General features: G+C 64.0%; 27 protein-coding genes and 1 pseudogene. 17 read left to right on the top strand and 11 right to left on the bottom strand.

What is annotated here, in order from left to right:
- From B4N44_RS11705 to lpdA, 3 genes are all read left to right on the top strand, one after another.
- Positions 1 to 806, top strand: an 806-nt coding sequence (locus B4N44_RS11705) for a transketolase-like TK C-terminal-containing protein (protein ID WP_414718144.1), incomplete at its 5' end; no start/stop codon positions are given.
- A gap of 210 nt (positions 807 to 1,016) precedes the next feature.
- Complete coding sequence (gene aceF / locus B4N44_RS11700) at positions 1,017 to 2,753, top strand: dihydrolipoyllysine-residue acetyltransferase (protein ID WP_296700967.1); 1,737 nt, start codon at positions 1,017 to 1,019, stop codon at positions 2,751 to 2,753.
- A 182-nt stretch (positions 2,754 to 2,935) separates the two neighbouring features.
- On the top strand, positions 2,936 to 4,660 hold the full coding sequence (gene lpdA / locus B4N44_RS11695) for a dihydrolipoyl dehydrogenase (protein ID WP_296700965.1): 1,725 nt from the start codon (positions 2,936 to 2,938) through the stop codon (positions 4,658 to 4,660).
- 78 nt (positions 4,661 to 4,738) lie between these two features.
- Here the strand turns inward: lpdA and B4N44_RS11690 are convergent, their stop codons facing one another.
- The 3 genes from B4N44_RS11690 to B4N44_RS11680 form a co-directional block, all read right to left on the bottom strand.
- Positions 4,739 to 5,011, bottom strand: coding sequence for a BPTI/Kunitz domain-containing protein (locus tag B4N44_RS11690; protein ID WP_296700963.1), 273 nt, complete (start codon positions 5,009 to 5,011; stop codon positions 4,739 to 4,741).
- A 5-nt stretch (positions 5,012 to 5,016) separates the two neighbouring features.
- A complete protein-coding gene (locus B4N44_RS11685; protein ID WP_296700961.1) occupies positions 5,017 to 5,520 on the bottom strand; it encodes a hypothetical protein in 504 nt (167 codons plus the stop codon).
- A gap of 510 nt (positions 5,521 to 6,030) precedes the next feature.
- Positions 6,031 to 6,450 carry a rubrerythrin family protein gene (locus tag B4N44_RS11680; protein ID WP_007194770.1) on the bottom strand — a complete coding sequence of 140 codons (420 nt, stop codon included), beginning with the start codon at positions 6,448 to 6,450 and terminating at the stop codon, positions 6,031 to 6,033.
- A gap of 314 nt (positions 6,451 to 6,764) precedes the next feature.
- Here B4N44_RS11680 and B4N44_RS11675 point away from each other — a divergent pair, with 314 nt between their 5' ends.
- Entirely contained in the window at positions 6,765 to 7,532 is a 768-nt protein-coding gene (locus B4N44_RS11675) for a metallophosphoesterase (protein WP_296700956.1), read from the top strand.
- 41 nt (positions 7,533 to 7,573) lie between these two features.
- Here B4N44_RS11675 and B4N44_RS11670 read toward each other — a convergent pair whose 3' ends face one another.
- Together B4N44_RS11670 and B4N44_RS11665 are read right to left on the bottom strand one after the other, a co-directional pair.
- Positions 7,574 to 7,864, bottom strand: coding sequence for an acylphosphatase (locus B4N44_RS11670; protein ID WP_296700954.1), 291 nt, complete (start codon positions 7,862 to 7,864; stop codon positions 7,574 to 7,576).
- 58 nt (positions 7,865 to 7,922) lie between these two features.
- The gene (locus tag B4N44_RS11665) at positions 7,923 to 8,438 is read right to left on the bottom strand and encodes a thioredoxin family protein (protein ID WP_296700952.1); all 516 of its coding nucleotides are present in this window, start codon (positions 8,436 to 8,438) and stop codon (positions 7,923 to 7,925) included.
- 496 nt (positions 8,439 to 8,934) lie between these two features.
- Between B4N44_RS11665 and wrbA the strand changes: the two genes are divergently transcribed.
- Together wrbA and hda are read left to right on the top strand one after the other, a co-directional pair.
- The gene (gene wrbA, locus B4N44_RS11660; protein ID WP_296700951.1) at positions 8,935 to 9,534 is read left to right on the top strand and encodes an NAD(P)H:quinone oxidoreductase; all 600 of its coding nucleotides are present in this window, start codon (positions 8,935 to 8,937) and stop codon (positions 9,532 to 9,534) included.
- 34 nt (positions 9,535 to 9,568) lie between these two features.
- Positions 9,569 to 10,273: a DnaA regulatory inactivator Hda gene (gene hda / locus B4N44_RS11655; RefSeq protein WP_296700949.1), complete on the top strand. Its 705-nt coding sequence runs from the start codon at positions 9,569 to 9,571 to the stop codon at positions 10,271 to 10,273.
- A 126-nt stretch (positions 10,274 to 10,399) separates the two neighbouring features.
- Here hda and B4N44_RS11650 read toward each other — a convergent pair whose 3' ends face one another.
- Entirely contained in the window at positions 10,400 to 10,858 is a 459-nt protein-coding gene (locus B4N44_RS11650; RefSeq protein WP_296700947.1) for a hypothetical protein, read from the bottom strand.
- Positions 10,859 to 11,240: 382 nt separating this feature from the next.
- Here B4N44_RS11650 and B4N44_RS11645 point away from each other — a divergent pair, with 382 nt between their 5' ends.
- Complete coding sequence (locus B4N44_RS11645; RefSeq protein ID WP_296700945.1) at positions 11,241 to 12,161, top strand: alpha/beta hydrolase; 921 nt, start codon at positions 11,241 to 11,243, stop codon at positions 12,159 to 12,161.
- A 157-nt stretch (positions 12,162 to 12,318) separates the two neighbouring features.
- On the opposite strand, the gene B4N44_RS11640 is transcribed toward B4N44_RS11645, so the two are convergent.
- The 4 genes and pseudogenes from B4N44_RS11640 to B4N44_RS19955 form a co-directional block, all read right to left on the bottom strand.
- Positions 12,319 to 13,812, bottom strand: coding sequence for a YgjP-like metallopeptidase domain-containing protein (locus tag B4N44_RS11640; protein ID WP_296700942.1), 1,494 nt, complete (start codon positions 13,810 to 13,812; stop codon positions 12,319 to 12,321).
- On the bottom strand, positions 13,719 to 15,128 hold the full coding sequence (locus tag B4N44_RS11635) for a DEAD/DEAH box helicase family protein (RefSeq protein WP_296700940.1): 1,410 nt from the start codon (positions 15,126 to 15,128) through the stop codon (positions 13,719 to 13,721). Before B4N44_RS11635 ends, B4N44_RS11640 begins: the two co-directional genes overlap by 94 nt.
- Before the next feature lie 15 nt (positions 15,129 to 15,143).
- Positions 15,144 to 16,325: an AAA family ATPase gene (locus B4N44_RS11630; protein ID WP_296700938.1), complete on the bottom strand. Its 1,182-nt coding sequence runs from the start codon at positions 16,323 to 16,325 to the stop codon at positions 15,144 to 15,146.
- Between the two features lie 660 nt (positions 16,326 to 16,985).
- Positions 16,986 to 18,811, bottom strand: a pseudogene (locus B4N44_RS19955) (N-6 DNA methylase); the annotation flags it as partial.
- 409 nt (positions 18,812 to 19,220) lie between these two features.
- On the opposite strand from B4N44_RS19955, the gene B4N44_RS11615 reads away from it, so the two are divergent.
- From B4N44_RS11615 to B4N44_RS11600, 4 genes are all read left to right on the top strand, one after another.
- The gene (locus B4N44_RS11615) at positions 19,221 to 20,615 is read left to right on the top strand and encodes a tyrosine-type recombinase/integrase (protein WP_296700936.1); all 1,395 of its coding nucleotides are present in this window, start codon (positions 19,221 to 19,223) and stop codon (positions 20,613 to 20,615) included.
- Between the two features lie 458 nt (positions 20,616 to 21,073).
- On the top strand, positions 21,074 to 21,283 hold the full coding sequence (locus tag B4N44_RS11610; RefSeq protein ID WP_296700934.1) for a helix-turn-helix transcriptional regulator: 210 nt from the start codon (positions 21,074 to 21,076) through the stop codon (positions 21,281 to 21,283).
- Between the two features lie 276 nt (positions 21,284 to 21,559).
- Entirely contained in the window at positions 21,560 to 21,871 is a 312-nt protein-coding gene (locus tag B4N44_RS11605; RefSeq protein WP_296700932.1) for a CHC2 zinc finger domain-containing protein, read from the top strand.
- Complete coding sequence (locus B4N44_RS11600) at positions 21,868 to 24,462, top strand: hypothetical protein (RefSeq protein WP_296700930.1); 2,595 nt, start codon at positions 21,868 to 21,870, stop codon at positions 24,460 to 24,462. The genes B4N44_RS11605 and B4N44_RS11600 overlap by 4 nt, the downstream gene beginning before the upstream one ends.
- Before the next feature lie 651 nt (positions 24,463 to 25,113).
- Here the strand turns inward: B4N44_RS11600 and B4N44_RS11595 are convergent.
- Positions 25,114 to 25,668 (bottom strand): 3'-5' exonuclease, encoded by a 555-nt coding sequence (locus B4N44_RS11595; RefSeq protein ID WP_296700929.1) that lies wholly within the window; start codon positions 25,666 to 25,668, stop codon positions 25,114 to 25,116.
- A 1,051-nt stretch (positions 25,669 to 26,719) separates the two neighbouring features.
- Between B4N44_RS11595 and B4N44_RS11590 the strand changes: the two genes are divergently transcribed.
- The 6 genes from B4N44_RS11590 to B4N44_RS11565 all read left to right on the top strand — a co-directional run bounded on the left by B4N44_RS11590 (position 26,720) and on the right by B4N44_RS11565 (position 41,130).
- Positions 26,720 to 27,682: an integrase domain-containing protein gene (locus B4N44_RS11590; protein WP_296700927.1), complete on the top strand. Its 963-nt coding sequence runs from the start codon at positions 26,720 to 26,722 to the stop codon at positions 27,680 to 27,682.
- Positions 27,682 to 28,062, top strand: coding sequence for a hypothetical protein (locus B4N44_RS11585; protein ID WP_296700926.1), 381 nt, complete (start codon positions 27,682 to 27,684; stop codon positions 28,060 to 28,062). The genes B4N44_RS11590 and B4N44_RS11585 overlap by 1 nt, the downstream gene beginning before the upstream one ends.
- A gap of 266 nt (positions 28,063 to 28,328) precedes the next feature.
- Positions 28,329 to 33,566 carry a DEAD/DEAH box helicase gene (locus B4N44_RS11580; RefSeq protein ID WP_296700924.1) on the top strand — a complete coding sequence of 1,746 codons (5,238 nt, stop codon included), beginning with the start codon at positions 28,329 to 28,331 and terminating at the stop codon, positions 33,564 to 33,566.
- Entirely contained in the window at positions 33,563 to 36,400 is a 2,838-nt protein-coding gene (locus tag B4N44_RS11575; RefSeq protein WP_296700922.1) for a helicase-related protein, read from the top strand. The genes B4N44_RS11580 and B4N44_RS11575 overlap by 4 nt, the downstream gene beginning before the upstream one ends.
- Before the next feature lie 9 nt (positions 36,401 to 36,409).
- Positions 36,410 to 40,318: an Eco57I restriction-modification methylase domain-containing protein gene (locus B4N44_RS11570; RefSeq protein ID WP_296700920.1), complete on the top strand. Its 3,909-nt coding sequence runs from the start codon at positions 36,410 to 36,412 to the stop codon at positions 40,316 to 40,318.
- Positions 40,315 to 41,130, top strand: a complete 816-nt coding sequence (locus B4N44_RS11565; RefSeq protein WP_296700917.1) for a helix-turn-helix domain-containing protein — start codon at positions 40,315 to 40,317, stop codon at positions 41,128 to 41,130. Before B4N44_RS11570 ends, B4N44_RS11565 begins: the two co-directional genes overlap by 4 nt.
- The last annotated feature ends 16 nt before the right edge of the window (positions 41,131 to 41,146 follow it).

The following is a 41,146-nucleotide window of genomic DNA, read 5'->3' as shown; positions in this document are numbered from 1 at the left end:
CGCGCGGCTTCCTGATCGGCGGCACCGCCGGACGCACCACGCTCGCCGGCGAGGGTCTGCAGCATCAGGACGGCCACAGCATGGTGGTCGCGGCGACCATCCCGAACTGTGTCGCCTACGACCCGGCCTACGCCTACGAGCTCGCCGTCATCGTTCAGGACGGCCTGCGCCGGATGTATCGCGAGAAGGAAAACGTCTTCTACTACGTCACGGCAATGAACGAGAACTACGTTCAGCCGGCGCTGCCCGAGGGCGCCGAGGCCGGGATCCTCAAGGGCATGTATCCGGTTCATCAGGGCGAGGAGCACACGCATCGGGTCCAGCTGCTCGGCGCCGGGACCATCCTGCGCGAGGTCTTGGCCGCAGCCGAGCTGCTCGCCAAGGACTTCAGCGTCGGCGCCGATGTCTGGAGCGTCACCAGCTTCAACGAGCTGCGGCGCGAAGGCATCGATGTCGAGCGCTGGAATATGCTCCACCCCGATCAGCCCCAGCGCACCACCTTTGTCGAGGAGCAACTGTCCGGGACCCAAGGCCCGATCATCGCCGCGACCGACTATGTCCGGACCTACGCCGACCAGATCCGCCCCTACATCCCGCGCCACTACCTGGTGCTGGGAACCGACGGCTTCGGGCGGAGCGACATGCGCAGCCAGCTGCGTAAATTCTTCGAGGTGAATCGTTACTACATCGCCGTCGCGGCACTGAAGGCCTTGGCGGACGAGGGCGAGATCCCGACCGCGACGGTCTCCGAGGCCATTCGGAAATACCGTATCGATCCGGAAAAACCCAGCCCGGTGACGATCTGAACCGCGCTAAACCGCGTCCGTCATCCCATGCGGTGATACGGCGGGTCGACCGACGATGAAGAACCAAAGAAGGGCTCGGTCGACACGGTTTAGGATACTTATCTATCGATGACTGAACCGCGTCCGGGACGAAGCGCTCGGGTCAAGCCGAGCGACGCGACACAGGGATCTGGCGTGATCGCCCGGGACGCGGTTTAGGGAGGACAGAGCGTGGCAACCGTCGAAGACATTCTGCTGCCGGACATCGGGGACTTCTCGGACGTCGAGGTGATCGAGATCCTCGTCGCGCCGGGTGACCGGATCGAGGCCGAGCAATCGATCCTGAGCTTGGAGAGCGACAAGGCGACCATCGAGATCCCAGCACCGTTGGCGGGGGTCATCCGAGCGTTGAAGGTCAAGATCGGCGATCGAATCAGTCAGGGTGATCTGCTGATGACGCTGGAGACCGATGGGGCTGGTTCGGAGGAGGCTCCATCCAAGGAGACCTCAGCCGAAGGGCAATCTGCGCAAGCCGCGGCGAGCGAGCGGGGCGCTGGTCCCGCGACGACGCGTCCGACAGCCCCTGCTCCGGCATCGCCGCAGGCTCCGAGGTCAACCCCGCCGCGTACGCCGAGCAGTGGCGAAACCATCTCCGTCGTCCTGCCCGATATCGGCGATTTCGCGGATATCCCGGTGATCGAGGTCCTGATTGCTCCGGGGGATCGCATCGAGGTCGACCAGTCGCTCCTCACGCTCGAGAGCGACAAGGCGACCATGGAGATCCCCTCGCCCTACGCGGGGGTCGTCGAGGAGCTGGCCGTCAAGGCGGGGGATACCCTGAATCAGGGCGATCTCGTCCTGACACTGCGCACCGAAGGCGAGGTCGGCAGCGGCGAGCCAATCGCAACTGCCGCGCCGATGGCTGCAAACACCGCTGAAGAGCTCGAAGCTCCGCCGGGTCCGGCATCCAGTGCCAAACGCGCGCCCGGCGAATCCGAGCGCCGTCCCGCTCCGGTGCTGCCGCGCCCCGAGGACATGGCCGCGATCGCCAAGGGCCGTAAGGCCCATGCGAGTCCCGCCGTCAGACGTTTCGCTCGCGAGCTCGGCGTCGACCTGACATTCGTCAAAGGGTCTGGGCCGAAAGGTCGGGTGCTCAAAGACGACGTCCAAGGCTTCGTGAAGCAAGCACTCGCGCAAGGTGCCCCGACCGGGGCCGGCACTGCCCTGCCCTTCGCCCTGCCCGCCGTGCCCGAGGTCGACTTCGCCAAGTTCGGCCCGGTCGAGGTCACCGAGCTCTCCCGGATCAAGAAGCTCAGCGGTCGGCACCTGCACCGCAGCTGGATCTCGGTGCCGCACGTCACCCAGTTCGACGAGGCGGACATCACCTCGCTGGAAGACTTCCGCAAGGGGCAAAAGATGCAGGCCGCCGAGAAGGGCATCAAACTGACCTTCGTACCCTTCCTGCTCAAGGCGGTCGCCACGGCACTGAATCGAATGCCGGTCCTCAAGGCGTCGCTGACGGCGGACGGCGAGGCTCTGGTGCTCAAGCACTTTACCCACATCGGGGTGGCGGTCGATACGCCGCAGGGTCTGGTTGTCCCGGTCGTGCGCGACGTCGACAAGAAGGGCATCTTTGCCCTGGCTGCCGAGCTGTCCGAGCTCGGTGAGAAGGCGCGCGCCGGCAAGCTGCTGCCCGGCGACATGCAGGGCGGCTGTTTCTCCATCTCCAGCCTCGGCGGCATCGGCGGGACCGCCTTCACGCCGATCGTGAACGCACCCGAGGTCGCCATCCTCGGGGTCTCGCGTGCGACGACCAAGCCGGTTTGGAACGGACAGAGCTTCGAGCCGCGCCTCATGCTGCCGCTGTCGCTGTCGTATGACCACCGTGTCGTCGACGGCGCGGACGGGGCGCGCTTCACCAGCCTGCTCGGGGAGCTGCTCGGGGATCTTCGTCAGCTGCTGCTGTGAGGCGGGCGCCGAGGAGCGGCGAAGGTGCCGGTGCAGCACCTCATGCCCGAGCGCGGCGCCCGAACCCAATGCTGTGAATAGGGTCGGGAGTTTCGCCTCGCGACACGCTTTCGTCTAGCATTGGGCGCTATCGAGTCATCATCATCGCGCGGCCGTTGCGGCCCCAAGAGAAGAATTACACCATGAACGACAAGAGCGGCGACATCATCGAGGTCAAGGTACCGGACATCGGCGACTTCAAAGACGTAGAGGTCATCGAGGTCTTGGTCTCCCCGGGCGATTCGGTGATCGAAGAGGCGTCGCTGATCACGCTCGAAAGCGACAAGGCGAGCATGGAGATCCCTGCGCCGCGTGCCGGGATCGTGCGCACGGTCGAGGTTGCGGTCGGCGATCGGATCTCGGAAGGCACGCTCATCATGACGCTCGAGGTCAAGGCGACGCAAACTCGGGGCGTGACCGAAGCGGGAAAGGAATCCGCGAGCACGGCCGCCGCGTCACAGGAGATCGTCACGGAGGTCGTGGTCCTCGGCGCCGGTCCCGGCGGCTACACCGCCGCCTTCCGCGCCGCCGACCTCGGCAAGAAGGTCGTCCTGATCGAGCGCTACGACACACTCGGCGGCGTCTGCCTGAACGTCGGTTGTATCCCCTCCAAAGCCCTGCTGCATACCGCTGCCATCCTCGAAGAGGTCAAGACGCTGGACACGATGGGCGTCACCTTCGGCGAGCCGCGGATCGATCTGGACAAGATGCGTGCCGGCAAGGAGCAGGTGGTTGCCAAGCTCACCGGCGGTCTCGCGGCCATGGCCAAACAACGCCGTGTCGAGGTGATCCAGGGCACCGGTCGGTTCGAGACACCCAATCGGATCGCCGTAGCGCAACCCGGCGGTCCGGTGCGGATCCTGTTCGACCACTGCGTCATCGCGTGCGGCTCTGCACCGATGAAGATCCCGGGCTTTCCGCACGACGACCCGCGCGTTATGGACTCCACAGACGCGCTTGAGATCGCGGACATCCCCGCGCGTCTACTGATCGTGGGTGGCGGCATCATCGGGCTCGAGATGGCGAGCGTCTACAGCGCGCTCGGTTCGACCGTCGAGGTCGTGGAGATGAAGGATCAGCTGATGCCGGGGGCCGACATCGACCTGGTGCGCGCGCTCGAGAAGGTCATCAAGAAGCGCTACAGCACCATCCGACTCGAGACCAAGGTCGCGCAGATGAGCGCCACGGCCGAAGGCATCAAGGTCGTGTTCGAGGGCAAAAAGCCGGGCGAAGAGGTCTACGACAAAGTGCTGGTCGCGATCGGCCGACGCCCGAACGGCAAGCTGGTCAACGCCGAGGCCGCAGGCGTGAAGGTCGATCAGCACGGATTCATCAAGGTCGATGCCCACATGCGCACCAACGTCCCGAACATCTTCGCGATCGGCGACGTGGTCGGCGGACCCATGCTCGCCCACAAGGCCACACACGAGGCCAAGGTCGCGGCCGAGGTGATCGCCGGCATGCCTGCACTCTTCGACCCCATGACCATCCCGTCGGTCGCCTACACCGACCCCGAGGTGGCCTGGATGGGCCTCACGGAGACCGATGCCAAGGCCAAGGGTATCGCCTACGAGAAGGGCGTCTTCCCCTGGGCGGCGAGCGGTCGCGCGCTCGGCATCCATCGCGACGAGGGTCTGACCAAGCTGCTGTTCGATCCCGAGACCAAACGCATCCTGGGCGCAGGCATTGTCGGCCCCAATGCCGGCGAGTTGATCGGCGAGACCGTACTGGCGCTCGAGATGGGGGCGGACATGGAAGACATCGGGCTGACCATCCACCCGCATCCGACCCTGAACGAGACCATCGGACTCGCCGCCGAGATGGCGCACGGCTCGATCACGGATCTGCTGCCGCCGAAGAAGCGCTGATCTGCTTAAACCACGCCCAGCGCGGTATGCGTAGTGTGTTGGAAATGACACATGTCGCTCTGGACGCGGTTTAAAGCGTCACCGCTTCGCCCCGCAGAAGTCCAAACACTGCTGCAGGGTCGGGAACGGCACCCGACCCGCGCAGCCGCCGTAGGTAAATGCCTTGCAGCGATCGTCTCGGTAGTCGTAATAGAATCCGAGCTGATTGGAACGGCACGGGCCGGGGTCGGGTTTGACGAGGCAGGCGACGGGCAGCTCATCGCTACCGCCTCCTGTGGGAGCAGCGGCACATCCCGCGAGGCCCGCCACGAGGATCACGAGCACCTGAACGCGAAACCGGCTTAGCCTCATGGTCCTCATCGAGATCGTCTGCACGCCGTCGCTCGAACCTGTGCACCCGTCGGTGCATGTTTCCACCAATCACGATGTCGAAACTCGCTGCCGTCCTTCGCCATGACCTGGGCGGACCCGCCTCGACGGAATCCCCAACCCTTGATCCTCGGGCCGTGCAGGAAGATCGTCCACGCCGGTATGCCTGCACGCAAGACCACGCGGTGATAGTCCGAGCCGCGCAGCCTGTTGAATCGCCCCGGAGCGCAGAAGCGCACCCGAGTCTGCTCAGAGTCTCCGTCGAGGCCACGGACCTCGTCATAGCCGCCCGAGAGCACCAGACTCAAGGCATGTCCCCAGGGGTGATCGTGAAGGCCGCGATCCGGATCCGAATCGACGAAGCGGTGCAGATAGAGATGCCAGCCGAAGGCGCCGAGGAGGTAGTAGCGTTCGAGGTAGGGCTCGCCTTGCTCGCCTTCGATGAGACGACAGGGTCGACGCGCGCTGATCCATTCAAGCAGTCTTTCCATGGGGTCCTTTAAACCGCGTCTGTGGCAACAGGCACTCTTCTCACGCTGAGTCCGCGTCGCATTCATCCTCAAGCGTCGCAGCCGACGCGGTTTAAAGAATGACAAAGGTTTCAGGCGGGGCGAGCCCCGACAAGCAAAGGTCAAGTTTTGAACTTGCGTGCCTTTGCGCGGCAGCGAAGCTCATGACTCAGGGCGATTGGGATTCTCGAGGTCGAGAGCCGATTATACGGCGGCGACGGGCGCTGCGTGCGGCTGTGAAGCACGCGCGGGCTGCAAGGAGCCACCGCGAAGCAGTGAAGGCGATTGACGGACCTCGGCGAACGGACTGCGCCTCATGGGAAGGAGAGAAGGGGCGACTCAAGTCGCCCCCGCATGTCCCTAGTCGCCGGTCGCTCGGTCTCTGTCGATCATCGAAAGCACTTGATCTCTAAAGCGCATCCGACGTCGACGCTTTTGGTATCGACTACGTCCAGCGTGCCGATCAGTTAACCTGTCGACTCGGGACATGGTTTAAGCGTCGAGGTTGTCGAGCGCCTTCTGGAAGCGGTTGGCGTGCGAGCGCTCGGCCTTGGCGAGCGTCTCGAACCAGTCGGCGACCTCGTCGAAGCCTTCGTCACGTGCCGTCTTCGCCATGCCGGGGTACATATCGGTGTACTCGTGGGTCTCGCCAGCGATGGCCGCACGCAGGTTGTCGCCGGTCGGGCCGATTGGCATACCTGTGGCCGGATCGCCGACGGCTTCGAGATATTCGAGATGGCCGTGTGCATGGCCGGTCTCACCCTCGGCGGTGGAGCGGAAAACCGCCGCGACATCGTTGTAGCCCTCGACATCGGCCTTGGCGGCGAAGTAGAGGTAGCGGCGATTGGCCTGAGACTCGCCCGCGAAGGCTTCCTTCAAACTCTCTTCGGTTTTGCTGCCCTTGAGCTCCATGTCGATCTCCTCACGATGGAATGAACGGGGGTTGGCTGAACCTACACCCACGACCTTAGTCACCTCGAAGCCGTTTCAGAAATTGTTTGTTCCAATGGCTCCGATCGTCTCTTTTTATGGGCGACAGCACTCTTCGACAAGTCTGTGAACTGGTGCGGCGACGCGTCCGTGCGCACCTGCTATATCTATCCTGGTGACCTAAGGAGCAGACTATGCCAGCGTCCACCGGCTTACGGACATTCGACATCGCCCCCTCGCGAACAACGGGGGAAACGCGTTCGGAACGCACCGCGCAACCGCGGACGCTTCTCCAGTTGACCGATCCGCACCTGTTCGCAGATCCCCAGGGGCAATTGCTCGACGTCACCACGCGGCGCAGCTTCGAGGCGGTGTTGGAGTTCGCACTCGTGCATTCACCACCGGCCGACGCTTTGGTGCTCACGGGCGATCTCGTCCACGACGAGTCGCGTGAAGGCTATCGTACGCTTCGTCGCTTGCTCGATCGCACCGGGCTGCCCTACTACTGCATCCCAGGCAACCACGACTCGCGGCCGCTGATGGACGAGCTGCTCGGACCTGCAGCACTCGGGCCGGTCGCCGCGCGCAAGCTCGGTGGCTGGAATCTCGTATTTCTCGATTCCACCGAGCCGGGACGCGAAGGCGGGCGAATCGGCCCGGCCCGACTCGCAGCGCTGCGCGATGCCGTCGCGGCAAACCCCTCACCCGCCGTCATCTTCCTGCATCAGCATCCCATCCCGGTGCGGAGCGCGTGGATGGACAAGCTCCGGGTCGAGGACGGAGACGAGCTGATCGGAATCTGCGACCGACACCCTCAGGTCAAAGCCCTGGTATGCGGTCACATCCACCAGGAATTCGAGCATCGGATCGAGGGTTGCCGCGTCCTGGGAGCACCCTCGACCTGCGTTCAGTTCGCGCCGCGCCAAGCCGATTTCACGATCGATACCCAAGAAGTCCCCGGCTATCGAGAGCTCACGCTCTTTGCCGACGGCGTATTGGAGACCAGGGTCGTCCGTCTCGACGGCTATCCGGAGCGCCCGAGTCGAACGGCGGGCGGCTATTGAGGCGTCCAACGCCTGTACGGCGCCGCTCGGGGAACGCCCCGTTAGTCGATCGCGAAACTCGGGTACAGCTGAAAGTCCAGAGGCTCGCAAGCGACCCCGGTCACCGCGGCACCCGGTGGACCGGTGCGCAACCAGTCGCGCAGATGACCGACGGCATTCGACTCCCCGCAAACCAGCAGCTCCACGCGGCCGTCGGGAAGATTTCGCGCATATCCGGTCACGCCCAGCCGCATCGCCTGCTCGCGAGCCGACGCACGGAAAAACACCCCCTGCACCCGCCCGCCGACGAGGCAGCGGTAACAGACGCGTTGTTCGCTGTCATGCTCATCCATTCTCTGCTCCTCGGATCGCGCCCCGTACGCCGCCCGGATGGCGCCGCGGCTTGCAGCTTTACTCCGCGGCGGCGGCTTGGCGCTCGCGCTTGTAGGCCGGGAAGGTGACGTCTTTGTAGCGTTCCTGAACGACGTACTCCCCGAGCCACATGAACTCGGTTGCATCACCCGTAGCCCCGGTGTACCTGGCCACCAGATTGCCGTCGAGGTCGAAGAAGGCGAACACCGGCGTCGCACGCACCCGATGGGTCTTCAGGGCAAAATCCTTTTGTGCCATCGCGGTGCCCGTAAAATCATGGATCTCCACATCGCCCTCGATATCCACCGGGAAGATCATGAAATGCTCTTTGAAATAGTCCTGCACCTCGGGCTGGTTGAGCACCGTGGTCTTCATGCGATGACAGAAGGGACACTCGTCCATCTCGAACATCAGCAGGATGCCCTTCTTGCCCTCGTCTCTCGCCGTCTCGAGCTCCTCGGCGAAATCCCCGAAAGTCGAGTCGAAGAAATACTGGGCGGGATCTCGGGTCGCAGCACCGACCGCAGTTGCGCACAGCACGAGCAGGATGAACATCAGTCGAAACTCTCGCCGACCATCACGCGAACGCAGGTGAGCCATTCTTGTCTTGCCTCCTCGTAGCATTAAACCGCGCCCGGCGCGGTATGCGATGTTTTCTGGACGGGATCGGCCCCGGCAGAGCTGACGACCGCTGGAGCCGGCGCGGTTTAAGATGTTAAAAAATAGATCATTTTAAACCGCGTCTCCGCTCAGGCCTGTGGATGCACCAAACGTCGAGCTCACTCGAAAATTCAGCATCTCGCTCTGGACGCGATTTAGGGCACCGGGCGAACGTCCGGGCCGGGTCGCCTGATTCTCACCAGTTCGGCGTCACAGTTCAATGCCCGGATCCCGCGGCTTCGGATGCGGCGGCTCGGGCGGACGAAACATCGGCTTTCGCTGCCGACGCGGTTTAGACTAATGCCCGACCCATGACATCAGCAACACACCGAGCGCCGGTCCGATCCGGGACCCGCGCATTCCGGCGACTCTATTCGGAGACCGACTACCCATGAGCTATATCCTCGTCCTCTACTACAGTCGCTACGGCGCCACCGCCGAGATGGCTCATCATGTCGGACGCGGCGTCGAGGCCGGCGGACTGGAAGCGCGCCTGCGGACCGTTCCTGCCGTCTCGACCGTCTGCGAAGCGACCGAGGACAGCGTCCCGCCCTCCGGTGCGCCCTATGCGGATCAAGACGACCTGCGCGGCTGCGCCGGCCTTGCCCTCGGCAGTCCTACGCGGTTCGGGAACATGGCGGCCCCGATGAAATATTTCCTCGACGGAACCAGCGGTCTCTGGCTCTCCGGAGCCCTTTCCGGCAAACCCGCCGGCGTCTTCACCTCGACATCCAGTCTGCACGGCGGTCAAGAGGCCACACTGCTCACCATGATGATCCCCTTGTTTCACCACGGGATGCTGTTGACGGGACTCCCCTACACCGAGGCGGACCTGCTTCACACCCGCTCCGGGGGCACGCCCTACGGCCCGTCGCACCTGGCCGGACCCGACAGCGCACTCCCGGTCACGGACGAGGAAAAGTGTCTGTGTTTGGCCTTGGGCCGGCGGCTCGCCGAGACCGCGGCGGCACTCTCGCGCCGCCCGGGCTGAAGCGCCGGACCCGCATCCTCGAGCAGACGGAACCTTGACCGACCATCCCGGGCAACTGCATCTGCCGATCACGCTGATCCGGGAGCCGACGCTCGCGGACTATCGCGCCGGGCCGAATGCAGAGGCGCTCGCCGCGGTCGAGGCATTGGCGTCGGGAGCAGGCGAGCCTTACGTGTTTCTGTTCGGAGGCGCATCGACCGGCAAGACTCATCTGCTGCAGGGCACTTGTCAGGCTGCGATCAAACGGGCGCGCACGGCGCAGTACATCCCGCTCGGCGAGGCCGGGCTGAGGCCCTCGATCTTCGATGACCTCGAGAGCCGCGATCTGTTGGCGATCGACGATGTGCAGGCCATCGCCGGCAAGGCGGACTGGGAGGTCGCCTTGTTCGATCTGTTCAATCGAGCGCGCGCGCGCGGATGCGCGCTTCTGATTGCGGGGAGCTCGGCCCCGGACGCCCTGGGACTTGGTCTGGCGGATCTGTGCTCGCGACTGCAATGGGGGCCGCGCTACTGTCTGCTGCCGCTCGCCGACCCGGACTGCGAGCGCTTGCTCACGGAGGTCGCCACGGAGCTCGGTATGCGGCTGGGCCAGGAAACCGCTCGCTACATCATGAACAACTATGCCCGCGATCCCGGCTCGCTGGTCGCGCTGATCGAGCGGATCGACCAAGTCAGCCTGCGCGAGCAACGCCAGCCGAGCATCCCCCTGGTGCGTCGGGTCATGCGCGGCGAGAACTGAACGGCGATCGACTTACGGTGTGACGGTCCGGCGAATCGACTCCCGACCGACTGAAGCCCGATTCACGCGTCGCCGTCGTGCAGCGTTGCGGCTGCAGCCCCTGTCGGGCATTCTGCACCCTCACTCTCACTCGCCGCAGATCAGGCGCCCGAACCTCACCCGGTCGATCGTCGCCGACTGTGTACAGACCCTCCTCAACCGCTCCACCAGCGGGCCGTCGGGATCAAAGATCAGAACCCAAGACGTCGCGGCCATGCTCATGCCCTCGAAGCCATCCACTCGGCAGGCCGCATAGACCTGCTCGTAGAGGTCATCGCAAAAGGCGGGGCCGATGCGCTCGGAGCGATAACCGCATTGATCGATCACCGCTTGGAGCGCTCCGGTACCGGTCGCGCCCGTGTAGGCGCTGACATCCCCGAAATCCCGCAGACCGGCGGCCTCGAGGTTCGCAATCACACGATCGCGGCAAGCGTCCCAAGCCGGCCCCGACTTGGCGGAGAAGCCGGGAGCCGCATAGTGCAGAAGGATCAGTAAGAGGCCGGCCGCAAGCAAACCCTGAAGCCGTGGGCGGGAGACATGAACCATGTTGAGCTCCTGTCCGGACGACGAAGGCAACGCCCTCTAGCTTGGCGATCGAGATCAGCAGGGCGCCACTCACGACGAACCGGAGATCTCCGTATCGAGGCTGCGCGGCCGGTATCGATTCAGTCCTTCACAGCGCGCTCGAGGGCATGAGTGTGTTTTATTCAGTCTATGCCAAGACCGACGGTCCTGCACCCGACAACGCCGTATCTTCTCAGTCGGGCTCAAAGACGAGTCATCGCGGCATGAGCATTTGGAAAGGCCAAACGATGCCATCACTGTCAGACAACCGAAGGCTATGCACTGAAGACGACCGGACAAGGTCGGTACACAGGGAACGCCGATTCCGGCGAAGTCTTCCAAGCCGTATCGGAGCTCGACCGACATGCTCACGACCCTGAGTCTCTTCGCCGTTTTGGCCGCAGCCGCGATTCCGGCAGGTGTGCATCTGGGATTTCGCGCACCAAGGCTGCGCGAAATCGGCACGCCGGCGGACTCCGGCCTCGACTTCGAGACGGTTCGCATCCCGACCGTGCGACGCCGATCCCTCTTCGGGTGGCTGCTTCCGGCAGCAGACTCGACACGCACACTCGTCATCCTGCACGGCTGGGGCGGCAACGCCGAGCTGATGCTGCCCATCGCAATTCCCTTCCGAGAGGCCGGCTTCAACGTCCTGCTCTTCGATGCCCGCAATCACGGGGGGAGCGACGGCGACACCTTTTCCTCCTTGCCGCGGTTTGCCGAGGACCTCGGAATGGCCATCGCCTGGCTCAAACGGCACCACCCGAGACGGGCCGAGTGTGTCGCCGTGCTCGGACACTCCGTCGGGGCAGGCGCCGCACTGTTCGAGGCATCGCGCAACCCGGACATCGCAGCCGTGATCAGCATCGCCGCGTTCGCACACCCCGCCCGCGTGACCGAGGCATCGGTGCGTCACCTGCATCTCCCCGCTGCGATCGTCTACGGCATCATCCGCTACGTAGAATGGCTGATCGGACACAGGTTCGACACCATCGCGCCCATGAACACAATCACCCGCATCACCTGTCCTGTCTTGCTGGTTCACGGCAGAGCGGATCGCGTGGTGCCGGTAGAGGATGCGCGCCTGATCCATGCACGATCCGCGGGAACGCATGTGCGTCTGCTGGAGATCGACGGCGCCGATCATGATTCGGTCGATCGCATCGAGGACCATGTCGGCGCCTTGCTGGGGTTTCTCGAGAACCAGTGCACCGTCGTGGATTCGGCCGGGACGCCGCCGATGCGCGTACGGGAAAGCATCGACCGGCACGTAGGGGCGACGTAGGGTCGACAAGGGGCGACTTCAGCCCCCCCTGCCCGCCAGGATTTCGATGCCCAGGTTCCAGCTTGCGGATCTTCCCGAGCGGCAAGCGAGGGCCGATAAGAGCGGCGATGCATCGGCAAGCCAACCCTGCCGGGATGACGCGCACCCCGCCCGTAGTTCAGTAGTGCCACTCTTCATGGGTCAACGGCAGACCGTTGAGCAGCTCCCGCGACTGCCGCCACCGCGGTAGAGAGCGGTCCATCAGCTCGACAAACCGCGCATTGTGATGGCGTTCCAGCAGATGCATCAGCTCATGGACGAGGATGTACTCCAGACACTGTACCGGCTTCTTCGCCAGCTCGGTGTTGAGCCGGATCGTCCGCGTTTCCGGACTGCAGCTCCCCCAGCGGGTCTTCATACGCTGCACGAACAGTCGGTGGACACGAACCCCGAGGATGCATTCCCATGTCTCGATCAGCTCGGCCGCCGCATCCCGGACCTGCCGGCGGTACCAGCCCGCCATGACGACCTCGCGCTGCGCCTGGCTCGTCCCCGGCCGAACCCTCAACACCAAAGAGCCGGGATGGTTCGTCACGGTCGGCGCTGCTTCTTCCTCGACCAGGCTCAGCAGATAGCGCCGGCCCCAGAGATCATGGCTCTCGCGCTCCAGAACCTCGCGCGGCGTCTCGCGGGCCTGTACGCCACGCCAGCCGTCAGGACGCACCCTCTTGACCACCGCGTCGATCTTGAGCGCCAGATCCAGCGCGACGGCAGCAGGCGCATAGGCCCCTTGATCATCGGCGGCCGGCAGCGCCCCCAAAGGAGAGGCGGCGATGGACTTCAGGTTATTGAAGAGCGCCCTCTTGCCCGGTGTATCCAGCGCCGCCGGGTTGTCCTTGGCCTGCCCTGCCGCAACCTGCTTCGTCAGCTCCGCGATCTTCTGCAGATACTCCTCGTAGGCGATCGCCTTCGCCTTGCGCTGCGCGATGATCTCCTGCAACTGAGCTGAAATATTGGCGTAGAAGGCCGGGTCGGTCAGATGCTCCTTGATGATGGTACTGCGGACGTTATTCTCGATCGTCTCGGCGATCGCGTTCTTGTTGCCCTGCATGCAGCCCAGGCGCGTGGCGATCGCCTCGGCGATGCCGCTCTTCACGATCAGGTCAAGCAGGCCCAGGTTCTCGAAGGGCGAGATCCGGCGCGGATCATCGGCCTCGATATAGGTATCGATGAGATGGCGCATGTCGGCCTCGAAGGGCTTGAGGTCGAGCGTCTCGCCGCTAGCCTGGCGGATCAACTCCCGCAGCTTCAGTGCTTGGTCGAGCTGCTGCTTGATGCGGGCGATCTCCTCGCCGCTGTAACCGGCCTCCTCCAGCTCGTCGGCCATGTTGGCATAGGCCCGGACCAGGGCAACGGTCGCCATGTAGAGATAGGTGCAGTGCGGAGCGTCGAAGCCGGTCAGCAGCTTATCCACCACCACCAAGAGCTTCATATTGGCCGGCTCTTTGACGAACAGCGTCTTGGCCCACTGTTCGTAAGTCTCGGTCTTGGTCATACCGGGCTTGGCGACGATGTCCTTCAGCAAGTTTTTGTAGATCTTGTAGATGAGCTGCTTGTCGGTCTCGGTGTTGGCGCCGACCGGGGTGATCTTGTCTTTGGATGGGCGCCGCACGAGATGAGCTGCTTGTCGGTCTCGGTGTTGGCGCCGACCTCCTCCTTGGTGACATCCTTCGCCTGCGGGTTGTAGGAGGTCACCACCGCGCACTTGCCCTTCAGCGGGGTGTTCTGAAACAGCATGAAATACTTGCAGGCCTCGTAGATGCTGGAGGCCACCAGCATGGCGTTGCCGCGTTGGCTGGACAGGCGCTGCTTGACACTGAAGTCGAAGACGATGTCGTTGACCACCCGATCCATGCGCGAGCGCGAGCTGAGTACGCTTTGCATCGTTACCCAGCGGCTTTTAAGCTCTTCCTTCTGCCAGGTGTTCAGACCCTTGGTCTTGCTCGCGAACCAGGCGTCGATCTTCTCTTTGGAGCCGAGCCGCTGGTCGATGTCGCGCGCCTCGTAGACGAGATCGAGCGCCACCTGATCCTCGACCGCCTCGCTGAACTTGTAGGTGTGGATGTAGCCGCCGAAGACCTCCAGGCTGGTGGCCTTGTCCTTCTTCAGGAGCGGCGTGCCGGTAAAGCCGATGAAGACCGCGTTGGGCATCAGGGCCTTCATCACCCGATGCAGCTTGCCGCTCTGGGTGCGATGACACTCGTCGACGAAGACGAAGACCTCGCCGACCGTCCGGCTGGGCTGTCCCTCGAGCTCCTTGATGAAGGCATCGACGTCGTCCACATCGCGGCGGCCGAACTTGTGCACCAGGGAGCAGAGCAGACGTGGCTTGGCCCGGCCGAGCTGCGCCATCAAATCGCGCCCGCTGTTGGTGCGATAGATGGATTCGCCGACCTGGCCGAAGACGCCTTCGATCTGGCTGTCCAGCTCGTCGCGGTCGGTGATGACGACGACGCGTGCGTCGGGAAAAGTCTCCAGGATCCAACGCGCCAGCAGCACCATGACGATGCTCTTGCCGCTGCCCTGGGTGTGCCAGATGATCCCGCCCTGGCGCCGCCGCACATGGCTCTGTGCCGCCTTGACCCCGAAGTATTGATGGGTCCGCGGCAGTTTCTTGATGCCGCCGTCGAAGAGCACGAAGTCGCGCATCAGCTCGATCAAGCGCGGCTTCTCGCAGAGCTTGAGCAGATACTTGTCCAGCTTGAAACGGCTGTCGTCCGCCTCGGTGCGCAGGCGATAGAGCGCCATGGCGATCTGCGCCTCGGAATAACCTCGGTGGGTCAGCCAAGTCGACAGCAGACCCTCTTCGATGTTGCTGTTGCCGGCGCGGTCGGTCCAGTCCCCCAGATGCCGATAGCCCAACGCATCGCGAAACAGGGCGATGACGCGGTCCTGTGTCTCTCGTTCGGATTGTCCGATCCGGGTCATGGGCTCGAGCTCCGACTAGGGAAAATCCGGCATGGTTCGCCGCATGAAGCTGTCGAACAGCGGTACGGTGAACGCCGTATCGCCATGGGCAGGGCTGTAGACCATGCCCTTGCTGATGATCCGGTTGCGGACCGGTGCCACCGCCGAAGGCTTCTTGCCCAGCAGCTCCGCGATGTCTCCGGAGCGGTGCGGTCCGGGGCCAAGCTCGGCCATTGCCCGCAGATAACGCTTCTCCGATGGAGTCAATCGATCGAAGCGTACGCGGAAGAAGCTCGCATCCAACTCCGCGAGGGCGATTTGGGTTGCCCGTACGGCATCCTCATGCGTGATCGGGCTCGCCTCCGCCTCGCTCCAGGCATGCTTGCCCCATTCCTGCAGGAAATAGGGATAGCATCCGGTGCGGGCGATGATCTCCTCGACGGCCGCCGCCTCGAATTGCACCCCTTCCTGCTCGGCGGGGACGCACAGCGCCCGCCGGGCGGCTTCCGGGTCGAGGGGACCGATCGGTACAAACTCGAACAAGCGCTCGGCGTAGGACTTCGCCCGTCCCATTTGCCCCAACAACTGAGGCAATCCCGCACCCAAGAGCGTGATCGGGAGCTGTCGCTGATTGACGGCATGCAACGCGCTGATCAAGGCCGCGAGCTGCTCCTCGGGCACATACTGAAGCTCATCGATAAAGAGGATGACCGCCGTCCCCCGCTCTGCGGCCGTCTCGCCGACGCTACGCAGGAGGTCCGTCAGATCGATGTCCAGATCGCCGCTGTCGGCAAGCCCGACGAGTGCCTCGAAATCAACGTTGAACTCGACGTCCGCGTACTTGACCTTGGCCGAACGGGCGAAACTGGCGAGCACGCCAAGAGCCCTCTTCAGCGCCTTTTTCGCCGCCTCGCCTCGACTCATCCGGATCAGGGTGCTTCGCAGTGCGGGACCAAGAATGGCCGGGAGCGAACGATCTTCCGGCGCTTCGATCACCGCCGGGACGTAGCCCTCACGCTCCGCATCCAGCCGCATCCGATTCAGCAAGACCGTCTTGCCAACGCCTCGCAGCCCGTAGAGGATCATGCTCTGGGCCGCTCGCCCTTTGGCGATACGATGCAGCGCAATCGACGCCCTCTCGATGATCTCGTCCCGGCCGGCCAGCTCCGGCGGCGGCGTCCCCGCTCCCGGGGCATAGGGGTTGCGTCTCGGGTCCATGGTTATACTGAAATATCGCCTCGTTACTGTATTTCGTTAACTTAGTATAACTTTGATATAAACGCTAGGCTCCCTCGCTGGCCCAACCCTAGCCGGATCCACTTCGGCGTCCACTCGGGCTTCCGATCGGTTGGTTTTTGTTGAGCAAAAAAGATTGAAACCGGTCAACCCGTCGAGCAACTCGAACAACTGCTGCGAACGAAGCGCAGTCAGTGTCGGCATGTGACGCTGGCTGATTGATTCAGCCGAGGTTATCGCCGGATCGCCCGATCGACCAATCCGATCATCGCGTCGTAATTCCGAGCTAAACCATTTTGGATCGCGCTGAAGTACGACGCCTTATCGGCATCCCAAAGTCGTTCCGCCAAGGCCGTCGATCAGAACCGCTTGATACAGCCTTTCCAGCAGAACCAACTCGACCCCGGCGATCTCCGTTGGATCGACAATGCCCAACTTGTTCGCCAGCACCCGATGATTCGATCCCGGCTGGAAGGTTCCCTGCGGGCCATCGGCCTGGCAGCGGTCACTGTTCAATAGAATCCTGCTCGATACGCTCGGAGTCCTGTTCCGCTGGTGCATCGGGGCCGATGCAGATGGGGCGGTCGCCCCGCCACACCACGGCGTATTGACCCAACCGACGCTTGCGCTCCAGTGCCCCGGCCACCGATCGAGCACGGCGGCCTCGCCCTTGACCTCGGGATCGCCTCCGATCTCCTTGAGGCGGGCGGCGACACTGGCCTTGTTGACCCGGTCCAGCTCGGCGAAGGCGCCTTCCTCCCCGCCGTGTTCTTCCTCCAGCTCGGCGAACCGGGAGGCGACGGTCTCCAATTCGGCTGCGAGCCCGTCGAGCGTGGCCTGATCCGCGGCGAAATAGCGGGCGACGATGCGCGCCTTGGGGATCAGGTCGCAGGTCCAGCCCTTGTCGCGGGACTTGCCCTTCTTGTCGGTCTCGATGATGCGGTCCGTCTTGGCCGCCCAGCCGTCCGCGGCGATCAGATAACAGTCGTCCTGTAGGGTCTCGTCCCAGTAGTCGAGCAGGTGCTGATAGATGTCGTAGGGATCGACGAGGGGCTGATCCCGGTAGTGCGCGAGCAGGCACTCGGAGAGCCAGACGATGATCTCCTTGGGATGGCAGCCGGGTTCGAGCGCCTTGAGCTTCGCGGCACTCGGGTCACGCCAGGCGGCGAAGTGGGCGTTCATCCCGGCAATGAAGGCGGCGAACTCGGGGTGCGCGTAGATGAGTGTCTTGATGGCGGTCTTGTCCGCTGTGATGGCGGGGGCCAGGTCGAGATAACCGGGACGGTTCGGACTGAAGAGCGTGCCCCGGAGCCCGGGGCAGACGGCCCAATGGGCGGCGAGTGCATCGACATCGGCGACCGGGATGCCGCCCTGGAGATGTGCGGCGATGTCCTGCACGTCCTCCGGGGTCTGGCTGTCGATGTAGCGCGGCAGGTTGAGGTTGAAGTCGTTCCTCTCGATCTCGTCGAGCGCGACCAGACGCGCGTAGCGCGGGACCTCGATCCGGCGGTTGAAGATGTCGACGATCTTGTGGATGTCTTGGGCGCGCAGTCGGTTCTTGGGCCCGTCCCTCATAAAGCCGCTGCTGGCGTCGAGCATGAAGATGCCGCGACGCGCTTGGGCATCGCGCTTGTCGATCACGACGATGACGGCCGGGATGCCGATCCCGTAGAAGAGGTTTGTGGGCAGACCGATCAGACCGGCGATATAGCCTCGGCGGACCAGATTGCGGCGGATCTCGGCCTCGGGATTGCCGCGGAACAGGACACCATGGGGCAGGATACAGGCCCCCGTGCCGGTGCTCTTGAGCGAGCGGACGATATGCAGCAGGTAGGCATAGTCGCCTTGCTTGGCCGGCGGCGCACCGAAGTGGCTGAAGCGCTCGAAGAGATCCTCGAGCGGGTTGAGCCCGGTGCTCCAGCGCTGGTGGGCGCATCGCGAATCCCCAGGATCTGCGCGATGACCCGGCTCACCTCGGCCGGCGTGAGGAACTGACCCTTGCTCTTGCCGCTGTCGATGGCGAAGTGACGCATCAGAAATTCGTAAGCGTCACCCAGGATGTCGTCGCCCTCGGCGCGGTTCTTCGAAAAATCGAGCGCCTTGTGCTCGAAGATGGCGATCAGGTTGGTAAGCCGCTCGACCATCTCCTTGCCCGAGCCGAGCTTGGAGGGGTCGTTGAAGTCGAGCATGGCAGACAATCGGTTGGCATTGGCCAACGGGGCGATGATCCGCTTGTTGATCTGATCGCCGATGTCGGGCTTGCCCTTGAGCGCGACCATGTCACGGAAGCTCGCGCCCGGCGGGATGACGATCGGGGCGTAGGGCTGGCCGGCGTATTTGTCGCTGACATACTTGATGAAAAGCAGCACCAGGACATAGTCCTTGTATTGGCTGGCATCCATGCCGCCGCGCAGTTCGTCGCAACTGGACCAGAGTGAGGAATACAGCTCAGACTTCTTCAGGGCCATGGGCAGTTTCCTTGCTGCTCAGGAGAAAAACGCAGCGGCGGCGGTTCGCGGAGACAACCACGCGCCGGGTGACCACTCCTTGCGCGCGGTCTCTCGTGAACTTCGGTCCGACGCAGGCTCACGGCAAGCAGGCCACTGCGGGTGACTTTATGGTAGCTCAAACGAAAACGGCTCAGATCATTCATGACCTGAGCCGTTGTTTTTGGTCGGGGCGAGAGGATTTGAACCTCCGACCACCTGAACCCCATTCAGTCGGCAATAACAAGAAACCACTCCTGCCAAATACGACAGTTTTTTATATTACAGATACTTAAACCGTACCTCTGTGCTATCCTTTGCGATGAGTCACCACCTGAAACCACGCTTCCTGGTGACTCTATGGTGACTCAGAATCAAGAGGGCGGTTCCCATGAAGCTGACCAAACGCACCATCGATTCGACCGTCTACCAGGGGACGAACAACGCGCGCTATGTCCTGTGGGACGATGAGGTGCCTGGGTTTGGCTGCCGTATTTTCCCGAGCGGCGCGAAATCCTTCGTCCTGTCGTACCGTGCGGCCGGACGCAAGCGGATGATGACCATCGGCACCTATGGCGTTCTCACCCTGGACCAAGCCCGTAAGACCGCACGCGCGGAACTGGCCAAGGTTGAGACCGAGGGCTCTGACCCTCTGGCGGACCGTGAGAAAGAGAGACGCGGCGAAACCCTGGCGGATCTGTGTGCGGCCTATCTGGACCGACACGCCAGCACGAAAAAGACCGGCCAAGAAGATCAGCGACGCATCAACAAGCACATTCTGCCCCGCTGGGGCGCCTTGAAGGTCAAGGCCCTGACCCGTGAGGATGTCGTCAAGCTGCATGCCAAGATCGGTGCGACCGCCCACTACGAGGCGAATCGGGTCGTTAACCTGCTGTCTACCATGTTTGATCTGGCCCGACGCTGGGGCTTTGTTTCCCAGGATCACCCCAACCCAGCGCGCGACATCACCCTGTTCAAGGAAACCAAGCGCGACCGCTGGCTGACACCGGCCGAGTTACCCCGCCTGGCTGAAGCGATCGACCAAGAGGCCAATGCCATCGCACGCGCGGCATTATGGCTGTATCTCTTGACCGGCGCGCGCAAGAGCGAACTCCTGGCCGCCCGCTGGGATCGCGTCGATTGGGATCGCGGCGAGCTGAAGCTCGACGACACGAAAAACGGCAAGGTCTTCTATGTGCCTCTGTCGGGACCGGCACTGGCCTTGCTGCGCTCGATTCCTCGCGTCGCCGGCAACCCATACATCCTGCCAGGCCGTGGCCCCCGGACGGCGAACGCGGACGAGAAGGCGCAGACAGCGTCCCATTTGATCAACATCGAAAAACCGTGGGCGCGCGTGAAAACGGCGGCGACGCTGGCGGCCTGGCGCGAAGATCCGCGCGCCGCCGCGCTGATCGATCGCCTGACCGAAGCGTATGCACGCAACCAACATCGCAACGCTCCGAAGAAGTTCACTCCGACCCCACCGCTTGACGCGATCCGTGCCGCAGCCACCGCTGAGGGCCTGGAACTACCACCGGCCATTGACGATGTTCGCCTGCATGATCTCCGGCGCACGGTCGGAAGCTGGCTGGCGCAATCAGGGAACTCGCTACACCTGATCGGTAAGGTCTTGAACCACTCCGACACAAAAACGACGGCCATCTATGCCCGTTTCGGTGAGGATTCGGTACGTGCGGCTCTGGAGCAACATGGTGCCAGGATCATGGATGTAGCCGGGTTCGCAACAACGACGCCGGTACCGGAAAGCGCCCCCAATAATCCATAGGATCGACAGTAGGGTTCGAGCCGCGACCGCCTCCGTCTGCTCGGCTCGCCAAGCGTGATAAGGCTCCCTGACGCCAGTGAGCCGTGCCCCAGCGCAACTCCCGCCACCAACCTCTCAATGATTACTGCCAAGAGGCGTCAATCAATAGCCCTCAAGGTCGAGCAGCACAGTTCTTCGGTCTTTACAAGCGTAAACGGTGCACTCAGCAATGCACCGTTTTTTGCGGACAAATCACTCACGGCGCTATAGGCTACGTCGGTCTTCGGCAATACGCGAGCCATTCATCCGCTCTTGATCTCCATACGCCTGACTCGTGCCAGACAGAAAAGAACCAATCGCCGTCGATATTCCCGGCGACCGTCTTTTCTGCATCGAAGTGGTATTGACAGGCGTGAGGTTCATCAAAGCACCGGCGTGTTGTTGAATCACTCCATTCCGACCTGTCCGACGAGGTTCTCATGCAGCCGCAATCCGCCGCCCCGATCCGTCGCCGCCTCACTGAACGCGAGGCCGCCGCCGAACTCGGTATCAGCTTCCGAACCCTGCAACAATGGCGCGTCCGGGGTACCGGCCCAGCGTTCCTGAAGCTTGGGCGCGCCGTTCGCTATGACATCCTGGCCCTTGAAGACTGGCTGGCCAAACAGGTTCATACGAATACATCCGGCTGATGCCGGCGACAGGCCTGATGATTGGCGTCCTGAGCCATGTCCCCGTCATGCGCCGCGATCACGGGGGCGTTACTGAACCGGCTCGCTCATTCAGGCCTGTCATCAATCAGCGCCGGATCACTGGCCTGATTTTAGACATCCCGCCCGACTACGGTCCTGGTTACGCGCCGGCGGCGTCATTCTCTCGCTTCAGTGAATGACCGGCGCGATTCGATACCCACCATTGACTGTGGTCAGTGCATCGCTGACCTGGCCATGATGACAAGAGGACTGACGATGAGCCGACTCACGGCCGCTGTGCTCAAGGCCGCCCTACCCGCCTCGCTCTATTACGCCCGGATGCTTCCCGATCGACCCGCGACGCCGCGCATGGGCTGGGTCGACGGCGGACTGTGCCCCTTCCATGCCGATCGCCATCGAGGCAACTTCCGCCTCCAGCTCGACACCGGCGCCTACTGCTGCTTCGCCTGTGGCGCCAAGGGCGGAGACATCCTCGCCTTTCACCAAGCCTATACCGGACTGTCGTTCCAGGAGAGTCTGCGCGATCTGGCCCACCGGTTTCTCTTGACCGAAGGCGATGGGCCATGAGCGCCGCCTTGCACGCCGTGCCGCCGCACGCAGTCGATGACGCGGCCGGACACTCGGCGTCCTGGCAACCTCCAGCCACCTGGCGCGATCGCGACCAGGGCGAGGTCGCCCACTGCAAGCATGTCTGGCCCTATCGCCCAAGCGACGCGGGCGCGCCGCTTGGCTATGTCGTGCGCTACGAGTGTGCCAACGGCCGCAAGATGGTGATTCCCTTCTTCAAACGCACCGCGAACGGCGCCTGGGCTGCCGGAGCGCCGGCGGAACCACGTCCGTTGTTTGGGCTGGATACGCTCGATCGTCCCGGCGCGATCTTCGTCACCGAGGGCGAAAAGGACGCCGCGGCGCTGCAGGCGCTCGGCCTCTGCGCCCTGACGTCGCTGGGCGGGAGCCAGTCGGCGGGACGCGCTGACTGGGAACCCGTGCGCCAAGCGTCCGCCCAGGGGCGGCACATCCTGATCTGGCCGGATCAGGATGCCGCTGGGCAGCAGTATGCGGCCCTGGTCGCGCAGCAGATTGGCCCGGCCTGTCGTTGCCTGCGGCGTCCACCGTCAGGAACACCCGCAATCAAGGGCGCTGGGGCGGCCGATTGGCTTCAGGCCCAGCTGACCGGGCAGCGTATCGCCTGGGATGGTCTCGCACCGCCCGTGCTCAGTGACGCCCAGCGTCAAGCCTTGCAGGCGCAGTTGCTCGGCACCCTGGCCGACATTCAGGGACCACTGCCGCCGGAGTGGCACGCCCGCCCGGCCACAGGCGATCGACAGCGGCGACCCCAGGCCGAGGCAATCCCCAAAACCTATCTCATCACGGATCAGGGCACCTTTCGCGTGACCCGCAGCCAAGGCGGTGAGCCGATCCAGCAGCAACTGGCCAACTTCACGGCCGTCATCCAAGAGGAGGTCATCCGCGATGACGGGCAGGAGCAGACGCGCACCCTGACCCTGGCCGGGAGTCTGTCGGGGCGGACGCTACCCGTCATCACCCTGACGCTGGATCAGTTCACGCGCATGGACTGGCCGGCGCGGCATTGGGGCACCATGACCCTGATCCATCCCGGCCAGGGTGCCAAGGACCACCTGAAATACGCCATTCAGTTGCTGTCGCATCAGGGGGCGCAGCCGGTGGCGATGCGCACGCTGTTCACTCATACCGGGTGGCGTCGGCTCGCGGGGGCTTGGCGCTATCTGTCCGCCGGCGCGGTGATCGGGGCCCAGGGCGCCGTCAGCGGCATCGAGGTGGATCTGGGCGAGTTGGGGGCGCTGTATCGATTGCCGGCGCCCAGCACCTCGGCGGACGAACGTCATGCGGCCGCTGCGGCCAGTGCGGCGAGCGCGCAGGTGGCCCCGCCCGAGATTGCCATCCCTTTGATCGCCGCCGTCTATCTGGCGCCGTTGAGTCAGTCGCTCGGGGTCGACTTCGCGCTCTGGCTGGAGGGGCCAAGCCGCAGTCTGAAAAGCACCCTGGCGGCACTCATGGCCGCCCATTTCGGGGCCGGTATCGATCGAACCCGACTGGCGGCGAGTTGGCTGGACACGCCCAATGCCATCGGGCTCAAGCTGTTCCTGCTGGCCGACACTCTGGCGGTCATCGACGACTACGCCCCGCAACCCTCGGCCAGCGAGCAGGCGCGGCTCGACAAGACGGTGGCCACCATCATCCGCGGCATCGGCAATCGTGCCGGACGCGGACGCCTGACCGCCGATATCCGGCTCCAGAACGAACGCAAGCCGCGTGCCCTGGCCCTGTGCACGGCCGAGCAGTGGCCAACCGGTGAGAGTCTCCAGGCCCGGCTGTTTGGCGTGGCGCTGCGTCCTGGTCAGGTGGATCTGGCACGATTGAGCGAGATCCAGGCCCTGGCTCAGCAGGGGGTGCTGGCCCGCGCCATGGCCGATTATCTCCAGACCCTGGCCGTCGATTTCTCCGCGCGAGTCGATGAACTCAAGGCCGAGTGGGAGGTCTGGCGTGGTCTGGGTTTGCAGGCGGGGCTTCAGGGACGCACACCGGATCAGGCCGCCTATCTGCTGCTGGGCTACAGTCTGGCGCTGGATCACTGGCGTGCGTCGGGCGTCATCACGTCCGAGCACTCCTATGCCGACCTGTGCCGGGCGCAATCGATCATCCTGACCCTGGCCAAGGAGCACGAGCGGCGGATTGCCCACGCCCAGCCGGCCGATACCTTCATGGCCATTCTCACCGATCTGCTGCTCTCGGGCGCGGTCCATGTGCGTGATATGGCCGATCATCGGCCGTCGACAGAGGCGGAACGACTCGGCTGGACGCGCGAGGGGCCGGGCGGCCCGCATATCGGGTGGGTCAATGCCGGCAAGCAGGAACTCTACCTGCTGCCGACGCCAACGCTGGAGGCGGTCTACAGCGCCTCCAAGCGCATCGACACCCCGCTCACGCTGCGTCCGTCCGCCCTCAAGCGTCAACTCCTGGATCGGGGCTTTCTGCAGCCGGGCAACAGCGAGCAGCGCGGTGACAAGCAGGTCGACCGCACCACCCGCAAGGTGCGCATTGGCCAGCATACGGCCTCGGTGCTGGTCGTTGCGCTCCAGGCGCTGGAGCGGCCTGAGGCGACTCGTGAGCACTAGCGGTGCGGGGATCGGGCCTCACGACGCTTAAGGGGCCTGTTCAACTCAGGAGGGGGGAGTCGTCAGACACTGGGAACAGTGAGAACAGCCGGATAAACTGCTGATTTTGAACATCAAAATCTGGCTGAATTCGCCGCGCTTTCGGGGGCGCCGTGGGAACCTGACTGGGAACATGCCGCTCCCCAGGCGATCCGAGTCGTTCCCACGTCTGTTCCCAGCGTCGAGTGGAAAAATGCGCCGCCCTGCCCTTCAAAGCACTGATTGCAATAGCGAAATTTTTCGTTCCCAGTGTTCCCAGTCTGCCGTTGGACGGTCGGTGCTGGGTTTGCGCGAGCAGGCCGACGGGGTCGACCTCATCCATGATCCGCCGCAAACAGACGCTCCAAGGTGGCGGGAATCAGGACGTCGTTGGCGTTGCGGACGGCCGTCTGAATCCCATGAGCGACTGACGCGGCGTCAGACAGTGTCTGGCGGCCGTCGGACACGGCGTCTGCCGGCTGTCGGACACGGCAGATTTTGCAGACACTGTCTGCAAAATGCATTCGACTGACCAGCTCGGGTAGAAAGTGCGCATCTGGGCCAGGTTACGCCAGCCAAAGCTTCGCCCAAAGTGGCGACGGCGTTCAGGCTCCCGGCAGATATCGGCGGCGCTCAAGCCGACTGGGCCATGGCGGGCTGGACCGTATCGAGCAGATAGCGCCACACGGCTTGAGTGGCCAGACATTCATGCCGCGCCTGACGGGGTCCGGGCGGCCAGTTGAAGCCGACGTGATACGCCGCCGTCGCCAGCCCCTTCCAGTGATAGGCGCCTCGACGGGTGTTCCACTCGCCATAGACCGGTGCAAACTCGCGCATCAGGCACCGAATCTCGGCCACGCCCGCCAGGACACGGGTCAGACCTGGGCTGCACGCCTCGACGGGAGCGTTGAAAATCACCACCCGCTGGCCCTGTAGCACCGGGGCGATCAGCGGCAACAGGCTGTCAATGGTGGGGGCCTCCTGGACATCGGCGGGCTTGATACCGTGCTTGGCGGCGGCGTCCGGCCATTCGGTATGCCACTGAGGTCGAACCAGACTCTCAAACAGCCAGCGGCCGTCTTCATGGAGAACGGCGATCTCCAGGAGTTCGCCATTGTGCGGAAAGCCCGAGGTGGTACGGAGACTGACGAACAGGGTGGACAGCGAGGACGGGGAATCGAGCGACATGATGGCCTCTCCATCGGCAAAGCGGATCAGACAGGACTCCAGAGGCGGAGCTAACGCGCGAATAGACCCTTGACTCCGAGGCAAGTTTCACCGCATGACGCGATGCCTGGCCCCACTGACCGTTACGGACACCGACCGGTCATCACGGACATCCGTGGGTCATCCGTCGGTCATCCGTCGGTCATGACGACGGTCACGCCTGGGTCATGTAGGACAGGCCGACCCGGAGCGCATCAAGGCGGCCACAATTGACGAATGCACCCGCGCCGCCTACGATGAAATCACTGCACGTCCCCAGCCCCACAGACGGTGATCCCGCCTGAGGCCTGGGCCCATCGCCGGTGGGGGCGATCCACAAGCACCCACGCACCACCGAAGCCTGATCGATCAGGCTCCCAAACGCGTCGTCGACGACGTTTGATCCAGGCCAAACTGTCTGGAGTACTCCGGGCCATCTGCGCCTGCGGGTTTCAAACCATCCTGCAATCACCGCCGGCTAATCAGTCGCGGCTCATGCTTCGCCGATAGCCACCGAAGTCATCCGCGTCCGACCGGCTCGGACCACACCCCCGCCCAGCGCCGACAGGTGCTCCAGGCTGTTGCACGCCATTGCGCCTCAACCACCCCGCTGGCCGCGGCGGTCTTTGTCCACAAAGACCGCTGGCACGAAACCCACGCCCTGACGGGCCGCAACGACTATTACCACGCACCAAAACTCCGCACCAAAACCCGCGAACGCTTGTAGGCGACCCACTTCGGGCCACCAGGGGAGGCATCCCTGGCCCGTCTGCATCGTCTTCGCCAACACCGATTCAACCGCACGCTCCACCGCGCCCAGACGCCAGGCGGCGCGACGGTCCCCCGCTTCATGCGACCGGGTGAGAGCGCCTCGAGGTTCAGACCCCCTCCGCCGAATGGCACAACGGTCTCAATGTCCGGCACGACGTTAAACGGCCAACCGCACGCCTAGCCTTGGGCTTCAAGGTCATCACTTACCAGCGTCAGCGGGACTGTGCGGGTCTGAAAATCAGCAGGGTTCGGAGCGATCTGGATGGGAAAGTACGCCAGTGCACGCAATTTCGGGTTCGGCAAGCAGCTCGCTTACGCCGGACGCGAGGCGCTGCGCGCCTATTACGCCGACGGTCACTATGGCTCGGTCGCGGCCCACAGCGACCGCTGGAACCAGTTCGCGCACTGGGCCAAGGCACAGGGGATTCGGGATCTCGCTCGGGTCGATCAACAGGCGACGTTCGAGCGCTATGCGGCGCATGTCGCCAGCCGGGTCCAGGATCAGGCGATCAGCGTCCAGTACGGCCAGAATCTGCTCTCGACGGTGAACGTGACGCTCGCCGCGCTGCGCGGTGACGACCGGGTTCGCCTCTCGCCGGCTCAGGCCGTTGGCCGGCGCTCACAGGTTCGCACTCAGGCCCCCGACAGTCTCGACCGAGCGCGGGTCAGCCAAGCGGCGACGGCACTCAGAGCCGCCGGTTTGGGACGCGCGGCGGCGGTACTGGAGTTGGCGCGTGACTTCGGGGTCCGCCGCGAGGAGGCGGTGAAGGCGGATCTGGGGCGCTGGAGCCGGGAGGCCGAGCGCCACGGGGCGGTGAATGTCCAAGACGGCACCAAGGGTGGGCGCGATGCGCCGCGCTGGGTGCCGATGACGGACCAGGGCCGCGAGACCCTGGCGAGCGCGCTGGCCACGCGCCCGGCCGGCTCGCCCAATCTGGTCGCGCCGCACGAGACATACGCCCAGGTCGCGATCACCAGGGACTCAGAGTTGAATGTGGCGCGGGCGATCCTCCATGTCCACGGCATTACCGGCTATCACGACGCTCGGGCGGCCTATGCCTGCGAGCGGTATCGGGCATTGACGGGCAACGCCGCGCCCGTTGTGACAGGCAAGCGTCCCAACGCCGAGCAGTGCCAGAGCGACGCGGTCGCCCGCGCGGTCATCGCGCATGAACTCGGGCACGGACGGCTCGAGGTCGTGTCGTCGTACATCGGGGGCCGCTGATGCAGATCGCCATTCTGCTGCGACGCGCGCAGCCGGGAGCAACGAGCGGAATCCAGGCGCATATCAAGCGCGCCACCCGGATGCAGGCGCTCATCGCCGAGCGATTCGGAATCAGCGAGCCGCATCAATTCAAAGCCAAACACCTGCGCTGGGTGCTGGAACACCGTACCGCCGCTCTCGCCCCCAGTTCCCGGTACGACTACTGGCGCACCGCAAGGGCGCTTGCGGCCATTCTGGGCCACTGGCCCGATTGGGAACCGCATCTGCGTGGTTCCTGGACGTCTCCCCGTCCCGATCGATTACGTACCCCATCGACATATCCCGTTCAGGGCGGACGCCCAGCGAAGCTAGCCCGCACACATCATCGACACGCGAAATGAGTCCAGAAACTTCGCATGCGTCAGCAATTTTGATTTTGAACGGTGAGATGCAATCAAGGTTGGAACACGCATCGAGTTGCCCCTCGCCTGCACTCGCAGACTGATTGTCATCGATCCGTTTCAACTTGTGTCGAGAGGTCGCTGGTGATCGCTTGCGCGCGACCGTTATACTCAGCGATTATCTTGCTGGTCGCCCGAAAGTGTATCCCCTTGCGGTAATCGCTAAACGGACGCCGTCGCTAAGGAGCTATCAACAGGAGGATGGTATGGACATTTTTCAGTTCCGCGAGCGCCTCATCGCAGATTACGCCGCGTTTACCCGCAGCTTTACCAAACCCAGGGCGGCTGACATCCGGGATTACCTTCAGCAGCGGTATGCGGACGAGGAGTTTTGGCCAGCTCCGCTGATTCAACTGAATCCGAGTTTCGTGAGCGGCGGCACCGTCGAGGATCTGGTCGCGGAGGGTCGACTGCATCCTGAGTGTGCTCGCATCTTCCGGGCCGGGAAGACCGACACCGGCTTCGGTGTCACCCTTAGACTGCACAAGCACCAGGACGAGGCGATTCGCATCGCGCAACGTGGTGAGAGCTATGCCTCGACCACCGGCACAGGCTCAGGAAAGTCCGTCAGCTATTTCATTCCGATCACCGATCATGTGCTGCGCCAGCACGCCAAGGGCGACAGCACACATCGGGTGAGCGCCATCGTCGTTTACCCGATGAACGCCTTAGCCAACAGCCAGCGCGAGGAGCTAACGCGCTTTCTCAAGCACGGCTATCCAGAGGGCAGAGAGCCGGTGACCTTCGCCCGCTACACGGGTCAGGAGAGCAGCGAAGAGCGTGACCGAATAGCCGCCAATCCGCCAGACATCATTCTGACCAACTTCATGATGCTGGAGTTGATGATGACGCGCCAAGACGAGGTGGATAAGGCCATCGTCCGCGCTGCTCAGGGACTCCAGTTCCTCGTTCTGGACGAGCTCCATACCTATCGCGGGCGCCAGGGAGCCGACGTGGCCTTGCTGGTGCGCCGGGTCCGCGCTGCCTTCAATCCGAATCTGATCTGTGTGGGCACATCGGCCACTATGACCACCGACGGCACGCCGGAGGAGCGCAATGCCGTGGTCGCGAGCGTGGCCAGCAAGCTCTTCGGGGCGCCGGTCGATCCGTCGAATATCATCACCGAGACCTTGCAGCGCGTGACCCCCGGTGACTCTTTGCCTGACGCGGCCACCTTGAAGGGTGCGCTACAGGCCGACCTCCCGGACGAGCCCGATTACGAAACGCTGCGCCACCACCCCCTGGCTTCCTGGATCGAGCTCAGTCTCGGTCTGCGTTGGGAGGCGGGGAAATGGGTCCGTGCCCGCCCGCGCACCCTGTTGGATGCCGCTGGGGAACTCGCCGCGACCACCGGACTTGACGCCGAGCATTGTCTCACCCGGCTGGAGCAATTCCTGCTGCTGGCCTACCGTACCAAGCGGGATCCCCATGACGCACGCAGTCGGCTCTTCGCCTTCAGGCTCCACCAATTCATCACCGGTGCCGGCGACCTGTTCGCCACCCTGGAGCCGACTGGAAACCGCTATCTGGACGTCAAGGGCCAACAATTCCAACCTGGCCATACGGACAAACGACTCTTCAACACGGTGTTCTGTCGAGAATGTGGACAGGAGTACTTCCCGGTGTGGGCCGAAGGCGCCAAGCAAGCCCCACAACGCTTTGAGCCCAGGGATCTGAGCGACCGCAACCGCGAGGATCAGGAGGATGAAGGGTTTCGGTTCGGTTTCTTGATGCCTGACCCCGACGGTCAGTTCGACCCACAAGACGTTGAGAGCCGCTACCCGGAAGAATGGCTCGATTTCGGCAGCGCCGAGCCCCGACTCAAGCCCCACTACAGGCGCTACCGCCCGCTACCCGTTCAGGTCGACCCGAGTGGCGAGGTCGCGAGTCCAGGGTTAACGGCCCACTTCATCCCAGGCACCTTCCGCTTTTGCCTGGCCTGCGGTGTCAGCTATGACGCCACGCAGCGCAGCGACTTCAGCAAACTGGCCAGTCTGAGTTCCGAGGGACGCAGCTCGGCCACCACGGTGCTCACTCTGTGCGCCATGCGTTATCTGCGGGAGGATGCACAGGATCTCCAGCCATCAGCCAAGAAGTTGCTCGGCTTCACCGACAACCGCCAGGATGCCTCGCTCCAGGCGGGGCATTTCAACGATTTCATGCAGATTCTCCTGCTGCGAGGCGCCCTGCTGGCGGCCGTGGAGAAGGCGGGCGAGCTGACCGACGAGACGCTGGCCCGCGCAATCTACGATGCCCTGGACCTGGATAAGCCGGAATTCATGGCCAACCCCGCTGCCCAATTCTTCGCCGAGGAACAGGCACGCAAGGCGTTGCGAGAGGTGTTGGGCTACCGTCTCTACTTCGATTTGCGCCGGGGCTGGCGGGTGAATAACCCCAATCTGGAACAGCTCGGGTTACTGCGGATCGACTATCACTTCCTGGCGGAGATCTGCGCGGCGGAATCTCTCTGGGCCGCTTCCCCACCGCTGTTGGCACAGGCCACCCCTCAGGTGCGTGAAGCCGTCACCCGGCACCTCCTCGATCTGATGCGTCGGGGGCTTTGCATCAAAGCCAATTACCTCGATCCTGACCGCCAGGAACAGATCAACCAGGCCAGTTTCAGCCACCTGCGCGAACCCTGGGCCATCAACCCGGACGAACGCCTGCAACCGGCCCGCTACCTGATCCTCGGCTCCAAACCGCCTGACCTGAAGCGCCAGGATGACCGGGCCGTCTATCTGTCCGCGCGGTCGCGGTTTTCGCGCGAGATCCGTCGGCAGAGCCTCTGGGGTGAAGATGCCCAGAGCCGTTGGCCGCAGCGCTTCGATGAAACCTATTTTTCCGGTCTGATCGCGGCACTGCTGGAGGCACTGACCCAAGGCGGACTCGTTCAACCCCTGGAGGCCCCCGACCACAAGGCGGCTTATCAGATCGTGGCGGGATCCATGGTCTGGCGACTCGGCGATGCCGCCCAATCCTCGGACACGCCCCAGGCGAACGGCACCGCCAGCAACATCTTCTTCCGCGACCTCTATCTCAATGTCGCTCAGGGGCTTATGCAGCACAATCGCCTCCTGCAAACCCTGGAGGCCCGCGAGCATACAGCTCAGGTCGACCAGCGTGATCGGCAAGAGCGTGAAGAACGCTTCCGGAAGGCTGACCTGCCCATCCTCTTTTGTTCCCCGACCATGGAGCTCGGCGTGGACATCGCCGACCTCAACACTGTCTACCTGCGTAACGCACCACCCACACCGGCGAACTATGCGCAGCGTAGCGGGCGAGCCGGACGCAGCGGCCAGCCGGCCCTGGTCGTGACCTATTGCGCCGCCAAGAGTCCCCACGACCAGTATTATTTCGCCGATCCGGTGCGCATGGTCGCGGGCAGCGTCACGCCACCGCTGATCGACCTCGCCAACGAGGATCTCATCCGCAGCCACCTGCACGCGATCTGGTTGGCCGAGACCCGCCAGAAGCTGGCCGGCGCGGTCAGCGAGCTGCTGAAGATGGCGGATCCGACCTTACCGCTGCGGGACGATCTGGTGGCCAGCCTCGATACTTCGGCACCGCGTGATCGGGCCAACCGAGTCATGTCCGCCGTGCTGAACATGTTGACCGACGAGCTGACTCCCACCAGCGCCCGCTGGTATGCGGAAGGCTGGGCGGCACGCATGATCCAGCAGGCATACCGTCAATTCGACCAGGCCCTCGACCGCTGGCGAACCCTCTACCAAGCGACCACTCAGCAGATGGAAGCGGCTCACGCTGTGCGCATGAATGCCTCTGCCACTCAGCGGGATCGCAACGAGGCTGATCGCCGCTACGGGGAGGCCAAGACGCAGCAGGATCTGCTGCTCCAAGCCTCCGCCAGTTTGAATTCGGATTTCTATACCTATCGCTACCTGGCCAGCCAGGGCTTCCTGCCTGGCTACAACTTCCCGCGCCTGCCGTTGATGGCCTTTATCCCGTCGCGCAAGGAACGGATCGGCAAGGACACCTTCCTCACACGCCCGCGCTTTTTGGGTCTCGCCGAGTTCGGCCCACGCAGCATCATCTACCACGAGGGCAGCCAATACCGGGTCCGCAAGGTTCTGTTGGGCGTGCGCGAACAGGACGGCACCCATGCCAACGATCCCCTGCTGCCGGTGCGTACGGCCCAGATGTGTCCGGCCTGCGGCTATGGCCACTTCGGCGATCAGTTGCAGCAGCCGCTCTGCGTGGCCTGCGGCACGACGCTGGACGGCGGACTCAACCTGTCCAACCTCTACCGGGTGGAAAACGTCAGCACCCGGCGAGCCACCCGCATCACCTCCGATGAAGAAGAGCGCGTGCGTCAGGGTTATGAACTACTCACAACCCTGCAATATGCCGAGGAAAATGGTGTCCAGCAGGTCGTCAAGACGCGCTTCGAGGATGGCGATGGCGCCACCCTGGTCACCGTTCACTACGGCCCCGCCGCCACCGTCTGGCGCATGAATCTCGGCTGGCGCCGGCGCAAGGAAAAATCGGTCTACGGCTTCAATATCGACCCCAATACCGGTCTCTGGTCCAAGGACGCCCAAGCCCCTGAGGAAGACGATAGCGCCGAGGCCAGCACCCAGGTCCAGCGCATCGTCCCCTTCGTCGAGGACCGCCGCAATGTCCTGGTTCTCCATCCCGGCACGCCCCTGGAAGCGGGTGCCATGGTCACCCTACAATACCTGCTGAAACGGGGCATCGAGGCGGAATTCCAGTTGGAGGAGGCGGAACTGGCCGCCGAACCGCTGCCCAAGCGGGACCAGCGCAACGCCATCCTCTTCTATGAGTCCGCCGAGGGTGGTGCAGGCGTGCTGACACGGCTGGCCAACGATCCCATCGCCCTGTGCCGGGTCGCGGAGCGTGCGCTGCGGGTTGCGCACTATCAGCCCAAGGGCGCGACCTGGGAGGCTGGCCAGCTTGAGGATACCGACGCAAGCTGCGAAGCCGGCTGTTACCGCTGCCTGCTGTCCTACAGCAATCAAATCGACCATCCGGCGATCCAGCGCAAGGATCCGCTCGTGCTCGATCTGTTGTGCCGGCTGATCCACGCCGGCGCCCGACGCGGCACCGGCGGACGGCATGCCGATGAGCACTATGCCGAGCTGATGGCCCTTTGCGGCAGTACGCTGGAACAGGACTGGCTGGCCTACATCCATCAGCGCGGCCACCGGCTACCCGATAAGGCTCAACTCAGTCTGCCGGAGTATGGCGTCCGCCCGGACTTCGGCTACCAGGGGGACTCGCCTGCCCTCGTCTTCATCGACGGGCCGCACCATGAGACTGACCATCAGTACCCCATCGACGCGCAAGTGAATCAGACGCTGAGCGATGCCGGCTACGAGGTCATTCGTTTTCCGAAGGAGCGGGCGGCCTGGCCGCCCATCCTAGCCCAGTATCCCGATGTCTTCGGCCAGGGAGTGACCCCATGAACCTGCAACCCGGCAGTCTGGTCAGCGCACGCGGGCGCGAATGGATCGTCCTTCCCGGCTCTGCCGCCGACATCCTGCACCTGCGTCCCCTGGGCGCGGGCGATGAGGAAAGCACCACCATCTACGCCCCCCTGGAGGCCGAACCCATTCGATCGGCAAGCTTCCCGCCACCGGACGCGGCCCAGGCGGGCGCCCAGGCTGCCGGTCTGCTGCTGCGCGATGCTCTGCGGCTTGCATTCCGCTCCGGCGCGGGGCCTTTCCGCGCCTTCGGCAATCTGGGCTTCGCCCCCCGTGCCTACCAGTTGGTGCCGCTACTAATGGCGTTGAAGCTTGACCGAGTGCGCCTGCTCATCGCCGATGACGTGGGGATCGGTAAGACCATCGAGGCGGGCCTGATCGTGCGTGAGCTACTGGATCGCGCTGAGATCACCCGCTTCACCGTGCTCTGTCCGCCGCATCTGTGCGACCAATGGCAAGAGGAATTGGAGCGCAAATTCAACATCGCCGCCGAGGTCGTCACCGGCGGAACCGCCGCGCGCCTGGAGCGCGGCCTGCCTGCGGGCACTTCGCTGTTCGACACCTACCCGGTCACCGTGGTCAGCCTGGACTATGTGAAGCAGGACCGTCGTCGCGACGAGTTCCTGCGCGCTTGCCCCGAGTTGGTCATCGTCGATGAGGCCCACACCTGCGTTCAGGCCGGCAACAGCACCCGCCATCAGCGCTACCAGGTGCTGTCGGGTCTGGCCGCGCATTCCGAACGGCATCTGATCCTGCTCACGGCCACCCCCCACAGCGGTGACGAGGAAGCCTTCTACAACCTGCTCGGACTGCTCGATGGCCAATTCCGCCATTTGCGGGATCTGACCGGGAAGAGCCGCGACACGCTGCGCGAGCGTTTGGCCGATCACTTCGTCCAGCGCCGCCGCGCCGACATCGCCGAATGGCAGGACACCTCGATCTTTCCCGACCGCCTCAGCCGAGAGGCACCCTACCGTCTGGACGGCGCCTGGGCCGCACTCTTCAATGACGTGCTCGACTATGCCCAACGCTTGGTGGAGTCCGCCGCCGGTCAATCCCTGCTCAAACAGCGCATGAACTGGTGGGCGGCGCTGGCCCTCCTACGCTGCATCAGCTCCAGTCCGGCGGCGGCGGCCATCGCCCTGCGCACCCGGCTGCGCGCCCTGAACTCCGGCGGCGAAACGGAGCAGATCGAAGCACTCGACCGCGCCGGCCTGGAGACCGTCTACGACGGCGATCTGGACGGGGATCTCTCCACGGACGACAGCCAGCCCGGTGCCCGGATCGAGGAGCTGGACCCGCCCCACCCCGACGCCGCCGAGTTGGATGGCTTCATCCAGCGCGCCGAGGCGCTGCGTGGACCCGCCAAGGACGGCAAGCTCAAGATGCTCATTCGGCAGATCGACGAGCTGCTCGCGTCCGGCCACAACCCAGTGGTGTTCTGCCGTTACATCCCCACCGCGCATTACGTGGGGGAGTCGCTGAGCCGTCATCTGGGGGCCAGTGGCCCCACCGTGGCCGTCATCACCGGCGAACTCGTTCCCGCCGAGCGCGAGGAACGTGTCGCACGGCTTGGTGAGTCTGAGCGTCGGATCCTGGTGGCCACGGATTGCCTCTCGGAAGGGGTCAATCTTCAGGCTCTGTTCGACGCGGTGCTGCACTACGATCTGTCCTGGAATCCGACCCGCCATGAGCAGCGTGAAGGCCGTGTAGACCGTTTCGGCCAGCCTGCGAAGGCGGTGCGCACCGTCATGCTCTACGGGGAGAACAACCCGGTCGACGGTGCCGTCTTGCAGGTCATCCTGCGCAAGGCGGAACGCATTCGCAAGGAACTCGGCGTCTCGGTACCCATGCCCGACAACAGCGGCAAGGTGATGCAGGCCGTGATGGAGAGCGTGCTGCTGCGCCGGGGCAATGACAGTGTTCAGAGTCGCGTGGATGATCTCTTCGGCTTCGACGACATCGAGGCCGAGATCGATAAGGATTGGGAGAGCGCCAAGTCAAAGGCCGCTCAGAGCCGTACCATCTTTGCGCAACGCCGGCTCAAGCCCGCCGAGGTGCTCCCCGAATGGGATAAAGCGATCACCGCCCTGGGCAGCCAGACAGACGTGGAGCAGTTCGTCCGTCGCGCCGCCGAGCGCTTGCAGGCGGCGCTGGAACCCGTCGGGGGCGGCTACAAACTACCCCTGCGCCACCTGCCCGCCGTGCTGCGCGAACGGCTGGACGGGGTCGGGATCGAAGGCGAGAGCCTGCGCCTGGAATTCCAGCGCCCGGCCGACCCCCGTCACATCCACCGCAGCCATCCCCTCGTGGCGATCCTGGCCAGCTACCTGGCCGAGCGCGCCCTGGATGGCGCCAGCCCCGATTTGGTCGCCCGCAGCGGTGCCCTCTTCACCCGCGCGGTACAGAGCCGCACCCTGGTGGCGCTGCTGCGCCTGCGCACCCAGCTCGTCATCACCTATCGCGGCCAGGAGCGGGTCTCGCTCGCCGAGGAGGCCCTGGTCGTGGCCCTGCGCCCCGGCCAGGCCCCGGAAATCCTGGGCGACACCGATGCCGCCGCCCTGATGGCGGCCGAACCTGCAAGCAACATGGCCCCGGAGCGCCGCCTGCGGGTCATCGGCGCTGCCCTGGACGAGTTGCCCAGCTTCGAGGCTGTCCTGACGGAATTGGCTCGAACCCGCGCCCAGCAACTCTTGCAAGATCATCGTCGTGTGCGCGAGGCATCAGAGGCCCGGCACTTGCGCTATGCCGTCACCCCCTGCCTGCCGGTGGACGTGATCGGGCTCTATGTGCTGCTGCCGGCACCCAGCCTGTAGGATAGGGACATGAAAAAAACCGACCTCGCCCTCGACGCCATCCGCATCGAAGGCAGCCTGCTGCCCGCTGAATTCATACAGCGCTTGTTGGAACTCAAGGCCGACCATCAGAGCGCCGCCGAGTATGGCGTCCCTCCCGGCATCCAGTTGCGCGATGACATCGGTCGCTCCTGGCGTATTGCCACTACACTTTGGGCCAGCTTTCAGGCTCGCCGCCACCGGCCGGATGTCAAACCCGAGGCGGTTGGGATCAAACACTGGCTGGAACCCTTCTTGACCCAGGTGCTGGGATTCGGGCACTGGACCGCCGTCAGCGGCGCGACCCTCGATGATCGCCACTTCCCCCTGACCCACATGTTCGGCGCGACCCCGCTGTTGCTGATCCCAGACACCTTCGATCTGGACCGCAGCGACAGCCGTTTCGGCGACGAGGGCCGGCGCCGTTCGCCCCAGGCCACGGTGCAGGAATATCTCAATGCCGGCCGGGACGCGCGTTGGGGCCTGGTCAGCAACGGCCGCACCCTGCGCATCCTGCGCGACAATCCCAGCCTGACTCGTCCGGCCTATATTGAGGCCGATCTGGCGCGTATCTTTGAGGAAGACCGCTACGCCGACTTCGTCGCCCTCTGGCTGATCGCCCACGCCACCCGCTTCGGCAATGGTCGGGATGGACACCAGGCAGTCGTCCCGATCCTGGAGCACTGGCACGGTCAGGCCCAGGAAACCGGTGAACGCGCCCTGGAGAAGCTGCGTGCCGGCGTGACCGAAGCCCTGCGTCAGCTCGGTAACGGCTTCCTCGCCCATCCGGCTAACGCCGCCCTGCGCCAGGCCCTCGCGAACCATGAACTTCAGACGGCGGACTATTTCCGGCAACTGCTGCGGCTGGTCTATCGGCTGATCCTGCTCATTACGGCCGAGGACCGGGGGCTGTTGCACCACCCCGACGCCACGCCTGAACAGCGCACGCTGTACGCCAGGGGTTACAGCGCCGCCCGTCTGCGCGAGCGTGCGCTCAAGGCTCGCGCCGACCGTCACGCCGATCTCTGGGACGGTCTGCGCGTCACCTTCCGGGGTCTGGCCGGCGGAGCCGAGCCGTTGGGACTCCCGGCCCTGGGCGGCCTCTTCGCCGCTGATCGCTGCCCGGATCTGGACGCCGCCGCGTTGCCCAACCAGCACTTGCTTGCCGCACTGCGCGCGCTGTGCTTTTTCCGGGCCGGCGCGGTGCTGGCGCGCATCAACTACCGCGACATGGACACCGAGGAACTGGGTAGCGTCTACGAGAGCTTGTTGGAGCAGGAACCCCTGATCGCCGTGGACGCCAACCCCTGGCGCTTCGGCTTCGTGGGCGACGCCGCGGCGGGCAACAGTCGCGGCACGGCCCGCAAGCTCACCGGCAGTTACTACACGCCGGACGCGCTGGTTCAGGAGTGCATCCAGTCCGCCCTGGAACCCAAGATCGCCGAGGCGCTGAAGGCTCCCGATCCGCGTGGCGCCCTGCTGGCGCTCAGGATCCTGGATCCGGCGACCGGCTCCGGTCATTTTCTGCTGGCCGCGGCGCGGCGCATCGCCGCCGAGGTCGCACGCCTGGATGCGGACGATGATCTCCCCGAGGCCGTGGCCTACCGTCATGCCCTGCGTGAGGTGGTGGCCCACTGTATCTATGGCGTGGATCTCAACCCGCTGGCGGTCGAGTTGTGTCAAACCGCGCTCTGGCTCGAAACGCTGGAGCCGGGCCAGCCGCTCGGTTTTCTCGATCATCGCATCCGTCACGGTAACGCGCTGGTCGGCATCCTGGACCCGGCGATCCTGGCGGAGGGGATTCCGGACAAGGCGTATGCCGCGCTGTCCGGCGACGACAAGGCGGTGTGCTCGGCATTGAAGAAGAGCAACAAGAAGCAGTCAGGGGGGCGACAGCGTGAACTCTTTGGTGGCGCAACGACCGTGAACCTGGCGACCGCCCATGCGCACCTCGCCGACCTGCCCGAGGATTCGCTGGACGCCATCGCCGCCAAGCGCGCCGCCTATGCCGAGGCCGAGCGCGATGAGTGCTTGGCGCAAGAGCGGCAGCGGTTCGATCTCTTCTGCGCCGCCTTCTTTGCGCCCAAGATATTAGAGAACGCCGAGCGCGTCCCGCTGTCCGGCGATTTGGCCGCCGTTGCTGCTGGTCGAAATCTGCGGCCGGGGGTGGCGGAACTGGCGGCGGATCTCGCACGGCAATATCGCTTCTTCCATTGGCCGCTGATCTTTCCCGAGGTCTTCGCCGCCGGCGGCTTCGATGTGGTGCTGGCCAATCCGCCGTGGGAGCGCATCAAGCTCCAGGAGCAGGAGTTTTTCGGCGCGCGCCGTCCCGAGATCGCTACCGCCGCCAACGCGGCCGCCCGAGGCCGGCTGATCGCGGCGCTGAATGCGCCTGACGCCAGTCCACCCGACCGGCGGCTGTATCAGGACTTCATCGCGGCCAAGCGGGGCGCGGAGGCCGGCAGTCTGTTCGCGCATGACAGCGGGCGCTTTCCGCTGACCGGGGTGGGGGACGTGAATCTCTACGCCCTTTTTGCCGAGACGATTTCGTGGCTGATCGGCGAGCACGGTCGGGCCGGAATGATCGTGCCGACCGGGATTGCGACCGATGACACGACCAAGGCTTATTTCGCCAATCTCATCCGTAACCGCCAACTCGTCAGTCTCTATGATTTCCGAACTGGTCCCGGATTGTTTTCAGAGATTGGCCACCAAAGATACAAATTTTGCCTGCTTACCCTGGGCAAAGTTCATGAGTCAGAGTTTGCATTTTTCCTCACCCAAATCGATCAACTGGCTGATGCTCGGCGCCGATTCTCTCTGAGCCACGACGATTTCGCGCACATCAACCCGAATACTCTGACTTGTCCTGTTTTTCGCACTCGCGAGGATGCCGGACTCACCCGAGAAATCTACCGTCGATTGCCGGTGCTGATTGATGAAAGCCAAGGCACGAGCGGCAATCCTTGGGGCATCTCGTTTATGCGAATGCTCGACATGTCCAACGACAGCCATATGTTCCGCACCGCCGCGCAACTTGCCGCCGAAGGAGCAGAACGCGATAGCGCGAATTGGATTGGCCGCGATGGCGAGACCTGGGTGCCACTCTATGAAGCCAAGATGGTGCATCAGTTCGACCATCGTTGGGCGACCTACGAGGACAACGGCAGCGATTCGCGGGACATGACCGACGCCGAAAAGCGCGATCCGGGGAGTTTCGCCCGTCCGCGTTATTGGGTCAGCGAGCGCGACAAAGATGAGCGATTGGCGGAACGACAGGCGCGGCAATGGTTGATGGGCTGGCGGGACATCTGTCGATCCACGGACGAGCGCACCGTGATCGCGGGCGTGGTGCCGAGAGTGGGGGTTGGAAACAAGATGCCGCTGTTTCTTTTTGATGCCAGCATTGAGCCATCAAAAGCTGCTGCTTTCTACGCTAATTTGGTGGCGTTAGTATTCGATTTTGTAGCTCGACAGAAGATTGGTGGAACGACGCTAAACTATTTCTATTTGAAACAGTTTCCGGTACTCCCACCCGACCGCTACACGTCCGCCGACCTCGCCTTCATCGTCCCCCGTGTTCTCGAACTCACCTACACCGCCCACGACCTCGCCCCCTTCGCCCGCGATCTCGACTACGACGGTCCACCCTTCGCCTGGAACCCCGAGCGCCGCGCCCAACTCCGCGCCGAACTCGACGCCTGGTACGCCCGGCTCTACGGCCTGACCCGCGACGAGCTGCGCTACATCCTCGATCCCGCCGATGTCTACGGCGAGAACTACCCATCCGAGACCTTCCGCGTCCTCAAGAACAACGAAATCCGCCAGTTCGGCGAATACCGCACCCGCCGCCTGGTGCTGGAGGCGTGGGACCAACAAGCATCGAGATCGACTACATGAATGAGATGTCCGGTCCCAAGGCCGACGCCTTGATCGACAAGCTCTTGTCGCTGCCCGAATCCGTCAATTTGGACTTCAAGCGCGTGTCCGGAAAGATGGTGGGCAAAGCCCTGGAGACCCTATGCGCCTTCGCCAACACCAGCGGCGGTAAACTGGCGCTGGGAGTGGAAGATCCGGCAAAGGCCGAGGGACGAGACCGACTCTTTGGACTCGTTGAGAATCCCGAGGCGGTCGATGAACTGCGTCGCAAGACGTTGACGCACCTGCTGCCGGCCGTGGAGCACCTGCGCTGGATCCGTATCGCCTGCCGTCTGCGCGACGATACGGACGGACATATCTTGCTGCTCGACGTGCCACCAAGCCCCAAGGTCCACTCCATCCTGGAGGACGGCACCTGGACACGCCTGGATGCCGGCAACCGCGAGATGACGGCGACCGAGATCACCGATCTGTCCTATCGGCGCGGCGTCATCAGTGCCGAATCCGAGCCTGTTCCAGTCCCCCTGGATCTCCTGGAGACGGACACCTGGCACCGTTTCGCCGCCAGTCGCGGATTCCTGTCCGGCGACATTGGCGATCGACTCTATCGGATTGGTCTCGCCAAGCGCGTCGGCGGTGAGCTGCAACCGGTACGGGCGGCTGTCTTGTTATTCGCCGACGAGCCGGGCGGCCTACTCGCGGCACAGCAGACGCGGGCCGACGTTCGGATCTTTCATTACCGGGGCAAGCAAATCGAGCCGGGCGCGGTTCCCAACCTGCTCAAGCCGCCGAAGACCATTTCGGGTCCGATTCCTCAGCAAATCGGGCCTTGATCATCGATTGGTCCAC

It is taken from the genome of Thiocapsa sp. UBA6158, from assembly GCF_002423035.1.
Taxonomy (GTDB): Bacteria; Pseudomonadota; Gammaproteobacteria; order Chromatiales; family Chromatiaceae; genus Thiocapsa.
Note: the sequence above shows the minus strand (reverse complement) of the source record. Positions and strands in the feature narration are given on the sequence as shown.

Coding starts and splice junctions, on each gene's coding strand:
- B4N44_RS11685 (WP_296700961.1), bottom strand. CDS start 5,520: ATGGAAAGACTGCTTGAATGGATCAGCGCGCGTCGACCCTGTCGTCTC.
- wrbA (WP_296700951.1), top strand. CDS start 8,935: ATGAGCTATATCCTCGTCCTCTACTACAGTCGCTACGGCGCCACCGCC.
- B4N44_RS11605 (WP_296700932.1), top strand. CDS start 21,560: ATGAGCCGACTCACGGCCGCTGTGCTCAAGGCCGCCCTACCCGCCTCG.
- B4N44_RS11690 (WP_296700963.1), bottom strand. CDS start 5,011: ATGAGGCTAAGCCGGTTTCGCGTTCAGGTGCTCGTGATCCTCGTGGCG.
- B4N44_RS11665 (WP_296700952.1), bottom strand. CDS start 8,438: ATGTTCATCCTGCTCGTGCTGTGCGCAACTGCGGTCGGTGCTGCGACC.
- B4N44_RS11635 (WP_296700940.1), bottom strand. CDS start 15,128: ATGACCCGGATCGGACAATCCGAACGAGAGACACAGGACCGCGTCATC.
- B4N44_RS11575 (WP_296700922.1), top strand. CDS start 33,563: ATGAACCTGCAACCCGGCAGTCTGGTCAGCGCACGCGGGCGCGAATGG.
- B4N44_RS11590 (WP_296700927.1), top strand. CDS start 26,720: ATGGGAAAGTACGCCAGTGCACGCAATTTCGGGTTCGGCAAGCAGCTC.
- B4N44_RS11585 (WP_296700926.1), top strand. CDS start 27,682: ATGCAGATCGCCATTCTGCTGCGACGCGCGCAGCCGGGAGCAACGAGC.
- B4N44_RS11645 (WP_296700945.1), top strand. CDS start 11,241: ATGCTCACGACCCTGAGTCTCTTCGCCGTTTTGGCCGCAGCCGCGATT.
- B4N44_RS11595 (WP_296700929.1), bottom strand. CDS start 25,668: ATGTCGCTCGATTCCCCGTCCTCGCTGTCCACCCTGTTCGTCAGTCTC.
- B4N44_RS11630 (WP_296700938.1), bottom strand. CDS start 16,325: ATGGACCCGAGACGCAACCCCTATGCCCCGGGAGCGGGGACGCCGCCG.
- B4N44_RS11610 (WP_296700934.1), top strand. CDS start 21,074: ATGCAGCCGCAATCCGCCGCCCCGATCCGTCGCCGCCTCACTGAACGC.
- lpdA (WP_296700965.1), top strand. CDS start 2,936: ATGAACGACAAGAGCGGCGACATCATCGAGGTCAAGGTACCGGACATC.
- B4N44_RS11650 (WP_296700947.1), bottom strand. CDS start 10,858: ATGGTTCATGTCTCCCGCCCACGGCTTCAGGGTTTGCTTGCGGCCGGC.
- B4N44_RS11600 (WP_296700930.1), top strand. CDS start 21,868: ATGAGCGCCGCCTTGCACGCCGTGCCGCCGCACGCAGTCGATGACGCG.
- B4N44_RS11680 (WP_007194770.1), bottom strand. CDS start 6,450: ATGGAGCTCAAGGGCAGCAAAACCGAAGAGAGTTTGAAGGAAGCCTTC.
- B4N44_RS11615 (WP_296700936.1), top strand. CDS start 19,221: ATGAAGCTGACCAAACGCACCATCGATTCGACCGTCTACCAGGGGACG.
- B4N44_RS11670 (WP_296700954.1), bottom strand. CDS start 7,864: ATGGATGAGCATGACAGCGAACAACGCGTCTGTTACCGCTGCCTCGTC.
- B4N44_RS11565 (WP_296700917.1), top strand. CDS start 40,315: ATGAATGAGATGTCCGGTCCCAAGGCCGACGCCTTGATCGACAAGCTC.
- B4N44_RS11580 (WP_296700924.1), top strand. CDS start 28,329: ATGGACATTTTTCAGTTCCGCGAGCGCCTCATCGCAGATTACGCCGCG.
- B4N44_RS11570 (WP_296700920.1), top strand. CDS start 36,410: ATGAAAAAAACCGACCTCGCCCTCGACGCCATCCGCATCGAAGGCAGC.